49 protein-coding genes (1 of these 49 only partly in view) are annotated in these 57,671 nt (G+C 47.0%); 20 read left to right on the top strand and 29 right to left on the bottom strand.

What is annotated here, in order from left to right; translation table 11 throughout:
- The first annotated feature begins 63 nt into the window (after nucleotides 1-63).
- Complete coding sequence (locus tag PHG53_06330; protein MDD5381236.1) at nucleotides 64-1,959, top strand: PEP-CTERM sorting domain-containing protein; 1,896 nt, start codon at nucleotides 64-66, stop codon at nucleotides 1,957-1,959.
- A gap of 23 nt (nucleotides 1,960-1,982) precedes the next feature.
- On the opposite strand, the gene PHG53_06325 is transcribed toward PHG53_06330, so the two are convergent.
- The 6 genes from PHG53_06325 to PHG53_06300 form a co-directional block, all read right to left on the bottom strand.
- Nucleotides 1,983-2,606, bottom strand: a complete 624-nt coding sequence (locus PHG53_06325; GenBank protein MDD5381235.1) for a thermonuclease family protein — start codon at nucleotides 2,604-2,606, stop codon at nucleotides 1,983-1,985.
- A gap of 50 nt (nucleotides 2,607-2,656) precedes the next feature.
- A complete protein-coding gene (locus PHG53_06320) occupies nucleotides 2,657-3,892 on the bottom strand; it encodes an aspartate kinase (protein MDD5381234.1) in 1,236 nt (411 codons plus the stop codon).
- Between the two features lie 25 nt (nucleotides 3,893-3,917).
- Complete coding sequence (locus PHG53_06315; GenBank protein MDD5381233.1) at nucleotides 3,918-5,108, bottom strand: cofactor-independent phosphoglycerate mutase; 1,191 nt, start codon at nucleotides 5,106-5,108, stop codon at nucleotides 3,918-3,920.
- Nucleotides 5,105-6,427 (bottom strand): homoserine dehydrogenase, encoded by a 1,323-nt coding sequence (locus tag PHG53_06310; GenBank protein ID MDD5381232.1) that lies wholly within the window; start codon nucleotides 6,425-6,427, stop codon nucleotides 5,105-5,107. Before PHG53_06310 ends, PHG53_06315 begins: the two co-directional genes overlap by 4 nt.
- 346 nt (nucleotides 6,428-6,773) lie before the next feature.
- Entirely contained in the window at nucleotides 6,774-6,932 is a 159-nt protein-coding gene (locus tag PHG53_06305; protein MDD5381231.1) for a hypothetical protein, read from the bottom strand.
- Nucleotides 6,933-7,862: 930 nt separating this feature from the next.
- Nucleotides 7,863-8,651, bottom strand: coding sequence for an RluA family pseudouridine synthase (locus tag PHG53_06300; protein MDD5381230.1), 789 nt, complete (start codon nucleotides 8,649-8,651; stop codon nucleotides 7,863-7,865).
- Nucleotides 8,652-8,724: 73 nt separating this feature from the next.
- On the opposite strand from PHG53_06300, the gene hisS reads away from it, so the two are divergent.
- From hisS to PHG53_06280, 4 genes are read left to right on the top strand one after another with little or no spacing between them, the layout of a single operon-like run.
- Nucleotides 8,725-10,023: a histidine--tRNA ligase gene (hisS, locus tag PHG53_06295; protein ID MDD5381229.1), complete on the top strand. Its 1,299-nt coding sequence runs from the start codon at nucleotides 8,725-8,727 to the stop codon at nucleotides 10,021-10,023.
- Between the two features lie 7 nt (nucleotides 10,024-10,030).
- Nucleotides 10,031-10,615: an HYExAFE family protein gene (locus PHG53_06290; protein MDD5381228.1), complete on the top strand. Its 585-nt coding sequence runs from the start codon at nucleotides 10,031-10,033 to the stop codon at nucleotides 10,613-10,615.
- 6 nt (nucleotides 10,616-10,621) lie between these two features.
- Entirely contained in the window at nucleotides 10,622-11,194 is a 573-nt protein-coding gene (rsmD, locus tag PHG53_06285; GenBank protein ID MDD5381227.1) for a 16S rRNA (guanine(966)-N(2))-methyltransferase RsmD, read from the top strand.
- On the top strand, nucleotides 11,191-12,411 hold the full coding sequence (locus PHG53_06280; GenBank protein ID MDD5381226.1) for a CCA tRNA nucleotidyltransferase: 1,221 nt from the start codon (nucleotides 11,191-11,193) through the stop codon (nucleotides 12,409-12,411). The genes rsmD and PHG53_06280 overlap by 4 nt, the downstream gene beginning before the upstream one ends.
- Nucleotides 12,412-13,238: 827 nt before the next feature.
- On the opposite strand, the gene PHG53_06275 is transcribed toward PHG53_06280, so the two are convergent.
- On the bottom strand, nucleotides 13,239-13,466 hold the full coding sequence (locus PHG53_06275) for a hypothetical protein (protein ID MDD5381225.1): 228 nt from the start codon (nucleotides 13,464-13,466) through the stop codon (nucleotides 13,239-13,241).
- Nucleotides 13,467-13,870: 404 nt separating this feature from the next.
- Between PHG53_06275 and PHG53_06270 the strand changes: the two genes are divergently transcribed.
- Nucleotides 13,871-15,676 carry a HEAT repeat domain-containing protein gene (locus tag PHG53_06270; protein MDD5381224.1) on the top strand — a complete coding sequence of 602 codons (1,806 nt, stop codon included), beginning with the start codon at nucleotides 13,871-13,873 and terminating at the stop codon, nucleotides 15,674-15,676.
- Between the two features lie 12 nt (nucleotides 15,677-15,688).
- On the opposite strand, the gene PHG53_06265 is transcribed toward PHG53_06270, so the two are convergent.
- The 3 genes from PHG53_06265 to PHG53_06255 all read right to left on the bottom strand — a co-directional run bounded on the left by PHG53_06265 (nucleotide 15,689) and on the right by PHG53_06255 (nucleotide 18,515).
- On the bottom strand, nucleotides 15,689-16,348 hold the full coding sequence (locus PHG53_06265; protein ID MDD5381223.1) for a CvpA family protein: 660 nt from the start codon (nucleotides 16,346-16,348) through the stop codon (nucleotides 15,689-15,691).
- Between the two features lie 5 nt (nucleotides 16,349-16,353).
- Nucleotides 16,354-17,715, bottom strand: a complete 1,362-nt coding sequence (locus PHG53_06260) for a GspE/PulE family protein (protein MDD5381222.1) — start codon at nucleotides 17,713-17,715, stop codon at nucleotides 16,354-16,356.
- Nucleotides 17,716-18,101: 386 nt separating this feature from the next.
- The gene (locus PHG53_06255; GenBank protein MDD5381221.1) at nucleotides 18,102-18,515 is read right to left on the bottom strand and encodes an FHA domain-containing protein; all 414 of its coding nucleotides are present in this window, start codon (nucleotides 18,513-18,515) and stop codon (nucleotides 18,102-18,104) included.
- Nucleotides 18,516-18,860: 345 nt separating this feature from the next.
- On the opposite strand from PHG53_06255, the gene thrS reads away from it, so the two are divergent.
- The 5 genes from thrS to pheS all read left to right on the top strand — a co-directional run bounded on the left by thrS (nucleotide 18,861) and on the right by pheS (nucleotide 23,263).
- A complete protein-coding gene (gene thrS / locus PHG53_06250) occupies nucleotides 18,861-20,762 on the top strand; it encodes a threonine--tRNA ligase (protein MDD5381220.1) in 1,902 nt (633 codons plus the stop codon).
- 91 nt (nucleotides 20,763-20,853) lie between these two features.
- A complete protein-coding gene (infC, locus tag PHG53_06245) occupies nucleotides 20,854-21,348 on the top strand; it encodes a translation initiation factor IF-3 (GenBank protein MDD5381219.1) in 495 nt (164 codons plus the stop codon).
- 200 nt (nucleotides 21,349-21,548) lie between these two features.
- Nucleotides 21,549-21,752 carry a 50S ribosomal protein L35 gene (gene rpmI / locus PHG53_06240; GenBank protein ID MDD5381218.1) on the top strand — a complete coding sequence of 68 codons (204 nt, stop codon included), beginning with the start codon at nucleotides 21,549-21,551 and terminating at the stop codon, nucleotides 21,750-21,752.
- A 116-nt stretch (nucleotides 21,753-21,868) separates the two neighbouring features.
- A complete protein-coding gene (rplT, locus tag PHG53_06235) occupies nucleotides 21,869-22,225 on the top strand; it encodes a 50S ribosomal protein L20 (GenBank protein ID MDD5381217.1) in 357 nt (118 codons plus the stop codon).
- A gap of 45 nt (nucleotides 22,226-22,270) precedes the next feature.
- On the top strand, nucleotides 22,271-23,263 hold the full coding sequence (pheS, locus tag PHG53_06230; protein MDD5381216.1) for a phenylalanine--tRNA ligase subunit alpha: 993 nt from the start codon (nucleotides 22,271-22,273) through the stop codon (nucleotides 23,261-23,263).
- Here pheS and PHG53_06225 read toward each other — a convergent pair.
- From PHG53_06225 to PHG53_06205, 5 genes are all read right to left on the bottom strand, one after another.
- Nucleotides 23,217-23,894, bottom strand: coding sequence for a lipopolysaccharide kinase InaA family protein (locus PHG53_06225; GenBank protein MDD5381215.1), 678 nt, complete (start codon nucleotides 23,892-23,894; stop codon nucleotides 23,217-23,219). The genes pheS and PHG53_06225 overlap by 47 nt on opposite strands.
- A 163-nt stretch (nucleotides 23,895-24,057) precedes the next feature.
- A complete protein-coding gene (gene lpxI, locus PHG53_06220) occupies nucleotides 24,058-24,894 on the bottom strand; it encodes a UDP-2,3-diacylglucosamine diphosphatase LpxI (GenBank protein MDD5381214.1) in 837 nt (278 codons plus the stop codon).
- A gap of 30 nt (nucleotides 24,895-24,924) precedes the next feature.
- Nucleotides 24,925-25,968 carry a UDP-3-O-(3-hydroxymyristoyl)glucosamine N-acyltransferase gene (lpxD, locus tag PHG53_06215; protein MDD5381213.1) on the bottom strand — a complete coding sequence of 348 codons (1,044 nt, stop codon included), beginning with the start codon at nucleotides 25,966-25,968 and terminating at the stop codon, nucleotides 24,925-24,927.
- A 147-nt stretch (nucleotides 25,969-26,115) separates the two neighbouring features.
- Nucleotides 26,116-27,168: a glycosyltransferase family 9 protein gene (locus PHG53_06210; GenBank protein ID MDD5381212.1), complete on the bottom strand. Its 1,053-nt coding sequence runs from the start codon at nucleotides 27,166-27,168 to the stop codon at nucleotides 26,116-26,118.
- 18 nt (nucleotides 27,169-27,186) lie between these two features.
- The gene (locus tag PHG53_06205; protein ID MDD5381211.1) at nucleotides 27,187-29,610 is read right to left on the bottom strand and encodes a VCBS repeat-containing protein; all 2,424 of its coding nucleotides are present in this window, start codon (nucleotides 29,608-29,610) and stop codon (nucleotides 27,187-27,189) included.
- 208 nt (nucleotides 29,611-29,818) lie between these two features.
- Here PHG53_06205 and PHG53_06200 point away from each other — a divergent pair, with 208 nt between their 5' ends.
- The gene (locus PHG53_06200) at nucleotides 29,819-30,202 is read left to right on the top strand and encodes a DUF3192 domain-containing protein (protein MDD5381210.1); all 384 of its coding nucleotides are present in this window, start codon (nucleotides 29,819-29,821) and stop codon (nucleotides 30,200-30,202) included.
- A 3-nt stretch (nucleotides 30,203-30,205) separates the two neighbouring features.
- Here the strand turns inward: PHG53_06200 and PHG53_06195 are convergent, their stop codons facing one another.
- From PHG53_06195 to PHG53_06180, 4 genes are read right to left on the bottom strand one after another with little or no spacing between them, the layout of a single operon-like run.
- Nucleotides 30,206-31,810 carry a tetratricopeptide repeat protein gene (locus PHG53_06195; protein ID MDD5381209.1) on the bottom strand — a complete coding sequence of 535 codons (1,605 nt, stop codon included), beginning with the start codon at nucleotides 31,808-31,810 and terminating at the stop codon, nucleotides 30,206-30,208.
- Nucleotides 31,811-31,817: 7 nt separating this feature from the next.
- A complete protein-coding gene (locus PHG53_06190) occupies nucleotides 31,818-33,248 on the bottom strand; it encodes an MATE family efflux transporter (GenBank protein MDD5381208.1) in 1,431 nt (476 codons plus the stop codon).
- A gap of 38 nt (nucleotides 33,249-33,286) precedes the next feature.
- The gene (locus PHG53_06185; GenBank protein MDD5381207.1) at nucleotides 33,287-33,583 is read right to left on the bottom strand and encodes a DUF167 domain-containing protein; all 297 of its coding nucleotides are present in this window, start codon (nucleotides 33,581-33,583) and stop codon (nucleotides 33,287-33,289) included.
- 54 nt (nucleotides 33,584-33,637) lie between these two features.
- Nucleotides 33,638-33,943 carry a hypothetical protein gene (locus tag PHG53_06180; GenBank protein ID MDD5381206.1) on the bottom strand — a complete coding sequence of 102 codons (306 nt, stop codon included), beginning with the start codon at nucleotides 33,941-33,943 and terminating at the stop codon, nucleotides 33,638-33,640.
- Between the two features lie 258 nt (nucleotides 33,944-34,201).
- On the opposite strand from PHG53_06180, the gene PHG53_06175 reads away from it, so the two are divergent.
- Complete coding sequence (locus PHG53_06175) at nucleotides 34,202-34,552, top strand: hypothetical protein (protein ID MDD5381205.1); 351 nt, start codon at nucleotides 34,202-34,204, stop codon at nucleotides 34,550-34,552.
- A gap of 1,088 nt (nucleotides 34,553-35,640) precedes the next feature.
- Nucleotides 35,641-36,321: a hypothetical protein gene (locus PHG53_06170; GenBank protein ID MDD5381204.1), complete on the top strand. Its 681-nt coding sequence runs from the start codon at nucleotides 35,641-35,643 to the stop codon at nucleotides 36,319-36,321.
- 17 nt (nucleotides 36,322-36,338) lie between these two features.
- Here the strand turns inward: PHG53_06170 and hemB are convergent, their stop codons facing one another.
- The 5 genes from hemB to hemA are packed head-to-tail and all read right to left on the bottom strand — an operon-like array spanning nucleotide 36,339 to nucleotide 42,171.
- Nucleotides 36,339-37,310, bottom strand: a complete 972-nt coding sequence (gene hemB / locus PHG53_06165) for a porphobilinogen synthase (protein MDD5381203.1) — start codon at nucleotides 37,308-37,310, stop codon at nucleotides 36,339-36,341.
- A gap of 10 nt (nucleotides 37,311-37,320) precedes the next feature.
- On the bottom strand, nucleotides 37,321-38,466 hold the full coding sequence (locus PHG53_06160) for a radical SAM protein (GenBank protein ID MDD5381202.1): 1,146 nt from the start codon (nucleotides 38,464-38,466) through the stop codon (nucleotides 37,321-37,323).
- Complete coding sequence (gene cobA / locus PHG53_06155; GenBank protein MDD5381201.1) at nucleotides 38,463-39,974, bottom strand: uroporphyrinogen-III C-methyltransferase; 1,512 nt, start codon at nucleotides 39,972-39,974, stop codon at nucleotides 38,463-38,465. The genes PHG53_06160 and cobA overlap by 4 nt, the downstream gene beginning before the upstream one ends.
- Nucleotides 39,971-40,897, bottom strand: a complete 927-nt coding sequence (gene hemC / locus PHG53_06150) for a hydroxymethylbilane synthase (protein MDD5381200.1) — start codon at nucleotides 40,895-40,897, stop codon at nucleotides 39,971-39,973. The genes cobA and hemC overlap by 4 nt, the downstream gene beginning before the upstream one ends.
- A gap of 2 nt (nucleotides 40,898-40,899) precedes the next feature.
- Nucleotides 40,900-42,171 (bottom strand): glutamyl-tRNA reductase, encoded by a 1,272-nt coding sequence (gene hemA / locus PHG53_06145; GenBank protein MDD5381199.1) that lies wholly within the window; start codon nucleotides 42,169-42,171, stop codon nucleotides 40,900-40,902.
- Between the two features lie 155 nt (nucleotides 42,172-42,326).
- On the opposite strand from hemA, the gene PHG53_06140 reads away from it, so the two are divergent.
- From PHG53_06140 to PHG53_06115, 6 genes are all read left to right on the top strand, one after another.
- Entirely contained in the window at nucleotides 42,327-43,643 is a 1,317-nt protein-coding gene (locus PHG53_06140; GenBank protein MDD5381198.1) for a DNA-directed RNA polymerase subunit alpha C-terminal domain-containing protein, read from the top strand.
- A 221-nt stretch (nucleotides 43,644-43,864) separates the two neighbouring features.
- Nucleotides 43,865-45,007, top strand: a complete 1,143-nt coding sequence (locus PHG53_06135) for a SpoIID/LytB domain-containing protein (protein MDD5381197.1) — start codon at nucleotides 43,865-43,867, stop codon at nucleotides 45,005-45,007.
- On the top strand, nucleotides 45,007-46,110 hold the full coding sequence (gene tgt / locus PHG53_06130) for a tRNA guanosine(34) transglycosylase Tgt (GenBank protein MDD5381196.1): 1,104 nt from the start codon (nucleotides 45,007-45,009) through the stop codon (nucleotides 46,108-46,110). Before PHG53_06135 ends, tgt begins: the two co-directional genes overlap by 1 nt.
- A gap of 80 nt (nucleotides 46,111-46,190) precedes the next feature.
- A complete protein-coding gene (yajC, locus tag PHG53_06125) occupies nucleotides 46,191-46,607 on the top strand; it encodes a preprotein translocase subunit YajC (GenBank protein MDD5381195.1) in 417 nt (138 codons plus the stop codon).
- A gap of 56 nt (nucleotides 46,608-46,663) precedes the next feature.
- Nucleotides 46,664-50,359, top strand: coding sequence for a protein translocase subunit SecD (secD, locus tag PHG53_06120; protein MDD5381194.1), 3,696 nt, complete (start codon nucleotides 46,664-46,666; stop codon nucleotides 50,357-50,359).
- Between the two features lie 9 nt (nucleotides 50,360-50,368).
- Complete coding sequence (locus tag PHG53_06115; protein ID MDD5381193.1) at nucleotides 50,369-50,773, top strand: LysM peptidoglycan-binding domain-containing protein; 405 nt, start codon at nucleotides 50,369-50,371, stop codon at nucleotides 50,771-50,773.
- A 34-nt stretch (nucleotides 50,774-50,807) separates the two neighbouring features.
- Here the strand turns inward: PHG53_06115 and pgl are convergent, their stop codons facing one another.
- The 5 genes from pgl to PHG53_06090 form a co-directional block, all read right to left on the bottom strand.
- Nucleotides 50,808-51,563 carry a 6-phosphogluconolactonase gene (gene pgl / locus PHG53_06110; GenBank protein ID MDD5381192.1) on the bottom strand — a complete coding sequence of 252 codons (756 nt, stop codon included), beginning with the start codon at nucleotides 51,561-51,563 and terminating at the stop codon, nucleotides 50,808-50,810.
- A gap of 148 nt (nucleotides 51,564-51,711) precedes the next feature.
- Nucleotides 51,712-52,002, bottom strand: a complete 291-nt coding sequence (locus tag PHG53_06105) for a hypothetical protein (protein ID MDD5381191.1) — start codon at nucleotides 52,000-52,002, stop codon at nucleotides 51,712-51,714.
- Nucleotides 51,999-55,106 carry an efflux RND transporter permease subunit gene (locus tag PHG53_06100; protein ID MDD5381190.1) on the bottom strand — a complete coding sequence of 1,036 codons (3,108 nt, stop codon included), beginning with the start codon at nucleotides 55,104-55,106 and terminating at the stop codon, nucleotides 51,999-52,001. The genes PHG53_06105 and PHG53_06100 overlap by 4 nt, the downstream gene beginning before the upstream one ends.
- 16 nt (nucleotides 55,107-55,122) lie before the next feature.
- Nucleotides 55,123-56,268: an efflux RND transporter periplasmic adaptor subunit gene (locus PHG53_06095; GenBank protein MDD5381189.1), complete on the bottom strand. Its 1,146-nt coding sequence runs from the start codon at nucleotides 56,266-56,268 to the stop codon at nucleotides 55,123-55,125.
- Nucleotides 56,265-57,671, bottom strand: partial view of a TolC family protein gene (locus PHG53_06090; protein MDD5381188.1) — the 3' portion only. 114 nt of this gene lie beyond the right edge of the window; 1,407 of the gene's 1,521 nt are visible here — the last part of the coding sequence; its start codon lies beyond the right edge, outside the window; the stop codon is at nucleotides 56,265-56,267. Before PHG53_06090 ends, PHG53_06095 begins: the two co-directional genes overlap by 4 nt.

Below are 57,671 nucleotides of genomic sequence, written 5' to 3'. Positions count from 1 at the left end.
AACGCGGTAGAGGCACAATTGTATTTTGTTGCGAAAGAGCCTGTAGAGAAAGGGAGAAGGAAAATGAAATTAGCCGATAGTTCCAAAATGGGCGGCACAACCTCTTGGAGAGCCAATGTAAACCGAGGCATCAAGCCGTCGCCCAACACATGTTGCATTTGTCACAAGTTAGCCATTCTGTTTGCTGTGGCCATGCTCGCAGCACTTGCTCATCCGATCTTTGCTACCACCTATACGTGGGATTCTGTGGTCTCCGGCAACTGGGATAACTCAGTTCTGTGGGACCCGGATGGGATTCCTGATGACACCGCCGATACTGCTACGATTAACGCGATGGGCGGCGCCTATACGGTTAGTCTGAATATCAGCCCTACCCTTTCAAATTTTACTTTGGATTCCGCCGACGCTACGCTTTCAGCTGTCAGCAAAACACTGACAGTGGAAGATAGTGCTTTGCTGCTGGACGGCAATGTGCTTTGGCAAAGTTCCACGTGGGCCGACGACGGTGCCGGCACGCTAAACAATAGTGCCAATATGACAGTACGAGGCACTTCAGCCATTAACACAAATACCTTTGCCCAAAATGGGCAATTGACAATTCAAGGTTTTTACGCAAACCACGCCGCACTAACAGTGGCAAATGGCTTTACCAACTCCGGCACCATTAATCTGGACTCAATCGATGGTGCATATCAATCGAGGCTTAATGTTACCTCCGGCACACTTACGAACGAAGGCCAAATCAACATAAATGAAGGCACCGGTGGTGTGCGAACACTTGGGGCAAATCTGAACAACAATAACACAGTAAATATCAATGCCGATACGACTTTCCTAAAGTCCAGCGGTTCATACACAAACAACGCCGATTTAAATATTGCTGCTGATAAGACGTTGACAATCTCGCTCAACAATCAGACATTCAGCCAGAACGATGGAACATTAGATGTCGATGGTGCATTCAGTATGAATTCAGCTACGTTCAACTTTAACGGTGGAACGATTACCGGCAGTGAGTTGATGATACAGAACTCATCATTGAACATTGGTCCGGGCTCAACCGGGGCAGCCGGCTTTTCCGTTCGGGGTGGCAGCAGCACCTTGAGCGGTGATATCGCGCCCGACCAGACGGTTACGGTTCTTGGCTGTCTTGGCGGGGGGCATGCTACGCTGACAGCAGCCGATGGATTTACCAATAGCGGTGTCATAAATCTGGAGTCGATTGATAGTGGCTATTACTCAAGATTTTATGTTACCTCCGGCACACTTACTAACGAAGGACAGGTCAATGTTAATGAGGGCAGCGGCGGTACTCGGACGCTTTCAGTTGGACTGGCTAACAACGGCATAGTAAATATCAGCCGAACAGTTGCTCTCGGCAAAACCGGCGCGGCTCATACCAACTCAGGAGACTTTAGCATCTTGGAACTGGAAGCTATAGTCACCGTCACGGGTGATACGTTCATTAATACGGCCGGCGGGACAATTTCCGGGATTGGGGCACTGAATATCTCAGGCGTGGACTTCGTAAACAGCGGAATGGTAAGCCCCGGTCTTTCGCCTGGCATTCTAAGTATTACAGGTGACTACGTTCAATCCGATACCGGTATATTGAAAATCGAAATCGGTGGTACAGTTTTAGGCACCGATTATGACCAGTTGGCCATCGTAGGCGACGCCTTCCTTGATGGTGACCTCTTTGTATCGGCGTTTGAGGAATTTATCCCCGCCCCGACAGATATATTCACTATCCTGACAGTCTCCGGCACCGGCAATACTATTAGCGGTGTATTCAGTAATGCCATCGGCACTGTCAATTTCATCGGTGGGGGGACGTTCGATGTACTCTATGACAGCACCTCAGTTCAGCTAACTAACTTCGTTCCCGAGCCTTACACTCTGTCAATTCTCGGCTTAGGCGGGTTAATTGTGCTGAGAAAACGAAAAAATAGCAGATAGGACATCGTAGTTCGGTTCACGACTCATTTTTTTAGTAGCAGGTTGGGTTTCTTTCGTTGGAGCCATTCGGGTAATTGATCGCGAGTTACCTTTTTCCATAATCCTCTCTTTTGGCTGCGGGCGGCAGCTTCTAACTGCTGGTATTTGTTGTAGAGACTGTGGCGAAAGCGCAAATCCGCGTAAGCGAAACCCTCGGATAGCAGTGCCTCATTCAAAAATCTGCCGTCAGGTAATTTAACATAAGCAAGCAGCCTGCCGTATTTGTCTCTGGTGCGACGTTCTTCGAGATAAACAGTGCCCAGTTTTCCGAGGGCTGATTTCGTGGCAAAATCAGCCGCCTCGGGGCCGAAATACATAACGCCTGTTTTAGTGTTTTTGGTCTCAGGCGTGTCAATTCCCCACAGCCGTATTCTTGTGTTATTGTATTTGTCGTCAGGTATGTTTATGTCAATGGTGTCACCATCGACAACTTTTAATACGGTGAAGGTTTTGTCGTGATATTTTTCAAAATCGCGGCTGTTTGTTTGTTCGCCGGATTCGGGCTGGGCCTGCAGGCTGCGTCTAATAGGGCTATGGTCGAGCCAGACAAATGCTGCTACCAGCAGCAAGCAGAGGATAAAGATGGCGGAATGCCTGCGTTTGCTCATTGCCAAAGCGGGTTTCTTTCGTTTAGGCGGCAGCAAGGATTCGCTAATCCTTATTTTGTTCGCTCTTTAGAAGGCTTATCCAACTCAAAGGCGGCAGAGACGACCCTTAAGGCTTCATCGGCCTGTTTTATACTCACTACGCAGCTGATGCGGATTTCACTGGTGGTAATCGAATCGATATTGATTTTGGCCTTGGCTATAGCTCCGAACATCTTCTCAGCCACGCCATAATGAGTCCGCATGCCGACGCCGACCACGGAAATCTCGGCAATATCATCGCGGACAAAAACATTATCGCAATTAATCTCACTTTTAATTTGCTCAATGGCTTCTTTGGCGGCGGCCAAATCCGAAATGCTGATTAAAAACGACAGGTTCGCCTTTTTGCTGCTGACCTCGGTTTGCATAATGTCGTTGACTACTACTTTGGCCTTCGCCAGCGAAGCGAAGATTCTTGCAGCATTCCCCGGTTTATTGTCTACGTTTACAAGGTCTATCTTGGCCATATCTTTCTGAACAGTTGCGCCTGTAACTACTACGCCTTCCATTTCTGGTACTTCGTGCATAATTATTGTTCCTTCTTTTTCTTCTGAACTGCTTCTGACGTGAATTTTGACATTGTATTTTTTACCGAACTCGATGGACCGTGAATGCATAACGCCGGCCCCGAGACTTGCCATTTCGAGTATTTCGTCGTAACTAATCTGCTCCAGCTTCACGGCCTCTTTAAATATCCGCGGGTCGGTTGTATATACCCCGTCAACGTCGGTATAAATTTCGCATTCCTTTGCTCCCAGGGCCGCGGCCAGCGCAACTGCGGTTGTGTCTGAACCGCCTCTGCCGAGCGTTGTTATGTTGCCGTCCTTATCTACGCCTTGAAAGCCGGCGACAAGAACTATTTTACCTTCATCCAGCTGCTTTTTAATCCGCTCGGCCCCGATGCTTTTTATTCTTGCCTTTGTATGGACATTGTCGGTCAGCATCTGGACCTGACCGCCTGTAAAACTGATGGCCGGATAACCTGCGGCGTCAAGAGCCATTGCGAAAAGAGAGACGGATTGCTGTTCGCCGGTGCTAAGCAGCTGGTCCATCTCGCGTTTTGGCGGATTCGGATTAAGTTCGAGAGCATCGGCGATAAGCTCATCTGTCTGCTGGCCGCGGGCAGAAGCGACTACCACGACCGAATAGCCGTTTTTTACCGCATTGATTACCCTCTTGGCGGCCCGGCGAATTTTCTCCGCGTTAGCAACCGAAGTTCCGCCGAATTTTTGCACAAGTATTGCCATTTCTTAGCTTTTCCTGTCAATTCTTCTAACTTTTTAAGAAATATTCCATCAATTCGGAGCCGTTTTCTATTTTAATTCCCGATTTTGCAGCATTGGCTTCGCTGAAAGTTGCGTTCAAAATGCCTTTTACACCGGTCCCTGCCATAGCAAATGGGACAGGCCCGCCCGAGTGCGCCCTTTTTATGACGGGGGTGGGGTGGTCCGGCAAAACGAGTATTCTCCACTTTTCGTAGCCCTGCAGCGCATCGAGGACAGGTCCGACAATATATTTATCAATCTGCTCGATGGCTTTTTTCTTCAGCTCAATGCTGCCGTTGTGGGATGCCTCATCGGGGGCTTCTATATGGATAAAAACAATGTCGTACTTATTGAGCGCCTCTATCGCAGCCGATGCCTTGCCCTGATAATTCGTATCGACAAATCCGGTAGCGCCCGGCACGTTTATCAAATCGAAGCCGATGAGCATTGACAGACCTCTTGCAAGGTCGACGGCGGTGATGGCGGCCCCTTTGAGTCCGAATCGCTTTTCGAAACTTTCCATTCGGGCCCTTTTTCCCTGTCCCCAAAGCCAGATGGAGCTTACCTGATTTTCGCCGAGGTCCTTTTTGATTTTGTTGATGTCGTGATTGATAAAAAGCTGCTGCGAACGGCCAATCAAATCGATAAGAATTTCGGCGCCCTTGCCTCTCGGCAAAATCTTCTCTACCGCCGTCCCTATATAGTCGTGTGGCGGATACGTCTTAACGTCGAAATCGGCGTCCTTGAAAACCAGCAGGTGCCGGTAGCTTACGCCAGGATAAAAGCGAAAGCTCTCTCCGCTTAACTGTTCGTTTAAGTCATTTATCAGCTTGCTGCCTTCTTCAGTGGAGATATGTCCCGCGCTGTGGTCTTCCATTTTGCCGTCGCTAAAAGTAACAAGATTGCACCGGAAGACCCAATCATTAGGAGATAGCTGAATATTGCGCGCCACCGCCTCTATCGGCGCCCGGCCGGTATAAAACTCCAGCGGTTCATAGCCGAGCAGGCTCATTTGCGCAACGTCGCTGCCGGGTTCGAGACCGGGCGGAATCGTCCGGACAAGCCCTAATCTGCCCTGCATGCTGATTTTATCCATATTGGGCGTTTCGGCCGCCTGGAGGACAGTCTCTCCTCCAAACTCCTCCAGGGGTTCATCCGCAGCGCCGTCAGGAACTATTATGACGTATTTGGCCTTCAATCCTTGTCCTCCGGGATATCGACTATCTGGATGCACACCGGTTTGCTGCAAACGGTATTGAGTTTATCCAGCCCTCTGATGGCTGTGCTCACCTTGCTTTGTTGCGTCGGGTGGGTGGTAATAACCACGGGAATAGTGTTGTCGGGGCCGTGACCTTCGTGTTGCAGGATACCGGATATGCTTATGGAATTTACGGCAAGAACCTTGCCGATTTGTGCGAATACGCCGGCCTGGTCCCTGACCATCAGTCGAATGTAGAATCTGCTGACGAGGTTACCGATTTTCTCGATTAACCGCTTCGTTTCGCTCCGAGGCTTCAGGTGCAGATGGTCAAAAGTGGTAGCGGAATTGCCCAGAGCGACATCGATAACGTCGGCGACGACTGCGCTGGCGGTGGGCATCATTCCAGCCCCTCGGCCGTAATACATTACTTGTCCTACCGCGCTGCCGAATATACTAATGGCGTTAAATGGGCCGCCGACGCGCGCAAGAGAATTGTCTTTGGCGATAAAAGACGGGTGCACCCGCAGTGATATCCTGCCGGCCTTGTCTTTTTGTCCGATTGCCAGTAGTTTCAGTACATATCCCATTTCGCCGCCGTAGCGGATGTCGTCCTTCGAAATTTCTTCGATGCCCTCGACGGATATATCGTCGAGCGAGATTTCGCACCCGAATGCAATCGAAGCCAGAATAGCTAACTTGTGAGCGCTGTCGCCGCCGCAGAGGTCTAAGGAGGGGTCAGCCTCCGCGTAACCTAACTTCTGCGCCTGTTTCAGTGCCTCGGAAAAGTCTTCGTCTTTGCTGGTCATATTGGAGAGGATATAGTTGCACGTCCCGTTGACGATGCCGTAGATGGCCATAATATTATTCGCGGCCAGTCCAGTCCTCAAGCCGGATATAATCGGTATCCCTCCCGCGCAGCTTGCTTCGAAGGCGATACAGCGATTATTTTCACGGGCGACTTTATAAAGCTCGTTGCCATATTCGGCCAGCAATGCTTTATTGGCGGTAACGACGTCTTTACCGGCCCGAAGCATCTTAAGCTGGATTTGCTTGGCGGCTTTCGTTCCGCCGACTAATTCGATGCCTATCTTTATAGAGTCGTCTTTCAGGAGTTTATCTAAGTCGTTGGTTAGAATAGCTTTAGGCAGCTTCACCGGCCGGGCCGATTTAGTGTCGGTATCGACCACGCAGGCCAGCTTTAGGCGCAGGCCGGTCTTGGCCGCGATAGAACCGCCGTCTTTAAGTAACAGCTTTGCCACCCCGGCCCCGATTGTGCCGAATCCGACAAGCCCGATTTTTATAACCTGTTCGCTCATTTGTTCAGTCCTTAAGATTATATTGGGCTGTAGTTTATAAATATAAGTTGCAATAGTCAATACACTGGTTTTTTTGTTGTAAAAATTGGACTTGGGTTCCAGATGCAGACGGGTTTTTGAGAGTTGACATGGTCTTGAGGAAGATTTATAGATAATTTAACAGAAACTTAAGGCCGGGAGATGCGGGTAGTTCAAATTGCGGATTTCGGAAAAAATAAGTATGGTGTCCCCAGATTTACGCCATGGGTGGTGCGAGATTCAGCAACGCTTCGATGGCGCCGCCCGAAGGCTCATCTATATCCGACGAGATCTTGCCGCTATGCGTCTTAAAACGCCATAAGCCGCTTCATCTGGCGGCGAAACACGAGCACACCAGCACGATGACAATAATGAGCCCCAGTCCACCGCCGCTCAGGTAGATATACGTGCCCTTGGCGAGAACAGGCGTAAGAACATTTGCGAGAGCAGTAAACAGGATAAGACTGCTAAATCTTAGATCTACCATATTAAGCGTTTGGCTGCGCAGCCAAGCCTGCTAATTCCGCAATAATATCAAAATCTGCTACCAGCGTACTTCTCAGCGAGTTACCTCATGGCATTCATTGCATTCATTGTGGTAGTGGTGGTGGTGGTGCCCGCAGCGTCTATGGTGCCTGTGGCAGCAGCAGCTGCTAGTAATGAATAAAGAAAGTACTAAAAGGATAAGTAATAAAATCTTTTTCATAAGTGTCCTCCTGTTATGTTCCCATACGGTTATTATTTGGTATTTCCCATATTAAACGCTTGGTCACGCAACCAAGCCATTGCAATTTTGCCGTAGTATGAAAATCCTCCTCTTACTACAATGATCCGATCTCTTCTCCTTTTATAAGCCCGCACAACAGCGAACTTACATAAATAGCATTTTACCACTTACCCATCTGGATTGTCAAGGATTTTCGGGAGACAAATTTGGGGTGCAAAAATCAAGGCAGGAAGTAGGTGATAGGTTTTACCATAGATGGGTTAAAAAAATCAATCAAAAGCGTAGCTACCTGCACACCAAAAACAGTAAAATCGAAAATTTTTTTACTTCTTTCCTTTTATAGAGTTACGAGATTTATCCGCCCCAGGCGAAACCGATTTTTCGCATCATTCGCGCAAGTTCGTCCAATTGTATAGAGGCAGTCTACTTGAAAGGAATTACTAATGAGCGGTTACCAATAACCAATTAATACTGTTTATAATTTACTTCTCTTTTTTTCTCTGTGGCTGATATTTCGGCAGCGGAGATTGTCTGTTTATAGCGAAAAAATCAATCAAAATGAATAAATTATGCAAAACGAACCCAATTTCCGAAATGCCAAAAATTGCTATAACATCAGTAATGACAATAACTACGAACAATGAACAACGAACTATGAACTATCAAAAACGAACCCAAACGAAGCCAATTTTACAGGGCTTCGCCATTAAGGATTTTGGAGAAATCGTCGGATTTGAGAAAGGCGTTGGGGCCATTGGGGTTATACTTGGTGAGCATTTTAAGACAAGCGGTGAATTTCTTGTCAAGCTTAGCTATGAAACAATCCGGCCGATTTTCAGTCCCCTCTGGAATTAAAAGCTGATATGCGTGCAAAGTCAAACGCTCGATAAGCGGTTTTTCGATTTGGTTTATGCCCAGCCGATATTCTGATTTGAATTCGGATAGAAATATCGGCATGTTGCTGCCATATGACGGGTCAATCGCCAGCGGTAAGCCGATGCTGGGCAGGTGGACGCGGATTTGATGTGTTCGGCCGGTCAAGGGTTGGACCGCCAGTAAGGCGACTCTGCCGAAGTCGGCGAGCAGTCGCCAATTGGTGACCGATTCCTTTCCCTTTTTTTTGGCGATGCACATAAGGGTCGTATTTTTGGGGTCGCGGATTAAGGGCGCATCGATTGTGCCTTGCCGGTCAGACACGAAGCCGGCCACGATAGCCAAATAAGTCTTTTGGACCAGCCTTTTTTCAAAGTAAGCAGAGAATTTGCTCTGCGCTTCAACATTTTTAGCCAGGAGCATCACGCCTGAGGTGTCTTTGTCGAGGCGATGGACGAGGCGCAATTGAGCGCAGATGGCGGGCGGGAGAATATCCTTAAGTTGGGCAGCGCCGGTGCGGTCTTTGGTAACCGATACACCCGCGGGCTTATTGACGACAAGGATATCGTCATCCTGATATATTATTTCGACCTTTGTCTTTGACATTTAGCCTCTTTTACAGTAAAAGAACGCATTATAAATTAAATAGCGAATAGTAGATAGAAAATAGTGAATTGACATGCAGATATCGCCGGTAAAAGGAACAAGGGATTTTTATCCGCAGGAGATGGCCGTTCGGAACTGGATAATCGACGGCTGGAAGAAGGTATCTCTGCGCAACGGGTTCGAGGAATACGACGGGCCGATATTCGAATACCTGCAGATGTACCAGATAAAAAGCGGCGACGAGATTATCGAGCAGCTTTTCTCATTCAAAGACAGGGGCGACAGAGATTTGGCACTGAGGCCTGAAATCACGCCTACGCTGGCACGAATGGTAAATCAAAAAATCAGCTCGCTGCCTATGCCTATCAAGTGGTTTTCTGTTCCGAGACTATTTCGGGCGGAGCGTCCACAGAAGGGGAGATTGCGTGAATTCTTCCAGTGGAACGTTGACATAATCGGCGTAGAGGGTGCGCTGGCTGATGCCGAGGTGATATTCTGTGCTTTGGATTACCTGCGAGAAGTTGGGCTAACGCCAAAGGATATTGTGGTGAGAATATCCAGCAGGAAACTGCTGTCAGCCATTCTCGAAAAGATGGGGATAGCTGATAAACGTTTGGATGCGCTGTATCCTGTGCTTGACAAAAAAGACAAGGTGTCGGCGGGGGAATTCAAGCAAATGCTCAACAAGAAGGTTGCGGACGCCAAGATGGCCGACAAGATACAGGAATTTATGGAGATTAAGGCAGTCTCGGACATCAAGAAGATGATCGAGCCGGACGACAAAATTAACGAGGCCATCGAAAAAATCGCGGTTTTGTTCGACTGGCTTAAGCGAATGGGAGTTGTGGAATATTGCCAATTCGACCCGGGCATTGTCAGAGGGCTGGCATATTACACGGACATCGTGTATGAGATTTATGACAAGCGAGGCGATCTGCGAGCCATCGGCGGGGGCGGCAGATACGATGATTTGCTGAAGCAGTTCGGTGGGCCGGCGATACCTGCCACGGGATTCGGTATGGGCGATTGCGTATTAGGTTTGATGCTCGAAGAACGGGGACTGTTGAAGCCGAAGCCGACAGGGATAGATTATTTTATCGCCTGCATAGAGCCGGAACAGACCCTGCAGGACGCCGTTAAAATAGCAGCAGAACTGCGGGCAAAAGGTTATTCGGCTGATTTCACTTACAAGGCCGCCAGTCTGAGCAGGCAACTCAAACAAGCCGCGGCCCAAAATGCCAGGAAAAGCATTATTCTCGGCGACGAATTCAAAAGCAATGAGCTTGTGGTTAAGGATATGACAACCAGTAAGCAAAAACGGATTAAAATAGACGCATTTTTCGCAGAGCTTAATCCGCCAAAGGCGGACTAAATCCAAGATGAAGGATATATCTGCCAAACCGGCTGCGGGACGCTTCGCCGCGATGAATCATTATGAGCGGGCTTTTGAAAGCTGGCTGATAGACAATCACATCCAATACGTTACGGTCGATGAGCAGAAGCGGGCGGAATTCCCGGCTTCGACCCGCTCCGCCGAGGCAAGCGGACCGTGCAAATTTAAAAGCTTCGATTTCCTTTTATATCCGCGCAATCAGCAGGTGATAATCGCAGAGGTAAAGGGCAGGGCCTTCAAGGGGACAAGTTTTGCCAAGTTAGCCGGCTTCGAATGCTGGGTCACGGCTGAGGACATCGACGGGCTGACGAAGTGGCAAGAGGTTTTCTCCGAAGGAAGTCAGGGGCATACCGCTGTCTTCGTCTTCGCATACAAAATAGAAAATATCGATGTTGATTTTGACGGCAGGGAGGTCTATGACTTTGACGAAAACAGATATATGTTTTTCGCCGTCAAGCTGGATGATTATCGAGTGTTTATGAAGCAGCGCAGTCCGAAGTGGCAGACGGTAACGTTGCCGGCCGATAAATTCCGCCGGTGCGCAGTGCAGATGCAAAATCTTTTGTTGTGATGTGAGATGCGCATAATAGCAGGTGCAAAACGAGGGATGAAATTGCTCAGTCCAAAGACGGACGTGTCGAGACCGATTACTGACAGGGTCAAGGAATCGCTTTTTGATGTTCTTTGGAATTACGGTTTTCTGGAGGGTAAAATCGCAGCCGATTTGTTCTGCGGTGTCGGGTCTTTAGGGCTGGAGGCGCTTAGCAGGGGGGCTGAATTTGTTGCTTTTGTTGAAAAAGACCTGAAGATTGTCGCGACTTTGAAGAAGAATGTTGAAAAGGCAGGTTTTGCAGGAGAATCTAAAGTTGTAAGGGCTAATGCGTTTAAAATTGGTGCGCCGGCCTATAAGCGAAAATATGACCTTATATTTGTTGACCCGCCGTATGCGGCCTCGAGGGAAACAAAAGATGATGCACCATTGGGCAAATTGCTGGTTTTGTTAACCGAGCAGTTGTCACCTGACGGTATTGTTGTGGTCAGGACAGAGAAACGGATAGAGTTACTGGAACAGTATGGCGGACTAAAAGTAATAGAGCGCAGACAATGGGGAACTATGGTAGTAACCATACTGCATCGGAGCAGCAAATGACAAACAAAGAAGCAGCTATAAAGATAATCAAACGACTCCGCAGCAATGGTTTTGAAGCCTTGCTGGCAGGGGGGTGCGTGCGCGATATGCTCATGAGGAGGGCCGCCAGCGATTATGACGTTGCTACAAGCGCCCATCCGGAAGATGTAACGAAGATGTTCAAACGGACGCTAAAAGTCGGGGCAAAATTCGGGGTAGTGATTGTATTAATTGACGATAAGCAGGTGGAAGTGGCGACGTTCAGAACTGAAACCGGCTATGCCGACGGCAGACACCCATCTGCTGTTAAATTTGTCAGCGCGGCGGAAGATGCCAGCCGAAGAGATTTTACTATCAACGGAATGTTCTACGACCCTTTGAAGAAGGAGGTCATCGATTACGTCAACGGCCGGGCCGACCTCAAGAAAGAGCTGATACGAACAATCGGCAAGCCGGCTGAGCGGTTCGGAGAAGATTATCTGCGAATGCTGCGGGCGGTGCGGTTTTCAACCCAGCTCGGTTTTGCGATTGAGCTGCGGACCTTTTCAGCGATTTGCAGTAATTCAAAACGTATAGCCAAGGTAAGCGGCGAACGTATAGCTATGGAATTAGAGGCAATCCTGGTCAGCCCAAACCGTTCCGCAGGCGTGTCACTGCTTGTCAAAAGCGGATTGGCGAAAGCGATTTTTCCCGGCTTTGGTGCCGAAGATATAAAATTTGGAATCAAGGTACTGGCCCAACTGCGAAAAAAGAGTAATTTCTCTTTGTCTTTAGCGTGTCTTTTTGCGGGTTGTTCGACGGAATTCGCGATTGAGAAATGCGCCTGTTTGAAACTCAGCAGGAGCCAAACCAGGCATATAAAATTCCTGTTAGACAACAGAGGGAAACTGCTTGATGAGGATATGTCTTTATCGCAATTGAAGCTGATTGTCAGCGAGCCATATTTTGGGGACTTGTATGAACTGCAAAGAGCGATACAAAAGGCCGAACGCAAAAGCGCGGCACCTCTTATAAGTTTGCGGAAAAGAATAAAGGCGCTGGGCGACGTAGAGCTGCGGCCCAAGCCTTTGCTCGATGGGCACGCCCTGATTCGATTAGGTGCGGTGCAGGGGCCTGAATTGGGACAACTGGCTGAAGAGATGTATACTGTCCAGTTGGAAGGGAAAGTGCTGGGGAAAGAACAGGCCGAGCAGTGGGTGAAAAACTGGCTCAAAAGACATAAACTATCTGATATGTAGAACTGTGTTTTAGTTACTAAAGGCCCTTCGGCTGCGCTCCCCCGATAACGACATCCGAGGGCAGGCAGGCCAATTTTATCCGCCACATAGGCGGATAAAATTGGCTTTGTTTGGGTTCGTTTTTGATAGTTCATAGTTCGTTGTTCATAGTTCGTAGTTATTGTCATTACTGATGTTATAGCAATTTTTGGCATTTCGGAAATTGGGTTCGTTTTGCATAATTAATGTTTTTTTGATTGATTTTTTTACTATAAACAGAAAATCTCCGTGTCTGCCACGGAGGGCACAGAGAAAAGAGAAAAAACAGAATATAGGAGTCAGAAGACAGAATTCAGAATAAAGAAAGCATAAAAGTCAAAACCATAAATGAATCCTAAAATATTAAATCATATAAGAGACAGAATACGTCCCTTCTGTAATTAGGCGGGCTTGCGCGATTGATGCGAAATTTCGATTCCGCCTGAGACGGATAAATCTCGTAACTCGATGTTGGAAAAGGAGTAAAGAAATCTTTGACTTTTCCGTTTTGGGTGTGCAACCCCCTGCGCTTTTGATTGATTTTCTCCCAAACCCTTTGGCAGCACAAGCAGGAACTATAACTCTCTCGCATTAGGCTGCGGCCAAAGGGGTGTCACCAAACGCATGCTGGCGAGGCACTTGCAATTGACAATTAAGACTTTTGTCAATTGCCTCGGAGTTTTCGCGGTTGGGAAAAAATGAAAAGGAAGGAAGGTCAAAAATTTACAAAGCAAAAACAGGTGACTGTCCCTAGTTATTTCTTCTATTTACAACGGCAAACTTTACCGCGACTTACTCACTTTCTGACGTCAATTTTTTCTTTCTTTTAGAATATCCAAGATAGCGCTTATCACAATAAAAGTAATCTTGATTGCCAGATAACCAAACAGCAACAGTAGAATAATAGTAAGAACTGTCAGCACTATATAGAGAGAATCCAGGCCGAATTTCTTATAGCACAGGCCAACGAGCACCCACAGGATTATCACTGCAGGCCCACCTGCCTTACACATCATACTTAGTTTCAGGTTTTCCATCTCTTGCCCTCATATGTCTTATCTCGTGAATTGTATCTCGTGTGTTTTCCGCTCCCGGATGCCTTGTGGAATTTTACCCTATTTTTCAGGTTTTCACAACACCTAAAGTTGCTGTTGTTTCCGCAGGCAGGATGAGGGACGTTAGTATTACACAGGGGCGAAGGCCGGGGCTAAATATGGTTTTGAATCGTCACCGTGCCGGCGACGGGTAAACATTTCTAACCCTCGCAATAAATTGCGGGGCTAACCGAGAAAGGTAGAACCTCGAATGTTCCGATAACATAACACAAAACGTATTTTTATTGACAAAAAGGGCATTTATCTATACGATATGGGGCTAAATGACGATTACTTATAGGAATCTGCGTTTTTGATAAGGTAAACGGCTTTTGAGGAGATATTTAATGTTTAATAAGAAGACCGTCGGAATAATTTTAGCAGCAGTACTTTTGGCCGCCAGCATTTCTTTCGGGGCAACCAAAGACCCTTCGACTACGCTCAGGGCAAGCTGGAACGACTATTTGCATTACACAAAGATTGGCCGACTCGATTTGGCCAAGGGATACGCGCAAGCTGTTCTCGACAGCAATCCTGACCCGGTGGAATTGCTCGGTTTCAGTGAAGAGAATCCCCAGGGGTATGCGATTTTGTTAAGGGTCATCGACACTGCGTCCGATGCCGAGCTGGTTGAGGTGAGCAAAAAAGTTCTGGACATTATCGAGCAGGGCAGGTTCATCCGGCGGTCCGACCCGAAGATTATTGGAGAGGAAATAAGAAGGCTAAGCGGCACAGACAGGGGCAGGCTTGCAGCAGTCAAGCGACTTCAGAACGCCGGCGAATACGCGGCATATTTTATGCTCAATGCAATGGCGGACAAAACCCGAAAAGAGGAATTTCCGAATATCGTATGGGCACTGCCGCAAGTGGGCAGAGATGCAATAAGGCCTCTTACGGCGGCTTTGCAGGCTGAAGACGTCGGATTAAAGGCTGAAATAGTGCGGGCGCTGGGAAAGATTAAATATCCTCAATCGCTGCCTTATCTGAAATACATTGTCGAGAAGGATAGTTCCGAAGAGCTTCGCAAACTTGCCAGCGAAAGCATCAAGCAGATAGACCCTGGCGCTTTGAAAGCTCCAGCTGCGCAGTTGTTCTACCAGCTCGGTGAGGATTATTATAATAACACTCCATCTTTAGCTCCGGTGGAAGACGCCAATTTCGCCAATGTCTGGTTCTGGGACCCGAACGAACGAAGTTTGACGCGGGAGAAGGTTGACAGAAGCTACTTTAACGAGCTTATGACGATGCGCTCTTGCGAGTGGGCGTTAAAAGCGGACGCCGGCTTCGGCCGGGCTATCGGTTTGTGGCTGGCCGCATATTTTAAGGCCGAGTCCACTGGTCTCGATATGCCGAGTTACTTTGGCGAAGGTCATGCCGACGCGATGACTTATGCTACCACGGCAGGGCCGGAGTATTTGCATCAGGCTCTTGCTTTGGCTATTAAAGATAAAAACGCTTATATCGCGCTTCGCGCAGTCGAGGCATTAGCCACCACTGCGGGCGAAAAATCATTGCTTTATCGAATTGGTCCGACCCAGCCGCTGGTTCAGGCATTGTCGTTCGATGATAAAGCCGTGAGATACAGTGCGGCGATAGCGATAGCGGCGGTCGGTCCCAAGGAAGGCTTTGCGGAGAGTAATCTCGTCGTTAAGAATTTAACAGAAGCCCTCGAACAAAAAGACAAGGGGCAAAAGACAGGTGACAACGAGACGATGGATGCGAACAGCTTTTCTCTTCGGGCGGCAGAAGTTATGCTCAAATTGGCTATAACACGAAGTGCCGTTATTGATTTATCCGCGGCTCAAAGCGCCCTTATAGATGCAACAAAGAGTACGCGGGTTGAGATTCAGGTTCTTACCGGCCGGACTTTGGCTTATCTTGGCAGCCCCGAGGCCCAGCGAGCGATAGCTGCGATGGCTCTTACTGAAAGCAACTCCAAGGACATTCGAATATCCGCCTTTGATTCTTTAGCCGTCTCAGCTAAAATTAATGCCAATCTGCTTGATGACGAAAAGATAGACGCTATTTATTCGCTGGTCAGCTCTAAAGAGAGCGATCCTGAGCTTCGCAGCGCCGCCGCAGCGGCTTATGGCGCGCTCAATCTGCCGAGTCAGAAAGTCAAGGACCTTATCCTTGACCAGGCAAAAAGCTGAAGGTAAGCCGATTTAAAAATCTTCAATCTCAGGAGGCGGGCCGAGTTCGTTCTGGTCACGAATGTGGGTTTTCGCTTCTTTTGGTTTGACAGGCTCAACCGGTTTGGTTTTTTCGTTCGTTTTTTTGCGTGCTTTCTGTCCGAGGTCTTTCAGCAATTTACTGATAGCTTGTTCCGCAGAGGACTCTTTGTTTTGAGAGGAGACTACCGCATTAATCAAATTGCAAAACCGGGAGATGTATGAGACACTGGTTTGCTGAAACTGGTCTGTAAAACCGATTTCCTTTACGAAGGTATTTTGAGAAGCTGGTGTTATGTAGAATAAGAGGCTTAGAAAACTCCAGACGAGAAAACCGGCTAAAAAGCCCAGGAGGCCGGCACCGACCGAGTCAACTACTGTTGGAAATGTGACATTAAATTGACCCGTAAGAAATGTGTATGATATGCCATGTAAAATTAAAAAAGACGCTGCCGCAACAACTATCATAGTCAGAGCGTTACTGTACGGCGTATCACCGAACGCAGAGATATTTCCGATTATTGGCTGAAGGTATATAGCCAGATAAATTGAGATTAGGATATTGAAAACAAGGGCCCATGTCTGATAGAAGCGCAGTTTTATGGTAAGCCATGCGAAGGCCCCGCTAACTAATATGCCTATCCAAAACGCCATAAACTTTACCCTATCACTCTTTTAAGCTCTTCAAGACTTGTAATTCCGGATACAACGGCCTTCAATCCCTGTTTTCTGAGGTTGGATCTGCCTTTTTTGTCACCGTCTTTTTTCAACTGAGTTACAGACAATCTATTATTGGCTATATCTGCTTTTAATTCGTCGCTGAGAACCAGGATGTCGAAAATCGCTATCCTTCCGCGATAGCCGGTTTTGTGGCATTTGTCACATCCCTTGGCCTGGAAGATATTTTTGTAGTTTATGCCTTTTTTGTGGAGGTCGTGGATTTGGTTTTGACTTAATTTAGCGGGTACCTTGCAACTATTACAGAGCAGACGAACCAATCGCTGCGAGATAAGAATATCTAATCCCGATGACAGCAGGAGGGGCGTTACGCTTAAATCCAGCAGCCGCACCAATGCCGATGCATTGCTGTCGCTGTGTATTGTCCCCATGACAAGATGGCCGGTTTGTGACGCCCGAAGAGCAATCGCGGCGGTTTCCTCATCCCGTATTTCTCCGACGCATATTACATCCGGGTCCTGTCTTAGAATGCTTCGCAAAGACTTTGCAAAAGTAATATCAGCCTTTGGATTAACTTCAATCTGACTGGCATTCGGCAGTACATATTCGATAGGGTCTTCAACCGTAACAACGTTGCGTGTAAGCAAGTCAATTCTGTTGAGCATGGCGTACAAAGTTGTGGTTTTGCCGCTGCCTGTAGGGCCGCACATAAGCACCATGCCGGTAGGTTTGGCGACCATAGCTTCGATGACCGCCCGCTGCTTATCCGTTAATCCGATACTTTCCAGCGTAAACATTCCGGCGTTTTGGTTAAGCACCCTAATCGATAACTTTTCGCCGCTGACAGCCCCGGCACTTGCAACTCTGAAGAACACAGTACCTTCGGCTGTTTTTGCTAAAAATGCACCATCCTGAGGCCTGCGTCTTTCGGCAATATCCATGTTAGCAACGGCCTTGATGCTGTTTATTACCGCCTGACATATAGCAGGATCAAGCTCATTGACCGTTCTCAATACGCCGTCTATTCGAAACCTGACTGTGTAGATTAATTCGTTCTTCGGGTCGATAAGAATGTCGCTGGCCCGTTCATTGAGGGCGTCAGCGACAATTTGTTCGGTCAAATCGAGAATGTGGCTGTCTTCCCGTTTGCCTTTTCCGTGGCCATATATTTCCGTAAGGCTTCTACCTGATGAATCAACCAGCCTTAACATTGTTTTATCTTTGGAATCAGGATGTAAAGACCTCATCCCCGAAGATACATTTTGCAGATGCTCTTGTATTATCTCGAAGATACTACGGTGCCCCTTGTAGGATTTTTTTAGTAAGTCCGCTATCAGCAGCATAAATAAAAGTATAGGTCCCAAAAAAAGCGCGGCAATATTGGCTATTGATTTACGGTTCTTGGGTACCAACGAACTGAACTGGATATGTTGAACAAAGTACAAACAGAGATATACCCATCCCACAAGAAAGACAAATTTGATCGGGTTAAAAGGCAGCGACGTGACAGATAAGGCTGTACCAGGCCCTGTGCCAATCGAGATTAGGCTTGCGCCTAATTGTTGGAAGATTGAGAAACATTTTGTCAAAGCCAATATTCCCATATTAGTTACCCAGAAGCCGGATACTGAAAAATCAGCCGACAATATGCCACAAACTACCATATCTTTGCCGTATCAGCAAGCATATAAAGCAATACAATAAATCAAGGTGGACCGGTTGCCTCTAACTAATCGAGGCCCTCCAGTTGTACAGGATTATCTAACTGCTCATTTGCGATATCCTCCGCTGCTGCATCCTGAGGGGGTGGGCTTTGTGCAGCCAGGTCAGGTGCGGCAATCGTCTGCGGCTGACCATCAATCTGGAGCACGAATATTAAAGGTCCTATCTTGATGGAATCGCCTGCCTGAATCACCGCTTCATCTACACGCTTGCCATTGAGGTAAGTGCCGTTACGCGAGTCAAGGTCACGAATTTTCAATATCCCTTCATCGTGATTTAGCTGGCAGTGTTTTTTGGAAACCGACATCAGAGGGATGCATAAATCACAACTATGACGCCGGCCAATTGTCGTGACGCTGCTTGGAAGGGGGAAAAGCTTATGTGAGCTGTTCTTTTTGAGCAAAACCAAATTTACATCCATACTGCCTTCTCCAAAAAATACTTTGCGGAGCTTTAAGTTTCGCTAAAACTACATTATATAAACAAAAGTAGTATATAACAACAGATAAATTTGTTAACAAGTAATGTTGACGAAACCGTCCCGTCGGGTTCAGCATGCATAACTATATGTTAATTAATCAGTTACGAGCGATTTTGTGCGGCAAATGCCGTTTGGCGTTTCTTTTTGTACTTGCTGATTAGGACTTTTGTATTCGGCTCCAGAGAGTTAGCTTGACAATTTCAGCCAAACGATTATATTCAAAGAGAACTCTATTTTGCTGGTTCTGGTTCTGCTGTAAAAGATTGATATTATTTGGTAGGATATATGGTGCGAATAACACTGCCTGATGGCAGCACATTAGAAATTGCTAACGGAACAACAGCAAAACAATTAGCAGAGAAAATAGGGCCGGGACTTGCAAGAGCCGCTGTAGCAGCGAAAATAAACGGGCAATTAATAGATTTGTCCACACCTATCACGGCTGATGCCGCCGTTCAGATTATTACCCTCGCAGATGCAGAAGGTCTGGAAATACTAAGGCATAGCTGCGCCCATATAATGGCTGAAGCTATATGCAGCATTTGGCCTGCGGCGAAGTTAGTTTACGGCCCGACCGTCGAAGACGGATTTTATTATGACATAGACCTTGAGGAGCCAATCTCTCCTTCCGATTTTGAACGCATAGAAAAAAAGATGTATGAAATTACCAAGGCCGACAAGCCGTTCGTCCGGAGGCAGATGTCACGGGGCGAGGCCCTGGCAAAATTAGCATCTGACAGGTATAAAACCGACAATATAAATCGCACGGATAGCGACATTATCAGTTTTTATTCGCACGGAGATGGTTTCGAAGATTTATGTCGAGGCCCCCATCTGCCCAGCACCGGCAAAGTTGCCGCCTTTAAAATTATGTCGGTAGCCGGCGCTTATTGGCACGGCGACCCAACGCAAAAAATGCTTCAACGCATCTACGGCACCGCCTGGCCGACTAAAAAGGAGCTTGATGCCTACCTGCAAAGATTGGAAGAGGCAAAGAAACGCGACCACCGGGTTTTAGGCAGGCAATTGGATTTATTTAGTTTCAACGAGGCCGGCCCCGGCTTCGCATTCATTCACCCTAAGGGAATGATTGTCTGGAACGCTATAACGGAGTTCTGGCGCGGCGTTCATCGCAAATACGGCTACGAGGAAATCAAAACGCCTATTATTTTGAATGAGGAGCTTTGGCACAAAAGCGGTCATTGGGACAATTACAAAGAAAATATGTATTTCACCAGGTTCGACGATGCCAACTACGCGATAAAACCGATGAATTGCCCGGGCGGTTGTCTGGTCTATAAAACCCGACAGCATTCATACCGGGAATTTCCGATGCGGGTTGCCGAGCTCGGACTGGTGCACAGGCACGAGGCCAGCGGCGTTATGCATGGGCTTTTCAGAGTAAGACAATTTACGCAGGACGATGCCCATATTTTCTGCACCCCCGAACAGATAAAACCTGAAATAATAGGTGTTATTGAGCTTGCCTTTGAAATATATCGCGCTTTCGGGTTCGAAGATTTTCATATCGAGCTGTCCACCAAGCCTGTGAAACACATAGGCTCAGACGAAATTTGGGACATCTCCACCAGTGCTTTGAAAGACGCCCTGAAGTACAAGAAAATCGAATACAAAATCAACGAAGGCGACGGTGCATTTTACGGACCCAAGATAGATTTTCACATAAGAGACTGCCTGAAAAGGTCGTGGCAGCTCGGCACGATCCAGCTTGATTTTTCTATGCCGCAGCGATTTGGATTAGTTTATACCGGCAAGGATAATACCGAGAAGGCACCCGTTATGATTCATAGGGCGATTTTGGGCTCTTTCGAGCGGTTCATCGGTATTCTTATAGAACACTATGGCGGGAATTTGCCTCTGTGGCTTTCGCCTGAGCAGGTGGGAATTTTGCCGATAAGCGAGAAGAGCAATGATTATGCGAAAGTCGTAGAGGAGAAGCTAAAAGGTGCGCAGCTGCGGGCCGACTGTGATTTATCGAATGAGAAAATAGATGTTAAAATTGCCAAGGCCCACGGCAGGAAGCTTCCCTTTATGCTGGTAGTCGGGCCTAAAGAATCGCAATCCGGCACCGTCAATGTAAGAATCCGGGGAGAGAAAGAAACTAAAACAGTGGAAATCGACAAATTTATTGAAATAGCAAAGCTCAAAATTGCCGAAAAAAAGTAAAGCTGGAACTTGAAGATTGATAAAGTGATGAATTGTTTTATTTCTTTTAAGAAAGGCAAGGTGGTATACAATTAGCAAACAAGGATTAAGGATAAACGGGAGGATTCGGGCCAACGTAATTCGGCTAATCGACGAATCAAATAATCAAGTCGGACTGGTAAATACATACGATGCGCTTACGAAGGCCCGCGAGGCCGAATTAGACCTTGTGGAAGTATCGCCTATGAGCGACCCGCCGGTTTGCAGGATAATGGATTACGGCAAGTGGCTGTATCAGCAAAAGCGCAAGGTCCGCGACGCACATAAAAAACACCAGCACCATTCGACTGTGCTTAAGGAAATCAGACTCAGGCCCGAAACCGACAAACACGACCTGGAAATCAAGCTTAATCACGCCCGCGAATTTTTGCTGAAAGGCCATAAGGTTCAGTTCACGATAATATTCCGCGGGCGCCAGATGCTGCACAAGGATCTTGGATATAAGATGGTCGAGCAGATTACAGGGTCGTTAGAGGATGCGGCCAAGGTCGAACAGCCAGGCAGAATGGCTGGAAAGCGTATAACATTGGTTGTCGTGCCTAAGTAGCCGAATTAATAATTAGCTCAAGGGTGGGTATTTATTGGCATAAAAGGAGGGATTTGCCAGAAGTTGGGGGCTGATTTTTCATTTTTTTCGGGAATTTCCAAGGTGCGGTATTGACCGGAGACCACAAATGCTGTAGATTACTCTCTTTATATTTCTCGTTTCGGCAAAGGCCGGGCCGTAGCCGGAAAGGAATTGATTAAATGCCAAAACAGAAAACCCATAAGGGTTTGGTTAAAAGAGTCAAAGTTACTGCTACCGGTAAAATCACCCGAGGTCGCTGCGGCGGCGGTCATCTTATGAGCAGCAAAAATGCCAAACGGCGCAGGCGAATAGGAAGTTCGGCGATTATTAGCGGTAGAGCAGCTGCTAAAATCAGAATCCAAATCGCTAAAGGAAAAGCATAAAAAGTAATCAATAGAATAAACGGATAATCAATTAAACAGGCTTGCTTCTCGGCTCCATACAAATCAGCTGCCGCCAGTGAGCCGGGAAAATCGAAAATTTTTTAAGGAAAGCTGATATGCCAAGAGTTAGAAAAGGTTCGGCACGACGCCGGCCAAAGAAACGAATTCTCAAATCAGTAAGGGGAGGCCGCGGAGCCCCAGGTCATCTGTATCGTTTGGCCAAAGAAGCAGCTACACGGGCAGGCGTCTACGCGCGTATCGGCAGAAAGCTGCGGAAAAGAGATTTCCGAGGTTTGTGGATTACACGCTTAAGTGCTGCGTGCCGGCAGCGAGGAATCAGGTACAGCCAATTCATCAACGGCTTAAAGAAGGCAAATATCACTTTGAATCGCAAGATGCTTAGTGAAATTGCTATCGTTGACCCCGCCGGTTTTGACGCCATCGTTGAAGCTGTAAAAGCGGCAATTAAATAAGGACTATTACAGGGTAACCAGTTTCTATTCGCGAGCTACGACAAAATGCTTGAGCAATTAGAAAAAATCGGTAAAGATGCGCTCGCCGCCTTAAAGAACATCACCGATACAGCAACGCTGGAAGAGTTCCGTATAAAATACCTTGGTCGAAAAGGCCAAATTACCCAAATGCTCAGCCAGGTAGGACATCTGCCCGCTGAACAAAGACGCGAGGGGGGGCAGCTTGCAAACAAAGTAAAAAAGGAAATCTCCGAAGCATTTGAGCAGCTTAAAGAAAGTCTGCTGCGGTCACAGCGGGGCAAATCTAAAGAGATGCTCGATGTTACTCTGCCGGGCAAAGCCGTTGATATCGGCAAAACGCATGTCATTACCCAGACGATAAATGAGCTGCTGGAGATATTCGGCCGAATGGGTTTCTCCGTTGCCTACGGGCCTGAAGTTGAGGACGAGTGGCATAATTTCATCGCGTTGAATATTGGGCCGGAACACCCCGCAAGAGACCCATTCGATGCTTTTTACATCGGCGACGGTACTCTGCTGCGGAGCCACACTTCACCGGTCCAAATCCGTGTTATGGAAAAAACCAAACCGCCAATTCGCGTAGTTGCGCCGGGGCGAGTTTACCGGCCGGACACAGTCGATGCGACGCATATGTATATGTTTCATCAAATCGAAGCGCTGGTTGTCGACGAGGACGTCAGTATGGTGGATATGAAAACCACCATCGACCAGTTTATTCACGCCTATTATGGACCCGAAATTAAATGGCGGATTAGGCCGAGCTTTTTCCCCTTTACGGAACCGAGCGGAGAGGTTGACGTGTTTTGGGTAAATAAACAAGGTAAGGAAGACTGGATGGAAGTCGGCGGCTGCGGTATGGTCGACCCGAATGTTTTCGATGCGGTCGGGATAGACAGCGAAAAGTATACCGGCTGGGCATTCGGTTTCGGTGTGGAACGCCTCGCAATGAGAAAATACGGTATCAGTGATATCAGACTGCTGTTCGAGAATGACCTGCGATTTCTGAAGCAATTCTGAGGTTTCTTTTTTTATCCAAACGTAGCCGGGTTTTTTCAAGAACTTTTTTTATCAGGGCTGTTTTCTCTGTTTCGGCTTTTTCGTTTTGCGCACAGTATTCCCTGAAAAATCTCATACGGTCTGTATTGCTTATCAAAACAGGCGGAAGCGTATTTACCTGCACCAGATTTTTTACCCACAGCCTCGCTGGCAGGTGACGAAATTTTTTCGTTCGCTCATTATCGATAAAGAAAAACTTCCAGTGGTTTTTCTCATGTCTGGCCAGTATGTTGCCTAATCGCAAATCACCATGGAAAATACCCCTGGTGTGCATTTGGCCTATGGTCCGTCCAAACTCTCGTATTAGTTCACGTCTGTCTCGAGTTTCCAAGTTGTTATCGGAGATGAATTGCAAAATCTGTTTTGCGTTTTCAATCTCGAGAGTCACCATGAAATTTGCCGTTTTGCCCATCGCGATAGTGGCAGGAGTATCAAAGCCGTTTTTACCAAGCATCTCAGATGCTTTAAAAGCCCGCTCGGCCCGGTTAGCCCGCACGAAATGCTTGATAAAATCCCAAACCGACCTGCAAAGATATTGCTTGAAATAAATACCTTTGTCCGCGTCATTGAACCTGACGGTGAGCTTATACACCCGGGCAAACTTTGAAGACTGGATTACCGTCAGTCGGTAACGTTCCCCAAGTTCTTTGTCGCTATTTAATAGAGCCTGTTCAAAAGTATCGTTGCGAAAATTTTTGTGTATATATAACGTGTTGTTCCCCCTGTGTATTTTGTCGAAACATCGGTTCAAGATGTCACCGTCCCAGAATAGTTATGCCCAATTGGTCGGCAAGTTTTGTTGTCTCGGGCTTGTCAATAATTATCGTTTTGCCCGCTTCCACGACGAGGCATTTGCCTCCGTTTTCGGCCAAACTTTTGATAGTGTCTGGTCCGACGCACGGCACATCAAACCGCATGTCCTGATTTGGTTTCGAGGTCTTGATAAGCGTCCAGCCGCCCGATTTACAAAACTGGCCGACCCGCTCAATCATTTTTGCCGTGCCTTCTATCGCTTCGACGGCAATCACTTCCTTTTCTTTGACCGCAATCGCCTGACCTATGTCCAGTTCACCGAGTTTTTTCGCTATCTGCCAGCCGAATTCAATGTCGCCTTCGACAGACCGGCTCGGTTGTGTCTTTGTCATTACTGCCGCTGTTGCCAGATGTTCTTTGCAGTACATTGTTGAATTCTCCAGCAATATTCCGCCGCTGGCCAGTTCCTCCGCCAGGGCGTTTAATAACGTATCGTTTCGTTTGTCTTTGCCGCGCAATCGCCAGTAATATATTCTAAACGCTCTCCAGTCAGGCAGATACCTTAGAATTCTCTGGGGTGTAAACAGCCGGTGTTTGGCAACCCGTCCGACCATAACCGTTCTGGTTACGCCGTGTTTTCTTAACTTCCGTATCCAGCTTCCGGGTCGGGCAATCGCCACGCTGTGGAAGGTATCGACTTCGTCAGCCAGTGCGGGTTCTGCATTATCCGCCAAACCGACGCAAACTACTTTCAATCCCGCTTCTCTGGCGCCGGCGGCTACAAGAAAAGGCAATCTGCCTTCTCCTGCAATCAAGCCAAGTATATCTTCGCTATTCATAGAACAAACAAATAACTATTGTTCCGTTGATTATTCAGAGTCCGATTCGGCAGACGGGGCAATCCGCTCAATCTGATTTTCGAGTTTGCGAATACTCTGCCGCATCTCAGGCAGGTGTTGTATCATACTGTACGCTCGTTTGCCCTGGTCGGCCTCAATAGCCGGTGCACCCACTATCGTTTTGCCGTCTGGAACATTATTAATAACACCGGCCTGGGCGCCTATGATAACATTATTTCCGATATTAATATGACCGACAATACCAACTTGGCCGCCGACTATACAGTGGTGTCCCAGAGTTGTCGAGCCGGCAACACCTACCTGAGCTACGAGCAGACAGTGCGGGCCGATTTTAGTGCCGTGACCTATCGCGACCAAATCGCCTAATTTACTGCCCTGGCCTATGACGGTATCGCCGAGTGTACCTCGTTCAATTCCGCAGCAGGCGCCAATCTCCACGTCATCCTCTATAATCACAATACCGATCTGCGGCACCTTGTAGTGTATGCCCTTATGGCTGGCATAACCGAAGCCGTCATCGCCAATTACGGAATTGGCATTTAGAATTACACGATTGCCTATTTTACATCCGTCGTAAATGACCACGTTCGGATATATTATGCAGTCATTGCCGATTGTAGTACCTTGTCCGATGAACACACCCGGATAAATTATGCAGCCATTCCCGACTTTTGCATCGTCTGATACGGTAACGAAATCATAAATGTGACATTCTGTACCGATTTTTGCGCTGTCTGAAATTATTGCCCGCGGACTGATTCCTGTCTTTTTATGCTTCCGGTAACCGTGGAGCAGTACCATAATCTGCATAAAAGCGTAATACGGGTCCTCGGCCACCAAAAGAGGAACCGAAACTTCAGGTGTTTCTTTGCCTACGATTACGGCGCTGGCCTTGGTTGTCTGGACCTGCTTTTCGTATTTAATGTTGGCCAAAAAGCTGATTTCTCCTTCACCTGCTCGCCCGAGCGTGGAGGCAGAGTTGATTGCTACATTGGAGTCGCCGACGACTCTGCCGCCTACATATTCAGCTAATTCGCCCAAAGTTTTTTGCATGTGTCCTTATCTTTCATCTTGCCGGAATTTCGATGTTGTGAGTTTCTACAAAGATCTTTGATGTATTATAGCACAATAGCTGATGCAGTCAACACAGACATATCGCTTGTGCCTCGTGCTCAGTGCAAACCTGGCTGCGATTTATCCTCATGTCATTAAAGCCTTCAAAAGCTTCTGCTGCAGCTTCGCCGAGGGTTTCTTTGTGAAATCCGGTTCCACGCCTTGTAAAACCGTTACAGTCGGCCCGATAGGACCATATACCGCCGGGTCTGTCGGCCCGAAAACTGCAACCGTTCGTATGCCTAATGTCGCCGAAAGATGCGTTATCCCGCTATCGTTGCCGGTGTAGCCGCTGGCATTGCTCAAAACCGCAAGCACGTCCGCCAATGGCAGATTCGTAAGTATTTTAGAGATGCTCTCAATTCTGCTAATCGTCGATGTGTTTAGTCGTTCCATCTCTGCGGGACCCAGCAAAAATATCACATCTGTTCCCTTGCTTGCCAACTCTTTCGCCACATTTATGAAATTATCCAAATGCCAGCACTTATGCGAACCGCCGCTGCCCGGCTGAATTACAATAAGTTTTTCGGTAGAATCAACGTTTATTTCTTTCAGCAGTTCTTTACCTCTGTTTATGTCTGCTTTAGTCGCTTTTATTAAACTTTTCGTTTTGCAAACCGGCGGAGGCTCCGGAGATAAGCCGCTTTGAGCGGCAAATTGCTCTATGTAAAAATCGGTTATATGCGTGGATGATTTCTCAGATGGCTTTAAGGATAAAGTTATTACTTCCACACTGCGGCTGCAATTGGCGGTGAAAATCAGGTTCTGCTCAAAGTTACTATCCGGCTCACCCAGAAATGTTACAATCCAGGCATAATCGCTAAAAACGTTTATCAAGGCATCCCCATCCGCAAGGTCAAACGTATTGGGTTCGACAAATAATCGATGCAAGTCTACCGAATCTATAGAGCGGATGCTGTCAACGCACGTCCTGCCCGGCAAAATGCCGGTGTATTCGGCATGACCGAGAATGTCAACCCCGCCCAATCCGAGACGGTCTTTCATAAATTCGACTAAAGGCAGAGTTAATATACAATCACCGATTGCGCCCGGCTGCAATATTACCCCGCGCAGAGCTCGCCGGGATGCTTCGGCTTCCTCTTCCCTCAGCAGGTTAAAAATATTATCGTTTTCCTGCATGGGCAAAGCTCTTCCTGGTTAGTCTTGAGGGTAAATAACTATTCGGTCATGGATGACATTTACTAAATCGTTTTTGCCGTCGCCGGTTACGTCAGCGATTTTCATCTCTCGCGGCTCGATAGAGACTTTGGCGAGTTCTTTACCATCGCGATAGCTTTTCTGCTCAAATATCTTGAAACGCATTGCGGGAATCGGCTTCGTATCATTATCAAGCGCAAGTATCTCGATATGATTGCGGTTGTAGTCGACCATAATAATATCGACCCGGCCGTCACCGTTAATGTCCCCAGCCGTAAGATTGCCATATAGACCATCTTTTATTTTTGTTTCATAACTGAATAGCTGCTCTAAATGCTGCGGCGTCTGGCTGTCGCTTGGCGGCGTTACAAGTGCAAATTTATCACCGTCGAACAGCAGAATGTTCTTAACTTTGCTGTCTGTAAGAGGTACAAACAGCATTTTTAGGTGCTTTGCTGCTGTGTCCCACGTGCCGACATTTAATTCTTTTTCAAACCGGTAGGTATTATCGACACCTGCCTTGAGTATTTGAAGCTGGCCCTTCTGACCGTCCAGCAGCAGGATAGCGGGGCGGCCTTGAGGACCATTACCGTCAATATCGAAGGCGGCAACTGCCGATATTTTATTCTCCGTGCCCTTTGCGTTATATTGGTCTATTATACTCCATGTCTTGCCCTCTGCGAAAACCAGGCTCCTCGCAAAATTATTTTGTGCAACCAGCATTTCTTCGCCTGCCTTGTCGTCCACATTAGCTACAGCCGCTGACCCCAGAGTTGCATCCTTAATCAGGCTTGCTTGTGCGCTCGGCGAATCAACTACTTTAAATTTTTTCTTCTGTACTTGGCGAACCAATATAGGAGATTCGTATTTGACAAATATCAGAACGTCCTCTAAACCATCCTGGTCAACATCAAGAACTTTCAAACCATCCGGGTCTGAGGCAAGCCCTTTAAGTTCTAAAGCAGATTTGGCGTCATCTGCGTCTTCCTTAGACCGTTTCTTTTTTGACGGGATGTCACGTTTGTCCGTTGCGCCAAGATTATAAATTACCCTTAAGTGTCTAATATCATTAGCGTCTTTAGATATATAAAGACAATCGGTCTTACCATCATGGTCAATATCGGCAAGATCCATTGCCGCCGGTTCACCGATGATTTCGACCGGTTGCGGAAACGACAATCTGTCGCCTTCCAATTTAGCTTTTCCGATTATCTTTTCCTTAACGCTCAAAGCTGCCAGCTCGACTTTCCCATCGCCGTCGATATCTGCAGCAGACAAACTCTCAATATCGGCAAATGCGGGAAATTTCACCGGCTCAGCCAACCCGAGTTCCGGTGTTTGCTTATAGAAAATAAGTTCCGCGGCTCCAGGGTCGCTTACCACGATGTCAGCCAGCCCGTCGCCATCAAAATCACCGACTGCCAAATCCCGCTTATTACTTCCTTCGCCCGAAGTAAGTGGATAAAACAGAATCGGCCAATCGCCGTCCGGCTCTTTTTCGGAGGTAAATTTGTAACAGATTAACCGCTTGCTTAACGCATCAACAGTCAAGATTTCGCTGCCGGCTTCGGCGTCTATATTGCAAACCTCCAATGCCAGCGGTCTTTCAATAAAGAATTGAACTTGTGGGCCTAATTGTCCCTTGGCAAGGCCGAACCGCGTGTGTATCGGCTTTTCGCTGTTATTTGTTACGAGAATCAGGTCGTTTATCTTGTCACCGTTCAAATCGCCTGCTTCTGCGCCCAGTGTCGTCGCAGTGGTAGGATATTTCACCGGCTCAGCCAGCGAGCCGTCTTCTTTTTGCAGAATAATATAAACCCCGTCGCGGCCGGCCAGAGCCAAATCGTCTTTACCGTCGTTATTCAAATCGGCACACACCAGCGCGCCGGGATTTGTAAGGCCGTCGTCAATTTTTATTTTTTTTCTTGTTCGCCAGTTTAAGATCTTCGGCTTTCCGGCTTCAGTCTCACCTGCTTTTTGCAATATCACATACAAACCCTTCGGCTCGCCATAAAAGGCCAAATCAATCATCTTGTCTGAATTCAAATCCCCGCAAACGAAACTGAAGACTTTCTGTGAGACTGCTATAGACTCTTTTTGAAAACGGGTAGGGGGGCTGAGTATGTTTATGTCAATGTCGTTAGGGTCAACAGCTACAGGTGTTTCGCCCGGCCCGACGGAGTCTTTTTGAAGCAGCAGCTCAATCTTGGCCTTTCTGTCATTGACCACGGCGATATCGCCCCGGCCGTCGCCGTTGAAATCAGCGACCCTCAAACCTTTTATACCCCAGTCTAATTTGATTATCTCCATCTCGCCGAACCCGTAGTATGCTGCTAAATTATTAGGGTCGGTCGGCTCAGCGCCGGTGCTGCTTATAATTACACTTAAAATTACAACCGTGATTATTGTTCTAATCGGCCGCACAATAAAATCCTCCACTTTTACCTGTGGTTTCTCTGTGAAATTTATTACGTTTTACGCACAGCAATATACACCCTTGTCGGGGTAATATCAATAATTTTTGAAATATGGCTGTTTTTAAGGAGAGCTAAGTATTGTCTTTTAATCTGGTTTCTATTAAGTTAAAATTCAGAAGGCCAAAATCAGGTGCGTCTTAAGGAAAGGTATGGTTATGAAAAAAGCGGCAGTTGTTTCCATATTGTTTGTGTTGATAGCCGGTTGCACTTCTTCGCTTGATCGGGTTAGAACTGCAAACAGGCGAAATCTGCAAAAACTTTCTGTGGGTATGGCCAAAGAGCAGGCGCTGGCGATTATGGGAAACGAAAGCGGAGGCGGAAGGTTCGGCGAACCGACGGTCAACAGCCCGTATAAGAGCGAAATCCTGCCTGGGAAAGACAAAACCTTTGAGGTGTTGTATTACTACACAGATATAGAAAGCACCGTCTACACTGCCAATCCGGCCACCATCATGGACAGCGAGCTGACGCCCCTTATTTTCGATAATGGAAAGCTTATCGGCTGGGGAGCGGATTTCTTGGAAGATATTAAGAAATAAATTCTATTTTATTTCGTCCTCGATGGCAGCGAGCAGGTCTTTGGAAACTTCGACTCCTAATTTCTCGGCTGTTTTAATATGCTGCCACGCCAAATCATATTTTTCTAACCTGTAAAATGCGAACGCCAGCCCTTTATGCGCATCGCCTATTTTCGGGTCAATCTCAATCGCTTTCCCGTACTCTGATGCTGCCTGCTCATATTGTCCGTTGTTGGAGTACGCCGCTCCGAGGTTATAATGAATCATGATGTCTTTTGGTGTTATCTGGGCGGCTTTTTTATACTGTTCGATGGCTGCATCATAGTTATGTCTGTTGAAATATGCATTCCCTAAATTCACCAGAGCAGCCGTCATATCGGGTTTAATTGCCAGAGCTTTTTTGTATTCTTGAAGTTCATCGTCAAACAAATCCAGTTTGTTATAACAGAAAGCCAGACCAAAATGTGCCTCAGCCAAGTTACTCTTTTTCCCCAAAGCTTTTTTATATTGCGATATTCCATTTTTATAATCCCCCATCTTGGTATAGATGTCGCCTAATTGCTTATACAGATTGGGGTCTTTCGGCTCCAGACCAATCGCATGTTTCAGTTGCATCTCAGCCAGCCCGAATCTTTCCTGTTCGCAATAAGCGGTTGCCAGATTTTTATACGCCTCTGTGAAATCCGGGTCCATGTCGACCGAGCGCATAAACTGCGAAGCTGCTTCGTTCCAACGGCCTTGTTCGGCGTATGCGTTTCCAAGGCCGTTATATATCTTGGCATTGCCCGGGTCAATTTCCAGAGCCGCGTTGTATTCGCGTATTGCGTCATCTACTTTATCTTTCTTCAGGTAGATATTGCCTAAATTCATGCGTGATTCAGCCAGGCCCGGATTTATCTCGACTGCTCTCTCAATCGCAAGCATCGCCTGATTTATATCGCCGACCTCATTGTAGCTGTTTCCAAGATTATTAAAAAAACAGCCTAATGTCTGGATTTTATTCAGGTTCTCCATATAAATGCCGTCGCTGTTCTTCGGCACCTTGAATTCTTTCCTGTAGTGTTCGTCATCAGCATATCCGCCCTTGCTGGTTGTCTCGATATTAAAGCGCACCCGTCCGTCGTCGTATCTCACGAAAAAATGCCCCGGCACAACAACGCCATACAAAGGCAGGCCCAGCCGTTCCCCAAGCGAAAGGTAAAGCACCGAAAGACTAAGGCAGTACCCGCGTTTTCTGTCCAGTACCGAATGCAAAAACAAATCATCCGGGTTGTTTGCATCTTTAACCGCCCTAAATCCCAGTTCGTCAAATAAGTATTTGTTTATTACCTCAATTGCTTTATAGTTCGCCTGCAGCCTTTTCTTTTTTAGTCTCCCGCGGATTTCAATGGCCATATCATCCAGGTCCGACAGGTACCTCCTGCCCTCTACGACATCACTCCACTGCTCCGAGACAATCAGTACTGCTGTCCCTAAATCGACCTCTTCATCGTCTAATCTCAGCACCTGCTCGATCGACCGCGCATTCAACCCTTGTTTGTCCTGGTTGGCGAGTGTCGCATTCTGGCCGAAGGATACCCCTGCCGTAAAAAACAAAACACAAACGATTATCAGCAAAATCTTTTTCATCTTAAAATTATTCGATGACCGCCTCAATCTCTACCGGCACACCGACAGGACGCCGTTTGAACAAATCTATCTGCATCCACTTACCGCTCTTAAATCTCCAGCGGTTTGCCATCGCAATCAGGATAATCTTTACCGTGGCTGAACCCCACGGCCCCAAAGCGCCAAACTCCGGGAAAAATTTTATCATACAAAAGCCGCCTATTCCCATTATGGTCGTCGCGCTGACGGCCTCGACAATCGCCAGCCACAAAGTATCGCCGGCCCCGCACAGCGCATTATAGTAAATAAGCAGCATACCGTCGAAAACCTGAAAAATGGCTGCAAAAATAAAAATGTTAATCCCTATAGCAACTACTTCTTTATCGTCCGGGGACCAGAAAGCCATTAAATTGTTCCTGAATAACAAAAAGCAAAGCCCCACCAGCCCCATATAAATAAGGGCGACCCGCAGACAGACGGCGGTTTGTTTGATTGCCATTTCTTTCCTGCCTTTGCCGATTGACCTGCCCACTGCTGCGGTCAGGGCGGTTCCAAGCCCTACAATAGGCATAAATGAAACGCTCATACAAGAAAACACCGCGCTTGTCGCGGCCAGCGATTCTTTGCCGAATCTGCCGACCAGCCCGAACAGGATTATTCCCCAGAATGACATATTTATTATAAAGCCGGCCCCAGCCGGAAAACCCACTTTTACCAAATCCTTCATCTTAGCCAAATCGATGTTTGTTGTTCTCCTGCTTGCGAAGTTAGAGTTTATCTCGTTGCCCAGAAACATCGCCATCACCATAACTGCTCCGACGCCTACGCCTATAAATGTTCCCCATCCCGCGCCTGCGACACCCATCGCGGGAAATCCGAAGTGGCCGAAAATCAATGCGTAATTCGCGGTGACATTGACCACCTGCCCGACCAGCGACGCATACATCGTAATAATCGGCCGGTGAATCCCCATCAAAAATTGTGTGCTCGCCCACGTGAATATCGAGAGAAACTGAGAATAGAGCATAATCCGCAGATATACGACTTCCAAAGCGACAACCCCCGGCTCATGCCCGAGCGTCCTGAATATCCACGGCGCAGCAGGCCACATAATTGCCGCTACCAGAACAATATATGCCAGCCCCATATATATTGCCTGCCAGCAGTAATTCGAGCAGTCTTTTTTCTGCCCTCTGCCTAAACTCTGGCTCACAAATGTGTTGACGCTTGTCATCACGCCTATTGCGAAGCTTACGGGCACGAAACTGATAATGCCGGCCGGCAAAATCGCCGCCAGCGCCTCCGTCCCAAGACGTGAAACCATAAACCTGTCAACGAACTGCATAACGGTGAACGATATGTTCGTTACCACCATCGGCGCAGCTAACTTCAGCATATATTTAAGCGAACTCTCGTCCGTGATATGATTTTTTGATAGTAGCGTTGATTCCTCAGTCATTTTAACCAATCACCAATTACTATTTAACCAGTTACCATTTAACCAAGGTTAAGTTTCTCTATCAGACTATCAGCTGATACGCCCAAAACCTGTACTTGTTTTACTGGATTAGTTTGGCCGGAGATTATGCTGATAGCGTTCTTTTTCACGCCGAGCTGTTTAGCTAAAAATTCGATAAGACTCTGGTTGGCTTTGCCCTTCTCCGGCGGGGCGGAAATCTTGATTTTCAGCATCCCGCCGAGCAGACCGCAGATACAGGCCCTGCTGCTGCCGGGGACTATCTTCGCCGGAAAGATAACGCCGCCCTCGGTATTTTCAATCTTTAAATCAGCCATTGATTAGATTATATCTGTTTGGAGATGTATGCAGAAGAAATTTTTGCTTACCGGTTATTCGATATTCTCTCGCAGATTTGCGCCGATTGCCGACTGCACATACTTTTCAATCTGCTCGGCTAATTCGCCCAATGATGAAAGCTGGAAATCCTCGTAATGGCCGGGTACGAATTCTCCGTTCAGCGCCTTTTTGAAGATTTTAATTCGTATAATGGATGGCTGCGCATCATCGGCCTTGCTGAAATCGCTGTCTTTATGCTCGGTAAGTTCTACCCGCCAGTCCTCGCTTATAAAGACCAGGCACTTGCCCGTAAAAACCGCCGTCGGAAAATAATCGCATAATAATTTCAGCGTTTCCATAACAACGGCATACTAATGAATTCACAGGTAAAATACAATTCCAAATTGTAAATCGAAAATAATAAATGGGAATGCTGCCTACTGCTCGGATAAAAACTCCTCCGCGAAGCGGCTCCATATTTTTTACTTTTTATTTTTGGTATTTGATTTTCTTTACGTCGCGGCCTTCGGCAAAGTATCTTGACTTTTTATCCCTTGCGGGGTATACTAAGTTCTTGGCAAAAAGCGGTTTATACTATTTATTAGGCGCCAATCGAAATGGAACCACAGCCTGCAGAAGATAGAGATATTACTGAAGAACAAGGCGATGGAACGCCCGTCTGTATAAGATGCTTCAGGCCCGTTCACCCGCTTGATCACTATTGCCCTCATTGCGGCGAGGCTGTTGGCCAGTTCACTCAGTATATCCCGTTTCTAAATCTTCGCTGGCAGGTCAGCGTCTGGGTCAGAGCGTGGCAGCAACTATGGTCACGTGATGTATCTGTTATGGGCCGCCTGTTTCGGCTGTTTATGATTATTTGCCAATTCCCAATCGTCTTGCTGGTCGGACTGCCCGTTAAAATTATTGAAAAAATAAAAAAGAAATCCCGCCCCAGTAAGACCGAATAGACTGTAGGAAACAGTACGATATATTTACTGCGCAATACGAAATCATCAATCAAAAACGCATATACCTGCACACCCAAAACGGCTGATTTCAAAGTTTTTTTGTCTCTTTAGCTCTAACAACTTAGCCAAAATATCACTCCCCACAACCCCGAAATTTTTCTTGCTCTTACTTCAACTTCGGCATAGAATTTATGATAGCGGAATATAGGCCTTGAAAAGCGGGAAAAACAGGTAAATTATAAACCATCAAATTGTTTGAGGAGCTGATAATGTTTTTAAGAAGAAAACCTAAAATGCCTCACACTTGGCACGAAATGCATTTATGCTATCTGGCAAATGTCGGTTATCAGGTGCAGAATACGAAAGAATACAAGTCTCTTGTCCGCGAACCTAAGTATATGTGTAAACACTGTGGAAGAGTTGCTGCTGACAAGAACAACCTTTGCACTCCTGTAAAGCTGTGAATTTATCGAGCAGCTCTCGGCAAAGCAGCATTAGTGAAAAGGTGAAATTCTCGCTGAGGTGGTGGGAAAATCAATCAGACGCGCAGCAGGTTAAAATCAAAAATTCACTTTTTCAAAATTTCTTTATCCCTTTAACTATAACGACTTAGCCAAAACCACACCCCTGAAAACCCCCTGTTTTTCGCATCATTCGCGCAAGTTCTTCCAATTGTAGAAGGGACGTATTCTAAACAGGATGAAAGACATGAAACAACAAAACACAGTTAATTTAGGCGGCTTTTACTTAATAATCAGTGTTAATCTGTGCAATCTGTGGTTGAAAGTCAATCAATCAAAATAACTAAATTATGCAAAACGAACCCAATTTCCAAAACCCCCAAAATGAATATAACTCCAGATATGACAATTACTAACAACTACGAACCACGAACTACCAACTCGCAAAAACAAACCCAAACAAAGCCAATTTTATGACTTGTCCGCAGAGAGAATTTTTAATTAATGTCGAATGGTAGTGCCGATAATAATACAGGGGGTGATATAGAAAAGACATAAAAGAGTGTTTAAATGAAAGCCGGTAGAAACGATATAGAATATTAACAGTTTATTGTGGAGGTACCAAAAATGTTAGCACAATTAGAATGGAACAATCTTATAGCTGAGCCGGTCCGCCAAATGTTGACCAAAATACTGGCCTATCTTCCCATCTTGCTTGGTGCATTAGTAATTTTGATAGTGGGCTGGCTTGTGGCCAAGGCAATCAGGGGAGTAATTAACTGGCTGCTTAAGGTAGTGCGTTTCGATATGCTGGCTGATAAGGCGGGTATAACAGAGGTTTTAAGAAAAGGCGATTTGAAAGTCTCCGCCAGAGAAGTGGTAAGCGGCGTAGTTTATTGGCTGATTATTATTATGGTTTTAGTGATGGCCGTAGATGCGTTGGGGCTGCCCAAGGCTTCCGATGTTCTTGCAAGCTTATTTGCTTACGTTCCGAATGTGATAGCAGCCCTGCTTGTTCTGGTGGTTGCGATGTTTCTGGCCAGTTTCGTCTCAGGAATAGTCCGCACTGCCGCAGGCAATGCTAATCTGCCCAAACCACAGCTTTTGGCCGGTATATGCCGCTGGGCGATTATAATTTTTGCAGTAACAATCGCGTTAGAACAGCTTGGTATTGCCCCTCTTTTGGTAACTGCTACCTTTAATATTATCCTCGGCGGCATTGTCCTTGCTTTGGCGCTTGCCTTTGGTTTAGGCGGCAAGGATGCCGCGGCTAAGTATCTCGATGAGTTAAGGAAAAAAGGCTTTTAAAAAAAGCTGGTGAAAAGTTAAGTTGTCTTTCTTGCGACATCTTTTGCGAAGTAAGTGATTATTATATCGGCGCCGGCGCGTTTGATTGAGTAAAGCGTTTCCATCATAGCGGCCTGCTTATCTAAAAGCCCGGCCTCGGCGGCGGAGTTGAGCATCATATATTCGCCAGAGACATTATAAGCGGCGATGGGGCAATCGAAACGCTGTCTCGCTCGGTAAATTATATCAAGGTAGGCGAGGGCGGGTTTGACCATAACGATATCAGCGCCTTCTTCGATATCGAGAGCAATTTCAGCAAGGGCCTGTCTCGCGTTGGCGGGGTCAGCCTGATAGGTTTTGCGGTCGCCGAATGCGGGAGCGGAATCGACCGCGTCTCTAAATGGCCCATAGAAAGCGGAGGCGAATTTGGCGGCGTAAGACATGATGGCGACATCGTGGAAGCCGTTTTGTTCGAGGGCCTCACGAATATATTTCACCCTGCCATCCATCATATCGGAGGGTGCTACAATATCAGCACCGGCCTGAGCGTGCGAGAGAGCGACCTTGGCGAGTAGTTCGCAGGTCGCATCGTTATCAACCTTATTGTCCTTGATGACGCCGCAGTGGCCGTGAGACGTATATGCGCAGAGGCAGACGTCGGTGATGATGAGCAAGTCGGGGGCGGCTTTTTTGATTTCTTTTACAGCTTGCTGGACGACGCCATTTTCAGCCCAGGCCTGCGAGCCGGTCTGGTCTTTTTTATCCGGCAGGCCGAAAAGAAGCACAGCGGGTATTCCTAAAGCGGCGACTTCAGCGGCCTCGGCTGCGATGGTGTCGGGCGAAAAGTGGAAACAGCCGGTCATCGACTTAATTGGCTCTTTGATATTTTCGCCGTTGCAGACAAAAAGCGGATATACGAGGTTATCAATGCTCAAAGACGTTTCGTGAACCAGTCTTCGCATAGCTGCACTGCTTCGCAGCCGTCGCAATCTGATTTTTGGAAAGTTCATAGAGAGTATCTTACTTTTTTATTTCTTCTTCCGCAAGGTAGCAGGGCGGTTCGAGTAACCAGTTTTTTTCAGATGGGTCTTGGCCAAGGAATCGGAAGTTGCCTTTGCACAGGTCGAACCATTTGCATTTCAGACAGCGTTTGTCGGCGAACCGATTTTTGTTGCGGAGCTTATTGAGCACAGATTCGGCCGGGTTATTCCAGATTTCTTTGAAAGGTTTGTTTTTAATATTGCCGAGTGAGTAATTCCTCCAGAACTGATCAGGGTGGACGGAGCCGTCCCAACCGATGCAGGCGATTTTCTCGCCGGTTTTGTTGCCGCCGTTAGTAAGAAGAAGCTGCTCGGCTTTTTCGTAAAGCGGATTTGCCTCCGCGTTCATTTTCAGCAGGAGGTATGGGCCGTCGGCGTGGTTGCCGACAGTGAGGACTTCGTCAACGAGTTTCTTTTGAACGAATTCTCCGGTTTTTTCTATTATTGTGTCAATGGCGTTACGAGTTTGCTGCGGCGTCAGAATAAACTCATCGAGATTTTTTGCCCTGCCTGCTTTTACAAGATGATAGAAACAAATCCTGCGGATGCTGGCTTCGGCGGCGATGTCGAAGACGGCGGGGATTTGTTCGGCGTTTTGTTTTGTTATGGTGAATCGCAGACCGGTTTTTAAATCAGTTTTTTGACAATTCGCGATGCCGGTTAAGGCGGCTTTGAAACAGCCGTTCGATTGTCTGAATTTATCATGGAAGGATTCTTCGCCGTCGATGGAGATTCCAACGTATCTTACGCCGACTTCGGCGAGTTTTTTGGCTGCGGCTGAATCAATCAATGTTCCATTGGTGGAGATGACGGTCCGCAGGGATAATTGCTTTGCTTCGGCCAATAGTTCGAATAAATCATCTCGCAGCAAGGGTTCGCCGCCTGTGAATAATATGACGGGGCAATTGGCTTCAGCGAGTTGATGGAGCAGTTGTTTGGCTTCGGTGGTGGTTAGTTCATCGCTGCCGAGGCCGGAGGTGGAACTGCTGTAACAATGCAGGCAATTTAAGTTACAGCGGCTTGTGCAGTTGTAGGCGACGACTGGGCCGAAGGAATTATGCTGTGCGTAGCGCAGGTGGTCGGATTCGCCGGCCAAGCCGCAATATAGTTTTGAGATGTTTATCATTCGTACATTTTTTCAATAGCGTCGAGCAGGCCGTCGATGGTGTGCTCAGTCGCCTGCATATCGACTTTGAGGCCGAGGGTTTTCAGTTGTTCGGAGGTAACCGGACCGATAGACGCTACTTTGATATTACTGGAGTTTATAAGGTCGGCGGGGATTTGTTCGAAAAAAGCTTTAACAGAAGATGGGCTTGCAAAGGTCAGCCAGTCGATTTTGCCTTTTTCGATTTTCTCTATTAGAAGGCCGGAATCATTTTTCACAGTTACAGTAGTATAGATGGGAACATTATCGGCTTTGGCTCCGGTGTTTTCTAATAGTTCGCAAAGCTCATTCGAGGCAAATTGGGAGCGGAGGAGCAGGACTTTTTTGTTTTTTAGATTCGTAAAGGCGAGTAGTTGTTTGCCGAGTTCTTTGCTGGTGAAGACATTCGGCGTGAAATCTGCTTTTATGCCGAATTCGGCCAGTTTTGCGGCGGTTTCACTGCCGATGGCGGCGATTTTTATAGAGGCGAAGACGCGAGCGTCTTTGTCCAGTTTTTGCAGAGCGTCGAAGAGGACTGTTACGCCGTTTGCGCTGGTGAAAATGAGCCAATCATATTCGGCTAACTTAGTGAACATTTGCAGGAAGTTATTTGTATGCGTCAATGGTTCGATTTTGATTGTTGGAAATTCTATGGGGCTGCCGCCTTTGGCAATAATCTTAGCTGCGAAGTCGGCGTTGCTTTCGGTGTCACGAGTTATGATGGTAGTTTTACCGAAGAGGGGCTTATTGGCAAGCCAGTTAAGTTTTTCATCGGCGGCGGCGCCGATGACTACAATCGCGGGCGGTTCGATTTTATTTTCTTTGCACGTTTCGGATATTTTATTGAGTGATGCCCTTACAGTTTTCTGGGTCGGCAGCGTAGCGTCGGCGATTACTGCTGTTGGTGTTTCTTCGGCCATACCATTTTTTATTAATTGGCCTGTGATAAACTTTAGATTTTCCATCGCCATATAGAAGACTATGGTGCCGTTGCATTTAGCGAGCATGTTCCAGTCGATATTGCTTTTTTGTTTTCCTTCGGCCTCTCGGCCGGTAATGAAGACCACCTGTGAGCTGTAGTCTCTGTCGGTCAGCAGGATACCTGCGGATTCGGCAGCGGCGACGGCGGCAGTTACGCCGGGGACGATTTCAAAATCGATACCTGCTTCGGTTAGGGATGACAATTCCTGTCCAGTTCTGCCGAAGATACCGGGGTCTCCGCCTTTTAAGCGGACAACGGTTTTCCCGAGTTTTGCTTTTTCGACCATTAATTTGTTGATTTGGTCCTGCGTGGCGGAGCCGGGACCAATTCGCTTCGGGACGTGGATAATCTCGGCGCCGGGACGGGCGAATTTTAACAAGGCGGGATTGGCCAGCTTGTCGCAGATTATGCAGTCTGCGGTTTTGAGCAGTTCTGCGCCACGGACGGTAATCAAATCGGCTCTGCCGGGTCCTGCGCCGACGAGATATACTTTGCCTTTTCTGTTCATTGTTTTTCGAGTTTTTCCAGGATTTCTCTGCCGCCGGCATCGAGGAGGTCATTGGCGATTTTTTCAGCGAGGCCGTTGGCATCGGCCGCCGGGCCTGTGATGCGACGGCTGATGAAATTTTCGCCTTCCACATCAGAGATAAATGCGCGGATTTCCATATCGTTTCCGATTATTTTTGCAAAGGCACCTACGGGGGCATGGCAGCCGCATTGCATTGTAACCAGAACCTGGCGCTCTGCAAAGGTAATTGCCCTGAGGTTTTTATCATCTATGGCGGCAATCAATTTTGTTACGGCTGGGTCATCTATTCTTGTTTGAACGGCGAGTGCCCCCTGAGCCGGTGCAGGGATAAATTGCTGCGGGTCGAAGCATAAAGATATTTTTTTACCCAAGCCGAGCCGTTCTATGCCGGCACGGGCTAAAATGACAGCATCAAATTTGCCTTGCTCCAGCAATTTTATTCGTGTCGGGACATTACCGCGAATGGACAAGGGGGTGAGGTCAGCTCTTAAATGTTTTATCTGGGCTGCGCGTCTTAGGCTGGAAGTGCCGATTTTTGCAGAGAGTGGAAGCTGCTCTATCGAATTAATTGCATCATTTGCCATCAGACAATCTTCTGCAAATTGTCTATCACAAATCGCTGCGATGGTCAGTCCATTTCGCTGTTGGGTAGGCAAATCCTTGAAGCTGTGGACAGCAAAATCAGCTTTTCCGGCCAGGAGGGCATCTTCTACCTGCGAAGTGAAAAAGCCAGTGCTCTTTAAATCCCACAAGGCAGTATATTTATCGGTGTCGCCTTTGGTGGTTATTTTTTTGATTTTGATTTGTATATCGGGGCAGGTTTTCTTCAAAGCCGAGATGATAATCTGCGTTTGAGCAATGGCCAATTCTGCGCCCCGTGTTGCAACGGTAAGGACATTCATCGTTAATCACGTTTACCTTGTGAGAGGAACATTTTGTTTATCAAATCCACCGCCCGGAGCTGTTCCGTGCTCGGTTTTTCGTCGTCGCCATTTTTGAGAAAGGTGATTGGCCCGTGCAGTATCTTCTTAACGAGAGACTCGGCAAAAAGCTCCAGTTTGTCTGCGTTGCCTTCGCCGAAATCTTTTGCGTAGCGATCAGCTTCGCTATGGGCCATGTTAAGACCTTGCTGTGTCAACTGTATAATTGTCGGTGTGAGATTAAGCGAATCATACCATTGCATAAATTTACCAGTAAATTCTTCGGCGATGGCCTGTGCTTTTGGAATCTCACGGTTTCGTTTTTCTTTGTTCAGACTTATCTGCTCGTTCAAATCATCGATATTGAACAGGGAGACACATTCAAACTGGTTGATTTGCGGCTCTATATCTCGCGGCACAGCGAGGTCTATGAGCAGAAGCGGTTTTTTTCTGTGTGAGAGGGTATGTGCGACAGTCTGATATGTTACGACCGGCTCAGTAGCGGCGGTCGAGCTAATCACAAGGTCGACGTCAGCGAGTCTGTTAGCAATGTCGGCAAGAGAGATTATTTCACCTGCTTTAAGCTGTGTTCTGAGGACTTGTGCTTTGTCAGCATTGCGGTTTGCGATAGTCAGGGTCGGCAGGCGGGCCTTGAGGAGATACTTTGCCGCCAGGGCGGCGTTTTCCCCTGCGCCTATTACCATCGCTGAGGCGGAGGACAAATCGATTTTCTTTTTGGCCAGCTCTACAGCAGCCAAACTTATTGAAACCGCACCGCAGTTGATGTCGGTATTGGTTCGCACTGATTTTCCTACCCGAAAGGCCTCGTGAAAGAGGTGGTGGAGCAGGAATTTACTCATACGGCAATCGATGGATTCTGTGTAGGCGGATTTTACCTGGGAGAGGACCTGATTTTCGCCGAGCATCTGCGAATCGAGGCCTGCGACGACTTCGAAAAGATGCTGAACGGCATCGGCCCCGGCGCTCTGGCGGCTGTATTTGCTCCAGATATCGAGTGCCTCCGGCTGCACTTGCCCGATAAGCTCGGCCAGAAAGCCAGCTACATCGAAATCTTTTTTAGCGTAGATGTAAAATTCGGACCGGCTACAGGTTTCGAGGACAACTGCTTCGAAGATATTTTTTTCGGCACGCATTTTTTTCAGCATAATGCAGCGTTTTTCCGGGGGAAAAGCGACCTTTTCGCGCAGATGCACGGGGCAATTACGGTAAGTTACATTGTTCAAAACAAGCTTCATTTTGCCTTTGTTTTTTTGAGAGAGTTAAGTATACGGTATTGCTGTCCGCCTGTCCAGACGGCCTATACTGTCGGCTCGAAAAAATCTATTGCCAAAACTTATTTTCATATTATAATGACTCGTTTCCTATGCAAGATTAAAAGGAGCAAATTCCTATGGAACAGGTTGCAGAGTGCCAAATAGACTTGTTTGCAGATAAGCTGCCGTCATTAGAAGAGATTGAGAAATTGTCGTTTTTTGTCCATTCCAGCGAGGCTAATCGGATAGCTTTCAGCAAACGGGTGGAAGAAAATATGTCCGGAACCGGCCAAAAAGCTTTTATAGCGGCGGGCATCGGCCTTTTTATCCTTGGCAAGTATGCCGAGGCGGTCAAGAGATTAGAAAAAGCAAAAGACGGCAAAGAGAAATATATCTATCTGGCGTTCGCACTTCGCCGAATGGCCAGATTCGATGAAGCGATAAAAGATTTGCAAAAGGCACTCGAATATGAAGCGGACAAGATGAACATAACACTGGAGAAAGCCGCCACGTATCGTCATGCATCAAACTTCGACGCAGCGGCCAAGGAACTCAAGACGCTGGCCAATTTTGAGAACGTAAGCGCGGAATACCACTACCAGCTTGGCCGTCTTCAGGAAACACAGGGGCTTTATGACGAGGCAACGGACAATTACAAAATAGCATTGGAATTATCTCCGAATCATCAAAAGGCCCTTTTCCATTTGGCGTATCGCTGTGATTTATCCGGTGATGAAGAGGCAGCCGTTGACTACTACAAGCAAATTGCTTCAGTTACTCCGGTTTATGTCAGCGCCCTTCTGAATTTAGCTGTGCTTTATGAGGATATGGGCGAATTTGACAGGGCGGCTCAATGTATAGATAAGGTCTTAAAGTATCACCCCAATCACCAAAGAGCAAGCCTGTTCAAAAAGGACATTGAAAGCTCAAAAACAATGTTCTACGATGAAGAAAAAGAGAAGAAAAAAGACCGCAGGACCCAAATTCTCGAAACTCCAATCTCAGATTTTGAGCTGTCGGTGCGCAGCAGGAACTGCCTCAAAAAAATGAGTATTGATACGGTCGGGGACCTTTTGAACATTACTGAGGTAGAGCTGCTGTCTTATAAGAATTTTGGTGAAACCTCGCTGCGGGAGATAAAGGTCATTCTTGAATCAAAAGGATTACATCTCGGCATGGCGCTGGAGGAAAAGCAGTTTACCCCGGCAGAGCCGTTCGAGCGCAGCGGCGTAAAAGAGGAATACGAAGGTCTTTTGAGCAAGCCTGTGGAAGACCTTCAATTGTCGGTCCGTGCTCGAAAGTGCGTGCAAAAGCTCAATATTCGCACAATCGGTGAATTGGTACACAAGACAGAGGCCGAACTTCTCGGTGTTAAAAATTTCGGCGTGACGAGCTTGAACGAAATTAAAAAAGCCATTAGCAACCTTGGGTTATCGTTGCGAAGCCTGGAATAAACGGTTCGATTCTTTCGACTTGGTTAGGCATGCTCACAACGAGCTGGTTTGTTTTCCATTCCGAACACAGTCGAAGGAAGGTTAAAAGTTTAGAATTGAAAAGACAAGTTTCTATCTGCCATAAACCAAACATTATATGCTGCTGCCGCGCAATTTTTCTGCTTTGGCTGATAATAGTTGGCGGGTGTAAAGCTAGGCACCCCGGCAGAGCAACCCCGCAAATGGATATCGATCCGCAGTTTTGGATAAGGGTTTTGCTCCTTGACGGCATCAAAGCCTGCACACTGAAGATTAGTTCCACGTTCACCGTTTTGGATGCCCAAACGCGGATTCCGGCGGCCTGCATTGAACAAACAGATGCACCGATGGAGGTAACGATAACCGACGGCAGTATTGCCATTTCCGGCAGACCTTTTACCGGCGAGCAGATAATTATTTTTCCTGATGAACCGTATATTTTTAACCTGGATGGCGCCGATTACCGCGGCGAATTGAAGCTAATACTCAATCCTGATTGTAATTCTTTTAGTGCTATAAATCTTGTTCCGCTTGAGCCGTATTTGGCCGGTGTAATAAGCGCCGAGATGCCTAATTACTGGGAACCTGAGGCGCTTAAAGCGCAGGCAATTGCGGCAAGAACCTATTGTTTGTATATTAAAAAGCGTTTCGGCAGCGGCCGCAACTGGGATGTTACCAAAACACAGGCCAACCAGCGTTATCTCGGGATTGCAGCCGAATCGGCTCAAGTCTGGAATGCTGTCAATCGGACGTATGGCCAGGTTTTGGTCTGCGAGCAAACTGACGGTAGCACGGGGCTGTTCCCTGCTTACTACAGCTCAAGCTGCGGCGGTCATACCGAGAACAGCAAAAATGTGTTCGGAGATTCTTTTGCGCCGCTTGAGGGCGTACCGTGTTCGTATTGTGAGAGCGTGGCAAAGGCAGATTTTTTTTACTGGCCGACGGTCTGGTTTAACAAGAGTGTTGTTGCAGAGAAATTGCTAAAGCGGTATCCGAGGCTGGCGGGAATCGGAGAAATTATAAATGTAAATTCTGTCGGGCAGAGCAACTACGAGGGATATTCCAGGTTGACACGGATAGAAATTACCGGCTCAAGCGGCAAAAGAGATTTTTTGCGTGCTGAGGACTTCCGTCTTGCAATAGACCCAAGCGGGCAGGAGATAAAAAGCGCAGTCTGTCAAATCGTCAATACGGGCGATAAATGGGCATTTGTACAGGGCAGAGGCTTCGGCCACGGTGTTGGAATGTGCCAATGCGGGGCAGAGGGGATGGCCAGGCAGGGTAAAAATTCAAAGCAGATTCTCTTTTATTATTATCCCGGCTCAAATATCGAAAGAGTTTATTGATGGGTAGCTTCGAAATTCTATCTACAGACAGTTGTTCCGCAGCCCGGCTGGGAGTATTAACCACAGCCCACGGCAAGGTCGAGACGCCTGTTTTTATGCCGGTAGGCAGTTCCGGGGCGGTAAAAGGAATAACGCCACAGCAGCTCGAAGAAACCGGTTCTGTAATTGTTTTAGCCAATACATATCATTTGTTGCTGCGGCCCGGAATCGAGGCGGTAGAAAAGGCCGGCGGACTGCACAAACTGATGGGGTGGAACAAGCCCATACTGACCGACAGCGGCGGTTATCAAGTCTTTTCGCTAAGCCCGCTGGCTAAAATCGATGATGAGGGAGTTGAGTTTGCCAGTCATATAGATGGAGCAAAAATATATCTTAATGCTGAAATCGCCACCGGAATTCAGAACCGGCTCGGCGCCGATATAATAATGTGTTTCGACCAGTGCACGCCGTTTCCCTGTAGTGACTCGCAGCTAAAGAAAGCGACGGAAAGAAGCATACAGTGGGCGAAACGTGCCAGGGATGCGCACAATAACCCTGACCAGTTGTTGTTTGGTATTGTTCAGGGCGGGACAGATTTGCTGCTTCGAGAGCTTTGTGCCGGCGAACTTGTCGAACTGGACTTTGGCGGTTATGCCATCGGAGGATTGGGCGTGGGCGAGGGACATCAAGAGATGATAAGAATAGTCTCCGGTACAACACGAGTTTTACCGGAGGATAAACCTCGCTATTTAATGGGCGTTGGTACGCCGGCAGATATTATTGCCGCTGTGAGGGCCGGCGTCGATATGTTTGATTGTGTTCTGCCAACCAGAAACGGCCGAAACGGTTTTGCTTTCACTGAAAATGGTCCTGTGCGATTGAGGAACAACGCACATATAAGCGACACCTCGCCAATTGAAGCCTGCTGCGATTGTTACTGTTGCAGGAATTTTAGCCGGGCATCCTTAAGGCATTTCTTTAATGTCGGAGAAATGCTCGGGCCGATTTTAGTGTCACTGCATAATTTAAGGTTTTACCAGAGACTAATGGTCCGCATAAAGCAGGTCCTTAAAGAAGACAAATTTGCTGAATGGGCAGAGGAACAATTAAAAAATGGCTATTGATTATTGATTGTGGATAATTTAACATCTTATCGATAAATATTAATTGGTTATTTGCAGCCAGCTATGAAGGGAAAGTAGAAATGAACAATTTATGGATTTTAGCCAACGTGGAGGGCAATGAGGCGCCGCTGGGTGGTATTACTTCAGAACCTGAAACGGAGGCCTCAACCAAGATTCCATCTGACTCCGATGCCGTTGCGACGAAGGGTACGGAACAGAAGCCGTTCGGGAACATGGTGTGGGTGATTTGGATTGCTTTGATGCTCGTAATGTTTTTTGTCGTTTTTAGAGGGCCTCAAAAGCAAAAGCAGGAACGTAAAAAACTGATCCAATCGCTGCAAAAAAACGACAGGGTCCAGACAATCGGCGGGATTTTTGGCACCGTTGTGGATATCAAAGGCGACGAGATTACATTGAAAGTCGACGAGTCGAATAATACGAAAATAAAAGTTGCATCTTCAGCAATTGGAAGGAATTTGTCACAAGATAAATCGTAATTGGTAACTGGTAACTATTTAACCAATCGCCAATTAACTACCTGTAAGAGGAAGCTATGAACAAGAGTTTATTGTGGAAATCTATTTTAATTATTGTTCTTGTGGTTGTTGCGGTGTGGACCTTATATCCTCCGGACAAAACCTTAAAGCCGGGAATAGACCTTGCGGGCGGAACAAGCCTTATCTATGAGATTGATACGCAGGGACTTGAGGGAATGGAAAAGAAAGACTTGGCCCAGAGGATGATAGTTGTTCTGCGAAGGCGAATAGACCCCGCCAACATCCAAAACCTTGTATGGCGTCCGCAGGGCGGCACCCGTTTTGAGATACAAATGCCTTTGGCCAGTGAAGAAACCCGCCAGAGGCGGCAGGATTTTGAAAAAGCGCGCAGCGATCTGCTGGCAGAAAATATAAACGTTACAGTTATTTTGAGCTCTTTGCAAAAGCCGGTAGAACAGCGAACCAAAGATTTCGAAGAGTTCGCTCAGGGCTCTCCTGACAGAATGACGATACTCAACAAACTGGCAGATGTCTATGACCATCGCAAGGAAATACAGGGCAAGCGAGACAAGCTCTTTTCGGAACTGGCGGCTTCGGGAAAGATACTTACCGTTGCCGGACTTAATCTCGATGATATAAAACAACATATTGGCGACTGGATTAAACTGGATGAGCAGCAATTAAAAGATGTGCTGACAGGCTACCTCGGCTCCGAAGGCAAACTGGACATGCTCACTAAGTATGTAAATATGTATACCGAATGGGCTGGAGTTGTCGAGCAGCTGACAAATGCTGTAACGGGTGTAAATGTCAGCTATAGAGAGGCAACAAAAACCCTCGATAAATTTAATCTTACCGAAGAACAGCTAAAATTCTGTCTCGAAATGCCTCCCAAGTCACTTAAACGCAATTACGCCATCGATGAGCTTAAAGCCGGATTTCCCGACCGTTCAGAAAAGATTGACAGGGCAATTGCGGCCTTTGACGAATATCGTCCTTTCCAGGGAAGACTCGACGACCCGCGAGACCTCCAGCGAATGCTGAAAGGCGCCGGAATACTGGAGTTCAGAATACTGCCGGCACAGGGACACGCGGAAGTGGACGCCGATGAGATGGACGGCTATGTTGAGCGGCTTAAGACAAAGGGACCCAAATACGCCTCAGACAGTAAAAATATATGGTGTGAAATAGAAAATATCGATGAATTTAAAAGGAATGATGTCTACGTTGCCCAATTCGGCGATAAGTTCTATGTCCTGGCAAGCAACAAAAAAGGTGAGACTTTACTGCACAGCGTCGAAGGTAAAGACTGGAGCCTGAAGAGGGCCTACCCCACAACAGACCAGACCGGTCGAAGGGCCATTGGTTTTTCCTTTGATGAGAAAGGCGGAAGGTTGTTTGGTGAAATTACCGGGAAAAATATTGACCGGCCTCTTTGCATCCTGCTCGATGGTGTAGCCATATCCGCTCCGAACATTAATTCGGTAATATTTACACACGGCATAATACAGGGCAGCTTCACACAAATACAAGTTGTTGATATGGTCAACAAATTAAACGCCGGCTCTCTGCCGGCCAGACTAATAGAACAGCCCATCTCGGTAAAAACGATAGGTCCGTCCATCGGTGCCGACAATCGTGATAAAGGAATCAGGTCTGGCTTAATCGGCCTTGCTGGAACAATGCTTTGTATGGCAATTTATTACACCCTCGGCGGAGCAATCGCCGATGTGGCGCTGCTTATGAACCTGTTGTTCACACTGGCAATAATGGCATTACTGCGGGCAACCTTTACGCTGCCCGGTATTGCCGGTGCCATTTTGACTATTGGAATGAGTGTTGATGCCAACGTGCTAATTTTTGAGAGAATCCGCGAAGAACAGCAGAAGGGCGTATCCCTGAGGGGTGCCATCAAAAACGGCTACGAAAAGGCGTTCAGCGCCATTTTCGATTCCAATATTACCACAATTATGACCGCTGCCATTCTTTACTGGGTTGGTTCGGAAGAAATAAAGGGCTTTGCCTTGGTACTTATGCTCGGCCTGTCATCGAGCTTGTTCACCGCCTTATTTGTAACAAGAACAATCTTTGATTGGCTGCTTGCCAAACGAATTATAAAAGACCATTTGGTTATGTTAAACCTGATACACAGGCCGAATATAAACTGGATGAGCCTGCGACCGGTATTCTTTACGATTTCGGCGATACTTACCATTGGAGGCGTAGCTGTATTCCTGACGAGGGATGACACAAAAAACAACAAATACGACATTGAATTTACCGGCGGAACAAGTATTCAAATCAACCTAAAGGACGATGCCAACCTTGATAGGCGAATAGTGGAAGACAGAATCCACAAAGCCGGAACTGATGCGGGAAGCTCCGGTTTGGCAGCGGCAAGCGTCTATAGCATCGGAACGTCTGGTAAACAGTATGAAATAACCACGACAGAAACAAATAAAACTAAAGCTTCAGTCACTTTCCCGCAAGCTGGCCAGACAATCGAAGCGATGGCTGCGGCAATCAAAAAAGCCGCGGAAAAGAAAGATGCCAGACTGAGTAATCTTGTGATAATTCCTGTCAGCGGAACAGCCACTGAATTCACTGTAACAACAAGCCAGTTGAATACATTTTTAGTGGGAGACGTTTTAAAAATTGCTTTTCCCGACGCCAGCGTTTCGCAGCCGCAAGTCGATGAAATTGTCAATGATGCAGTACTAACTGCCTTTGCGAATGAACTGAAAATTCAGCAAAATCTTCAGCCGGAGATTGTCTCGCAGGAAAAATTAACCCAGCAGATTGTAGATTCTTACCCTGCACTTGTCGACTTTATTGGCGGTATTAAAATTACCTGCAATATCGAAAGGGCTGCCACGGCGGAAGAAATCAACCGAAGATTGGCGGATTTGCGATTCAAGCCTGATATGCAAAACCTTAACTGGTATTCCTATAAAATCCTCAGTTCGGATATGACGACAATGGAACCAAACCAGCCGGTGAAGTCTTTTGTTTATCTTGGTGTTGAGCCTGAGGCTGGTTTCCGTGAATTAAGTGAAGATGAGTGGGCACAGTTTGTTAAAAACGAAACAGACAAGGTGCTTGCCGCAACCGAAATGGAGGCCTCGTTGCCGCGAGTAACACAGATAGACCCGTCGGTCGGCGAAGAGGCAAAAACGCGGGCACTGGTTGCTATTGTCTTGTCGTTGATTGCGATATTGATTTACATCTGGGTTCGATTTGGAGATTTACACTTCGGCTTCGGTGCCATCATAACGCTCTTTCATGATACCTGTGTTACAGTCGGTATGGTTACCGCCTGCACTTATATAGCCGCAACAACAATCGGCCAGAAATTGCTCATCGGAGATTTCAAAATCGACCTTGCTATGATAGCTGCCTTCCTGACGCTGCTCGGATATTCGATCAACGATACAATTGTTATTTACGATCGTATTCGTGAGAACCGCCGCAAGGGTACTTTGACGCCGCAGATAATCAACAACAGCATCAACGAAACTCTTTCCAGAACCCTGCTGACAAGTACTACTACGCTTTTGGTCCTGATAGTAATGTACATCTTCGGAGGCACAGGGCTGCGAGGTTTTAACTTTGCAATGCTCTTTGGCATTATTTTAGGGACATACTCTTCAATAGCGATTTCGGCGCCAGTATTGTTGCTCCGCTTCAAAACTACCGATAAAAAAGCAAAGGCCAAGGAAGCATTACCCGCAAAACCACAGCCTGCGAAATAAAGGCCCCAAATGCAGAGAGATTTCAAAATAGGAATGGCTCTGGGGTTAGCGTTGGTGGCTATAGTTGTGGTCCTGCTTTCTGCTCGACCCAACCTGAGTATCAAAGCAAGGATGCGGAGCCCACAATCTGCGGTGCATCGCGAAATTGGAAACCCTACATTCTCTCACAGTGTCGAACCTCGGGAAGAAACCGCTATAAGTGGGAGTTCAGCTAAAAAAGCAAATAATGAGCAGCTTAAGGAGATGAAGGTCGAGAGATTTCACATAGTGCGTGCCGGCGAAACTCTTACCGAAATTTCCTACAAATACTACGGCTCTGCAGAAAAATGGCAAAAGATTCTTGATGCCAACCGCTCTCGCTTGAAAGACGGGAACACCCTCATACCCGGCGTGAAACTAACCATCCCACAGTAAGCCGCAGACGTGAAGTGCCTCCAAAGCAAAGTGACTACAGCAGCTTTGCCGCTTGCTTATCGGCCAGCCACGTAACCTTATCGAGAATGGGCCAGAGGCTGTGTATAGGATACCGTACCTCATCCGGCTCACTGGTCAGGACTTCTTTCAAAATACCGGCCTTTTCTTCCCCTGAAACCAACACGGCCAAGTGGGATGCAGCACATAAAACCGGACGCGTCAGGGTTATCCTGTTAAGCTTCTCGTCCAGGATATAAACGACACAGGCCAAATCCTCCGTATCAAGAAGCGCGTAGCTATTGGGAAACAGCGAACCAGTATGCCCTTCAGCGCCCATACCCAGCACAATCAGGTCGAATTGGGGAAACTGATTTTCCTGTAAACCAAAAACTTTTCGAATCGTTTCTTCATAGCGCTTGGCCGCAACATTGAAATCGCTATATTCCGTTGGTATCCTGTGGACGTTTTCTTTGGGGATGGCAACTTTAGCCAGAAAAGTATCGGCAGCCAGCTTGTAATTGCTTGATTGTGAATCTGGTGGAACATACCGTTCGTCAACCCAGAATAACTGTATTTTGTCCCAGGGCAGAGCTTTTGCTTTGGGTACTTCGCTGAGCAGTTCAAAGAAACGCCAAGGTGTATGCCCCCCTGATATCGCGACGTAAAAGACGCCTTTTGCTTTTATCGCTTTTTCCGCATCGCCAACGAAAAGTGCAACGCTTCTACGTGCAAGTCCCTCAGCATCGGAAACAACTTCAACATTCGGTTTATAGTTTATAGTAGTTTCCATACTGCACCAAATGTAAACCAAGGTTATTATCTGCTTTTAGGAATGATTTGGCCAGAAAATTTTTCGAAAACAAGAAGATTTTTTTGCTGTTTGTTAAGTTTCGTATTCAAAGCTACTTACAGACCATAACGTCTTAATTAAACTGCCATTATGTAGCATCGTCGATATCCCACATAAATGCCTTCAGACCTTCAGAACCCAGTTTCTCCCGCATTTGTCGGACTTTATCCATTATTTCTTTGCTTTTGGCCTGGTCGGTAACAACAAAAGTGCCGTAGTTCTCCCCAGGCCAAACGTCGGTATTCAAATGCGGTTCACTGAGCATACCTTTGCCCAAGGTGTTGGTGAATTTGGTGTAGCAATTAATCTCAATAGAAACCAGCATCTCATTTACCTGCTCATTAATCGCGACGTTGTGTATAATCAAAACAGCTTTCATAATTGGCCTTTTGCATCAGTAATCTTGAAACCCTCAAACACGCTATATAAAGTAGGCATCATAACCAACGTAATTACGGTCCCAACAACCAACCCACCAATTACCGTTATCGCAAACGGCACCCAAATCTCAGAGCCCTCATTTCTTGAAAGAGCCAGAGGTATCATCGCCAGAATCGTAGTAGCGGTAGTGCATATTACAGGTCGCATTCTACTGCGGCCCCCTTCAATGATCGCCGAGTAAACACTAAGGCCCCTTCGGCGAAGTATGCTTATAAAGCTGACAAGTACAATACCGTCATTTACTACAATGCCAACCATCATAATCAAGGCCAGAAAACTTATAACGCTCATTCTTTGTCCCGTCAGCGCCAATGCAATAATCACACCTACAATACCAAATGGGATGGACAGAAAGATAATAAATGGGTCACGCAGAGACTCAAACTGCGAAGCCATCACCATATATACCAACACCATTCCCAAACCAACAGCTATCAACAACAGCCGGAATGCTTCCGCCCTTTCTTTCTCAGCACCGGCAAATTTATAACTAAAACCAGGTGGTGCAGGGATACTATCAAGGGCTTTTTCAACTTCCTTTACCGCCGAACCGAGGTCCTTGCCGCTGATTATTTCGCCGGAAACCGTAATATACCGCGCCTGGTCCTTTCGTTCTATCTTCGTCGGCCCTACTCCTTGCTCGATTTTGGCGATATTAGCCAGACTGACCTGAGCACCTGTTGGCAAACTGATAAACACATCCCGTAAATCTTCAATTCTGTTACGGTCCTGTTCCTGCAGCCTGACTTCTATATCATATTCATCTCCGCCCTCGCGATATTTCGTTGCGGTATCGCCTGCAAAAAACGTTTCTATCGTTTTACCGATAGTCCTCACATCGAGACCAAGTTTCGATGCTTTTTCGCGGTCAACGATAACCTTAATCTCCGGTTTTTCCTCTTTTCTGCTGATTTCAACATCCTTGATGCCATCAATGGACTCTATTGCCGCTTTAACAGAATCCGCATACTTACGAGCCAAATCCATGTCATGGCCGTAAAGTTCGACGGCCAATTTCCCGCCGCTGCCGAATACCATTGCTTCAACCGGGTCCTCGGCACTATAGCGAATAGTAACCCCAGGCATATCAGCCGTGATTTTGCGAAGCCGTTCTATAATATCAGAAGGGGAAACATCCCGCTGCCTTTTAGGTTTCAAGCTGATAAACAGGATGCCTTTATAGCTTTCTTCCTCCGTAGCAAATTGTCCGCCGCTGGCACTGCCATAAACACCCCAGCGGATAAAGCTGTCACGCCTCTCAGGGACACTGTTTTCCACTATTTTTTGTAACTGCCGGGCTACAGCACCGGTACGTTCATACCTTGTACCGATAGGTAATTCATAATTTGCCATTAAACGATTCTGATCCTGCTCAGGGAAGAATTCTGTACCGATAAAGCTAACAAGCCCAATGCTCGATATAAACAAAACGATACAGGAAATGAAGATTATTTTGCGATTGTACAGCGACCACTTCAGGAACTTGACGTACAGTTCTTCTATATTATTTAAGGTTTTTTCGCCCAGGTTATAAAACGAATCCAAAATAGATTTTGGTGAATTTGCATCGCGCACTGTCAAAATTTTCGAACATGCCATCGGCACAAGCATAAGGGCTGTAAACAGTGAAACCACCAACGCCATCGTCACAATAGCCGCAAACTGACCGAATACAATTGCTGTTATCCCGCCGACGAATATAATTGGTGCAAAAATGGATATGGTCGTTAGTGTTGAGGCAATGACAGGCACACCCACTTCATTCGCCCCCAAAATAGCGCCTTCCTTCGGTCTTTGACCTTTGGCACGATGACGACTGATATTGTCAACAACAACTATTGCATTATCAACAACGAGACCAACAGCAATAGCCAGACTGGCAAGCGAAGTGTCATTAATCGTGTAGCCAGCCAGGTACATTAGGAAGAACGTAAAGATAAGCGAAGTTGGAATCGCAAGTGCAACAATAATGCTGGCTCGAAGGTTTCGCAGGAAAAAAAGAAGCACTATAAAAACAAAAAATACGGCCCATAAAACCGTATTACGTAAATTGCCCACCGAAGCTAATATGAACTCGGAGTTATCCATTACCATCTTAGGTTCAACATCAGGCGGCAAATTCTTTTTTATTTCCTCGAGTTTTTCTCTCACTGCCCGGGCAACTGCAACTGTGTTTTCTCCGCTTTGCTTCTGGACAAAAACAGCCATTGCCCTTTTGCTGTTCATCCGTACCTCATAGGTCCGCTCTTTAAAAAAATCTCTCACATCGGCAACATCTTTGAGCTTTACAGGTATACCGTTGCGTTGGGCAATAATCACTTCAGCGACCTCCTGAGGACTGGAAAATTCCTCAGGGGTACGCAAAAGATAGTCCTTGTAACCGGTCTTTATGTTGCCGCCGGGTGTGCTGATATTTTGAGCGGCGAGAGCTGCATTTACCTGTGCGACCGACAAATTCAAAGCGGCCAGCTTATCGCGGTCTATATCAACGCGAATCTGCCGCTCCAATCCCCCACGAGGCGTTACCGAAGCAACTCCTTCGACGCGTTTAAGCGGGTCAACTATCTCATCGTCGACTATATTCTGCAAATTAGGATAGCTGTCACCAGCGGTAATTGCAATAATTGCAATTGGTGCCATTGCAAGGTCAAACTTAAAAATAACAGGATTGTCAGCTTCCTCCGGCAGCCTGTCCCTAATCAGGTCAATCTTCTCGCGCACGTCATTGGTGCTTTCATCTATTTTTTCGCCCCAAGCAAACTTTAATGTTACTGCTGATATTCCTTCTTTGGACACTGAAATCACTTCATCAACACCGGAGATGGTACTAAGCGTATCCTCCATCGGTTCAGTTATCAGTGTTTCCACCTCTTCAGGTCCTGCTCCTTCATAGGCGGTTATAACCGAAACGGCAGGTATCTCCATTTCCGGCATCAAATCCAATCCCAGCATCGACAATGAAACCAATCCCAAAACCACCATCGCTATAAATATCATCGCAGTGGTTACAGGTCTGTCTACGGATAATTGAGCAAGTTTCATACTACCGGTTACCCTTTTACTTTTTATCTACACCAATTTCTTCCAATCGCACAACTTCGACCTTCATTCCATCCGTCAGGTAATTCATACCATTAACCACAAGCATCTCGGAGGTCTTTAATCCATCGGTTATTTCGCAGCTATCCGCCTGCTTTATTCCAATCTTGACAAAACGCTTGTGTGCCGTACCGTCCTCCACAACGTATACATAAGGTTCATCTATCCTGCCGCCGAGAACAACATCCCTTGAAATAACAACCACATCGTCTTTGCGCTCTGTAATTAAAATAACTCTTGCAAACATACCGGGTTTTAACAGCAATTCACCGTTGTCCATACGTATTTCAATCTGCATAGTGTGCGTCTGTTCATCAAGAACCGGATAAACTGAATACACCTTAGCCGTAAATACTTTTTCGGGCAGCGCGTCAACTTTTATTCTCACGGGCATGCCGACAAGGACTTGCTCACCGTATCTTTCGGCAGCAGCGACAATAAGTTTTACTGTTTTCATATCAGCTACGGTAACAATGCGGTCGCCGGCTTTGATTAAATTACCGACGTCAATGTATTTGGCGGTAACTATTCCGTCGATAGGCGAGGTTATCGCCGATTCCCGCAGGTTTATTTCTGCAAGCTCAAGATTGGCCCTGGCCGAGCTTAATCTTGCGGCTGCCATCGCGGCAGAGGTTTCGGCCTTGTCCTTACTTTGCTCAGTGGCAGAACCGCCCTCGTAGAGGGCGACCATACGTTTCTTTTCACGCTCGGCGTCGGCAATTTCAACCTCTGCAGCTTTCAGGTTGGCCCCAGCGGCGGCGACTTCCACTAAATAAACATCGTGGTCAATGGAAGCAAGCTGCTGGCCCTTTTGCACCTCCACCCCTTCTTCAAGGTTAACCTGAGCACCTTCATTCGAAATAACGCTCAAAGACTCAACTCTGCCCGGAACCTTAGAGGCGATATCGACGAGCTGGTTGGCCTTTATCCAACCGGTCAGCTCCATCGTCTCTTCTATCGAACCGGTGCTTACTGTCTCAATCTCGACCGGAACTGTCTTTTTCTCTGGCTTTTCAGGAGCTTTTCGCATAAAGGCGAACCAAAGGATGAAAAGGACCAGTAAAAACGCTGCTATCCGATATGTAACTTTTTTATCTATTTTCATCTTGTCTGCTCTTGCTTTTCATCAATAAAAGTTGTTGATGTTTCTTTACTTAAGGTTTCTGAAGGGTTGACCTGGTTTTCGGCCCGCCCGGCCTCGAAAGTCGTCAGTATCCCCATTGCCTTTTGCAGGTAAAGTTTGGCAATTATATGAGAATATATAGCTTGGTAATAAAACGATTTTGCCTCGGTCAAAGCCGACTCGGCATCAATTACCTCCACTTGCGTATTTATGCCCTCTCGATAACCGACTTGCGCAAGTCTGCTTCCTTCTTCTGCCCTGGTAAGGTTTAACTGTTGTGATTGAACGAATTCCTCTGCGTCCTCGATACTCAACAGTCCTTTGGTCAGTTCGAATAAAGTAGTCTCTTCCGCGTCAATTAAATCTATCTGGGATTGTTTAAACCGGGCCTTCTGTTGTATGATGTCGCCTTCGCGAGAAAAACCGTCGAATACAGGCAGCGTAGCCATAACGCCAGCCTGCCAGGCGCTGCCCCACTCAATCATCGTGCTGTTGTGCGGGTCGGGTTTTGCCCAGCTATTGTCGTAAAAGCCGCTGATAGTCGGCCAGTATCGGCTCCGGGCAATATTAAGCAATTCCTTCTGATACTTTATGTCGAACTGTCGTTTATATAAATCAGGACGGTTGTGATATGCCGTTTCAACTGCTTGTTCCATAGTGATCTTTAGAGGAACATAAATTAGCTCATCCAATAGAATAAAATTGCTGTCCTGTGAAATGCCCATCACCTTCAGCAGTTGTGCCTTTGATACGTTAATGGCATTTTTGTTCTTTATCAGCTCGGCTTGGAAATTGGACAACTCCACCTGGGCGCGCAGAACGTCAAAATCCGAGGCGACGCCGCCGGAGCGTTTAAACTCCACATCATCCAGATGTGCCTGGGAAGAACGGACTGCGTCAGCGCTTATTTGGTATAGATGCTGATTAAGTAGAACATCGTAATAGGATTGTTCTGCTTCGTAAATTACGTCCTGCGTCGTGGCACGAACCGTCTGGTCGGTAAGCAGCGAAAACAATTTTCCGGCGTTTATATTGGCGATTATTGAGCCGCCGGCAAAGACCGGCTGGGTGACCATAAGGCCGGCTGAATAGTTATCTACATCGCCAATCGTAAAGCCGGCAATGGATTGAACTTCATCAAGCCGTGTATAATCACCGGTGAGATTTGCCGAAGGCAAAATTGCTGAATACGACTTCAGCTCATTCCCGCGGGCAAATTCCTTTTCTTGAGCAACACGCTGTAGTGCTTTGTTGTTTACGATGGTAAGCTTCAGGCAGTCCTGCAGGCTTAGCTGGCCGTTTATCCGCGTTTGAGATTGCTCCTGGACTTCCCTTTGGCTTTTCCACTGGCGATAAGCACTATCTCTGGATAAACCTGCCTCCTG

The organism is Phycisphaerae bacterium, from assembly GCA_028714855.1.
Taxonomy (GTDB): Bacteria; Planctomycetota; Phycisphaerae; order Sedimentisphaerales; family Anaerobacaceae; genus CAIYOL01.
This window is presented reverse-complemented; position numbering and strand designations above follow the sequence as displayed.

Bases quoted from the DNA above. Each gene is read 5' to 3' on its own strand.
- PHG53_06270 (MDD5381224.1), top strand. From the start codon at position 13,871: ATGTTTAATAAGAAGACCGTCGGAATAATTTTAGCAGCAGTACTTTTG.
- PHG53_06175 (MDD5381205.1), top strand. From the start codon at position 34,202: ATGGAACCACAGCCTGCAGAAGATAGAGATATTACTGAAGAACAAGGC.
- PHG53_06115 (MDD5381193.1), top strand. From the start codon at position 50,369: ATGCAGAGAGATTTCAAAATAGGAATGGCTCTGGGGTTAGCGTTGGTG.
- PHG53_06310 (MDD5381232.1), bottom strand. From the start codon at position 6,427: ATGAGCGAACAGGTTATAAAAATCGGGCTTGTCGGATTCGGCACAATC.
- rplT (MDD5381217.1), top strand. From the start codon at position 21,869: ATGCCAAGAGTTAGAAAAGGTTCGGCACGACGCCGGCCAAAGAAACGA.
- PHG53_06325 (MDD5381235.1), bottom strand. From the start codon at position 2,606: ATGAGCAAACGCAGGCATTCCGCCATCTTTATCCTCTGCTTGCTGCTG.
- pgl (MDD5381192.1), bottom strand. From the start codon at position 51,563: ATGGAAACTACTATAAACTATAAACCGAATGTTGAAGTTGTTTCCGAT.
- secD (MDD5381194.1), top strand. From the start codon at position 46,664: ATGAACAAGAGTTTATTGTGGAAATCTATTTTAATTATTGTTCTTGTG.
- PHG53_06265 (MDD5381223.1), bottom strand. From the start codon at position 16,348: ATGGCGTTTTGGATAGGCATATTAGTTAGCGGGGCCTTCGCATGGCTT.
- PHG53_06180 (MDD5381206.1), bottom strand. From the start codon at position 33,943: ATGGAAACGCTGAAATTATTATGCGATTATTTTCCGACGGCGGTTTTT.
- PHG53_06185 (MDD5381207.1), bottom strand. From the start codon at position 33,583: ATGGCTGATTTAAAGATTGAAAATACCGAGGGCGGCGTTATCTTTCCG.
- PHG53_06100 (MDD5381190.1), bottom strand. From the start codon at position 55,106: ATGAAACTTGCTCAATTATCCGTAGACAGACCTGTAACCACTGCGATG.
- hemC (MDD5381200.1), bottom strand. From the start codon at position 40,897: ATGAATGTCCTTACCGTTGCAACACGGGGCGCAGAATTGGCCATTGCT.
- rsmD (MDD5381227.1), top strand. From the start codon at position 10,622: ATGCGCATAATAGCAGGTGCAAAACGAGGGATGAAATTGCTCAGTCCA.
- PHG53_06210 (MDD5381212.1), bottom strand. From the start codon at position 27,168: ATGCAGGAAAACGATAATATTTTTAACCTGCTGAGGGAAGAGGAAGCC.
- lpxI (MDD5381214.1), bottom strand. From the start codon at position 24,894: ATGAATAGCGAAGATATACTTGGCTTGATTGCAGGAGAAGGCAGATTG.
- PHG53_06330 (MDD5381236.1), top strand. From the start codon at position 64: ATGAAATTAGCCGATAGTTCCAAAATGGGCGGCACAACCTCTTGGAGA.
- rpmI (MDD5381218.1), top strand. From the start codon at position 21,549: ATGCCAAAACAGAAAACCCATAAGGGTTTGGTTAAAAGAGTCAAAGTT.
- cobA (MDD5381201.1), bottom strand. From the start codon at position 39,974: ATGAACAGAAAAGGCAAAGTATATCTCGTCGGCGCAGGACCCGGCAGA.
- PHG53_06170 (MDD5381204.1), top strand. From the start codon at position 35,641: ATGTTAGCACAATTAGAATGGAACAATCTTATAGCTGAGCCGGTCCGC.
- hemA (MDD5381199.1), bottom strand. From the start codon at position 42,171: ATGAAGCTTGTTTTGAACAATGTAACTTACCGTAATTGCCCCGTGCAT.
- PHG53_06095 (MDD5381189.1), bottom strand. From the start codon at position 56,268: ATGAAAATAGATAAAAAAGTTACATATCGGATAGCAGCGTTTTTACTG.
- PHG53_06195 (MDD5381209.1), bottom strand. From the start codon at position 31,810: ATGAAAAAGATTTTGCTGATAATCGTTTGTGTTTTGTTTTTTACGGCA.
- lpxD (MDD5381213.1), bottom strand. From the start codon at position 25,968: ATGCAAAAAACTTTGGGCGAATTAGCTGAATATGTAGGCGGCAGAGTC.
- yajC (MDD5381195.1), top strand. From the start codon at position 46,191: ATGAACAATTTATGGATTTTAGCCAACGTGGAGGGCAATGAGGCGCCG.
- PHG53_06160 (MDD5381202.1), bottom strand. From the start codon at position 38,466: ATGATAAACATCTCAAAACTATATTGCGGCTTGGCCGGCGAATCCGAC.
- PHG53_06320 (MDD5381234.1), bottom strand. From the start codon at position 3,892: ATGGCAATACTTGTGCAAAAATTCGGCGGAACTTCGGTTGCTAACGCG.
- PHG53_06135 (MDD5381197.1), top strand. From the start codon at position 43,865: ATGGATATCGATCCGCAGTTTTGGATAAGGGTTTTGCTCCTTGACGGC.
- PHG53_06300 (MDD5381230.1), bottom strand. From the start codon at position 8,651: ATGTCAAAGACAAAGGTCGAAATAATATATCAGGATGACGATATCCTT.
- PHG53_06190 (MDD5381208.1), bottom strand. From the start codon at position 33,248: ATGACTGAGGAATCAACGCTACTATCAAAAAATCATATCACGGACGAG.
- hemB (MDD5381203.1), bottom strand. From the start codon at position 37,310: ATGAACTTTCCAAAAATCAGATTGCGACGGCTGCGAAGCAGTGCAGCT.
- PHG53_06260 (MDD5381222.1), bottom strand. From the start codon at position 17,715: ATGCTGCTGATAGCGGACTTACTAAAAAAATCCTACAAGGGGCACCGT.
- PHG53_06280 (MDD5381226.1), top strand. From the start codon at position 11,191: ATGACAAACAAAGAAGCAGCTATAAAGATAATCAAACGACTCCGCAGC.
- pheS (MDD5381216.1), top strand. From the start codon at position 22,271: ATGCTTGAGCAATTAGAAAAAATCGGTAAAGATGCGCTCGCCGCCTTA.
- tgt (MDD5381196.1), top strand. From the start codon at position 45,007: ATGGGTAGCTTCGAAATTCTATCTACAGACAGTTGTTCCGCAGCCCGG.
- hisS (MDD5381229.1), top strand. From the start codon at position 8,725: ATGCAGATATCGCCGGTAAAAGGAACAAGGGATTTTTATCCGCAGGAG.
- PHG53_06290 (MDD5381228.1), top strand. From the start codon at position 10,031: ATGAAGGATATATCTGCCAAACCGGCTGCGGGACGCTTCGCCGCGATG.
- thrS (MDD5381220.1), top strand. From the start codon at position 18,861: ATGGTGCGAATAACACTGCCTGATGGCAGCACATTAGAAATTGCTAAC.
- PHG53_06105 (MDD5381191.1), bottom strand. From the start codon at position 52,002: ATGAAAGCTGTTTTGATTATACACAACGTCGCGATTAATGAGCAGGTA.
- PHG53_06275 (MDD5381225.1), bottom strand. From the start codon at position 13,466: ATGGAAAACCTGAAACTAAGTATGATGTGTAAGGCAGGTGGGCCTGCA.
- PHG53_06305 (MDD5381231.1), bottom strand. From the start codon at position 6,932: ATGGTAGATCTAAGATTTAGCAGTCTTATCCTGTTTACTGCTCTCGCA.
- PHG53_06140 (MDD5381198.1), top strand. From the start codon at position 42,327: ATGGAACAGGTTGCAGAGTGCCAAATAGACTTGTTTGCAGATAAGCTG.
- PHG53_06200 (MDD5381210.1), top strand. From the start codon at position 29,819: ATGAAAAAAGCGGCAGTTGTTTCCATATTGTTTGTGTTGATAGCCGGT.
- PHG53_06255 (MDD5381221.1), bottom strand. From the start codon at position 18,515: ATGGATGTAAATTTGGTTTTGCTCAAAAAGAACAGCTCACATAAGCTT.